Annotated in this window: 44 protein-coding genes (1 of these 44 running past the window's edge); 19 read left to right on the forward strand and 25 right to left on the reverse strand. The window is 43.3% G+C overall.

Features of this window, described 5'->3' with window-relative positions; translation table 11 throughout:
• The first annotated feature begins 942 nt into the window (after positions 1–942).
• Positions 943–1092: a hypothetical protein gene (locus tag HRU23_10020; GenBank protein ID NRA54469.1), complete on the forward strand. Its 150-nt coding sequence runs from the start codon at positions 943–945 to the stop codon at positions 1090–1092.
• A gap of 1283 nt (positions 1093–2375) precedes the next feature.
• Here the strand turns inward: HRU23_10020 and HRU23_10025 are convergent.
• A complete protein-coding gene (locus HRU23_10025; GenBank protein NRA54470.1) occupies positions 2376–3218 on the reverse strand; it encodes a PEP-CTERM sorting domain-containing protein in 843 nt (280 codons plus the stop codon).
• 1104 nt (positions 3219–4322) lie between these two features.
• Here HRU23_10025 and HRU23_10030 point away from each other — a divergent pair.
• Positions 4323–4940 carry a hypothetical protein gene (locus tag HRU23_10030; GenBank protein NRA54471.1) on the forward strand — a complete coding sequence of 206 codons (618 nt, stop codon included), beginning with the start codon at positions 4323–4325 and terminating at the stop codon, positions 4938–4940.
• A gap of 14 nt (positions 4941–4954) precedes the next feature.
• Positions 4955–5983, forward strand: coding sequence for a hypothetical protein (locus HRU23_10035; GenBank protein NRA54472.1), 1029 nt, complete (start codon positions 4955–4957; stop codon positions 5981–5983).
• A gap of 969 nt (positions 5984–6952) precedes the next feature.
• Here HRU23_10035 and HRU23_10040 read toward each other — a convergent pair.
• Together HRU23_10040 and HRU23_10045 are read right to left on the reverse strand one after the other, a co-directional pair.
• The gene (locus HRU23_10040; GenBank protein NRA54473.1) at positions 6953–7837 is read right to left on the reverse strand and encodes a TIGR01777 family protein; all 885 of its coding nucleotides are present in this window, start codon (positions 7835–7837) and stop codon (positions 6953–6955) included.
• 393 nt (positions 7838–8230) lie between these two features.
• The gene (locus HRU23_10045; protein NRA54474.1) at positions 8231–9721 is read right to left on the reverse strand and encodes a sensor domain-containing diguanylate cyclase; all 1491 of its coding nucleotides are present in this window, start codon (positions 9719–9721) and stop codon (positions 8231–8233) included.
• A 292-nt stretch (positions 9722–10013) separates the two neighbouring features.
• Here HRU23_10045 and HRU23_10050 point away from each other — a divergent pair, with 292 nt between their 5' ends.
• The 4 genes from HRU23_10050 to merA all read left to right on the forward strand — a co-directional run bounded on the left by HRU23_10050 (position 10014) and on the right by merA (position 12711).
• The gene (locus HRU23_10050) at positions 10014–10415 is read left to right on the forward strand and encodes a MerR family transcriptional regulator (protein NRA54475.1); all 402 of its coding nucleotides are present in this window, start codon (positions 10014–10016) and stop codon (positions 10413–10415) included.
• Between the two features lie 95 nt (positions 10416–10510).
• A complete protein-coding gene (locus HRU23_10055) occupies positions 10511–10855 on the forward strand; it encodes a mercury transporter MerT (protein ID NRA54476.1) in 345 nt (114 codons plus the stop codon).
• Between the two features lie 34 nt (positions 10856–10889).
• Positions 10890–11216 (forward strand): heavy-metal-associated domain-containing protein, encoded by a 327-nt coding sequence (locus HRU23_10060; GenBank protein NRA54477.1) that lies wholly within the window; start codon positions 10890–10892, stop codon positions 11214–11216.
• 28 nt (positions 11217–11244) lie between these two features.
• Entirely contained in the window at positions 11245–12711 is a 1467-nt protein-coding gene (gene merA / locus HRU23_10065) for a mercury(II) reductase (protein NRA54478.1), read from the forward strand.
• A 4-nt stretch (positions 12712–12715) separates the two neighbouring features.
• On the opposite strand, the gene HRU23_10070 is transcribed toward merA, so the two are convergent.
• Positions 12716–13147: a hypothetical protein gene (locus tag HRU23_10070; GenBank protein NRA54479.1), complete on the reverse strand. Its 432-nt coding sequence runs from the start codon at positions 13145–13147 to the stop codon at positions 12716–12718.
• A gap of 481 nt (positions 13148–13628) precedes the next feature.
• On the opposite strand from HRU23_10070, the gene HRU23_10075 reads away from it, so the two are divergent.
• Together HRU23_10075 and HRU23_10080 are read left to right on the forward strand one after the other, a co-directional pair.
• A complete protein-coding gene (locus HRU23_10075) occupies positions 13629–13910 on the forward strand; it encodes a helix-turn-helix domain-containing protein (protein ID NRA54480.1) in 282 nt (93 codons plus the stop codon).
• Complete coding sequence (locus HRU23_10080) at positions 13904–15214, forward strand: type II toxin-antitoxin system HipA family toxin (GenBank protein ID NRA54481.1); 1311 nt, start codon at positions 13904–13906, stop codon at positions 15212–15214. Before HRU23_10075 ends, HRU23_10080 begins: the two co-directional genes overlap by 7 nt.
• Positions 15215–15329: 115 nt before the next feature.
• Here HRU23_10080 and HRU23_10085 read toward each other — a convergent pair whose 3' ends face one another.
• Genes HRU23_10085 through HRU23_10110 form a run of 6 tightly spaced genes read right to left on the reverse strand, consistent with a single transcriptional unit; the run spans position 15330 to position 18415 of the window.
• On the reverse strand, positions 15330–15824 hold the full coding sequence (locus tag HRU23_10085; GenBank protein ID NRA54482.1) for a hypothetical protein: 495 nt from the start codon (positions 15822–15824) through the stop codon (positions 15330–15332).
• 56 nt (positions 15825–15880) lie between these two features.
• Positions 15881–16078, reverse strand: a complete 198-nt coding sequence (locus HRU23_10090) for a hypothetical protein (GenBank protein ID NRA54483.1) — start codon at positions 16076–16078, stop codon at positions 15881–15883.
• Between the two features lie 40 nt (positions 16079–16118).
• Entirely contained in the window at positions 16119–16388 is a 270-nt protein-coding gene (locus HRU23_10095; GenBank protein ID NRA54484.1) for a hypothetical protein, read from the reverse strand.
• A gap of 59 nt (positions 16389–16447) precedes the next feature.
• Complete coding sequence (locus tag HRU23_10100; protein NRA54485.1) at positions 16448–17203, reverse strand: hypothetical protein; 756 nt, start codon at positions 17201–17203, stop codon at positions 16448–16450.
• Positions 17196–17684 (reverse strand): hypothetical protein, encoded by a 489-nt coding sequence (locus HRU23_10105; GenBank protein NRA54486.1) that lies wholly within the window; start codon positions 17682–17684, stop codon positions 17196–17198. Before HRU23_10105 ends, HRU23_10100 begins: the two co-directional genes overlap by 8 nt.
• The gene (locus tag HRU23_10110; GenBank protein ID NRA54487.1) at positions 17675–18415 is read right to left on the reverse strand and encodes a hypothetical protein; all 741 of its coding nucleotides are present in this window, start codon (positions 18413–18415) and stop codon (positions 17675–17677) included. Before HRU23_10110 ends, HRU23_10105 begins: the two co-directional genes overlap by 10 nt.
• Before the next feature lie 304 nt (positions 18416–18719).
• On the opposite strand from HRU23_10110, the gene HRU23_10115 reads away from it, so the two are divergent.
• Complete coding sequence (locus HRU23_10115) at positions 18720–19697, forward strand: NERD domain-containing protein (GenBank protein NRA54488.1); 978 nt, start codon at positions 18720–18722, stop codon at positions 19695–19697.
• Between the two features lie 147 nt (positions 19698–19844).
• On the forward strand, positions 19845–23030 hold the full coding sequence (locus tag HRU23_10120; GenBank protein NRA54489.1) for a DUF3427 domain-containing protein: 3186 nt from the start codon (positions 19845–19847) through the stop codon (positions 23028–23030).
• Between the two features lie 336 nt (positions 23031–23366).
• Here the strand turns inward: HRU23_10120 and HRU23_10125 are convergent, their stop codons facing one another.
• Complete coding sequence (locus tag HRU23_10125) at positions 23367–25103, reverse strand: methyltransferase domain-containing protein (protein NRA54490.1); 1737 nt, start codon at positions 25101–25103, stop codon at positions 23367–23369.
• 245 nt (positions 25104–25348) lie between these two features.
• Between HRU23_10125 and HRU23_10130 the strand changes: the two genes are divergently transcribed.
• From HRU23_10130 to ycjG, 3 genes are all read left to right on the forward strand, one after another.
• Positions 25349–26254 (forward strand): LysR family transcriptional regulator, encoded by a 906-nt coding sequence (locus HRU23_10130; GenBank protein ID NRA54491.1) that lies wholly within the window; start codon positions 25349–25351, stop codon positions 26252–26254.
• A gap of 172 nt (positions 26255–26426) precedes the next feature.
• Entirely contained in the window at positions 26427–27434 is a 1008-nt protein-coding gene (locus tag HRU23_10135; protein NRA54492.1) for a DUF1611 domain-containing protein, read from the forward strand.
• Position 27435: 1 nt separating this feature from the next.
• Complete coding sequence (gene ycjG, locus HRU23_10140; protein ID NRA54493.1) at positions 27436–28476, forward strand: L-Ala-D/L-Glu epimerase; 1041 nt, start codon at positions 27436–27438, stop codon at positions 28474–28476.
• Between the two features lie 449 nt (positions 28477–28925).
• Here the strand turns inward: ycjG and HRU23_10145 are convergent, their stop codons facing one another.
• Entirely contained in the window at positions 28926–33833 is a 4908-nt protein-coding gene (locus HRU23_10145) for a transporter substrate-binding domain-containing protein (protein NRA54494.1), read from the reverse strand.
• Between the two features lie 426 nt (positions 33834–34259).
• On the opposite strand from HRU23_10145, the gene HRU23_10150 reads away from it, so the two are divergent.
• On the forward strand, positions 34260–35372 hold the full coding sequence (locus HRU23_10150) for a 1-acyl-sn-glycerol-3-phosphate acyltransferase (GenBank protein NRA54495.1): 1113 nt from the start codon (positions 34260–34262) through the stop codon (positions 35370–35372).
• Positions 35373–35431: 59 nt separating this feature from the next.
• On the opposite strand, the gene HRU23_10155 is transcribed toward HRU23_10150, so the two are convergent.
• The 6 genes from HRU23_10155 to HRU23_10180 all read right to left on the reverse strand — a co-directional run bounded on the left by HRU23_10155 (position 35432) and on the right by HRU23_10180 (position 44214).
• Positions 35432–37534 (reverse strand): MFS transporter, encoded by a 2103-nt coding sequence (locus tag HRU23_10155; protein ID NRA54496.1) that lies wholly within the window; start codon positions 37532–37534, stop codon positions 35432–35434.
• Positions 37535–37694: 160 nt separating this feature from the next.
• Positions 37695–38912, reverse strand: coding sequence for a BCCT family transporter (locus HRU23_10160; protein NRA54497.1), 1218 nt, complete (start codon positions 38910–38912; stop codon positions 37695–37697).
• 96 nt (positions 38913–39008) lie between these two features.
• Positions 39009–40694: a choline dehydrogenase gene (betA, locus tag HRU23_10165; protein ID NRA54498.1), complete on the reverse strand. Its 1686-nt coding sequence runs from the start codon at positions 40692–40694 to the stop codon at positions 39009–39011.
• 78 nt (positions 40695–40772) lie between these two features.
• A complete protein-coding gene (gene betB, locus HRU23_10170) occupies positions 40773–42236 on the reverse strand; it encodes a betaine-aldehyde dehydrogenase (protein ID NRA54499.1) in 1464 nt (487 codons plus the stop codon).
• Complete coding sequence (gene betI, locus HRU23_10175; GenBank protein ID NRA54500.1) at positions 42217–42831, reverse strand: transcriptional regulator BetI; 615 nt, start codon at positions 42829–42831, stop codon at positions 42217–42219. The genes betB and betI overlap by 20 nt, the downstream gene beginning before the upstream one ends.
• Positions 42832–43317: 486 nt before the next feature.
• A complete protein-coding gene (locus HRU23_10180; GenBank protein NRA54501.1) occupies positions 43318–44214 on the reverse strand; it encodes a LysR family transcriptional regulator in 897 nt (298 codons plus the stop codon).
• Between the two features lie 128 nt (positions 44215–44342).
• On the opposite strand from HRU23_10180, the gene HRU23_10185 reads away from it, so the two are divergent.
• Positions 44343–45656 carry a D-serine ammonia-lyase gene (locus HRU23_10185; protein ID NRA54502.1) on the forward strand — a complete coding sequence of 438 codons (1314 nt, stop codon included), beginning with the start codon at positions 44343–44345 and terminating at the stop codon, positions 45654–45656.
• A 165-nt stretch (positions 45657–45821) separates the two neighbouring features.
• Positions 45822–47378 (forward strand): methyl-accepting chemotaxis protein, encoded by a 1557-nt coding sequence (locus tag HRU23_10190; protein NRA54503.1) that lies wholly within the window; start codon positions 45822–45824, stop codon positions 47376–47378.
• Between the two features lie 70 nt (positions 47379–47448).
• On the opposite strand, the gene cobN is transcribed toward HRU23_10190, so the two are convergent.
• Both cobN and cobW read right to left on the reverse strand, forming a co-directional pair.
• Positions 47449–51432: a cobaltochelatase subunit CobN gene (cobN, locus tag HRU23_10195; GenBank protein NRA54504.1), complete on the reverse strand. Its 3984-nt coding sequence runs from the start codon at positions 51430–51432 to the stop codon at positions 47449–47451.
• On the reverse strand, positions 51432–52517 hold the full coding sequence (gene cobW, locus HRU23_10200; GenBank protein ID NRA54505.1) for a cobalamin biosynthesis protein CobW: 1086 nt from the start codon (positions 52515–52517) through the stop codon (positions 51432–51434). The genes cobN and cobW overlap by 1 nt, the downstream gene beginning before the upstream one ends.
• Before the next feature lie 174 nt (positions 52518–52691).
• Here cobW and HRU23_10205 point away from each other — a divergent pair, with 174 nt between their 5' ends.
• Together HRU23_10205 and HRU23_10210 are read left to right on the forward strand one after the other, a co-directional pair.
• Positions 52692–53846, forward strand: a complete 1155-nt coding sequence (locus HRU23_10205) for a sirohydrochlorin chelatase (GenBank protein NRA54506.1) — start codon at positions 52692–52694, stop codon at positions 53844–53846.
• A gap of 273 nt (positions 53847–54119) precedes the next feature.
• On the forward strand, positions 54120–54401 hold the full coding sequence (locus HRU23_10210; GenBank protein ID NRA54507.1) for a hypothetical protein: 282 nt from the start codon (positions 54120–54122) through the stop codon (positions 54399–54401).
• Here the strand turns inward: HRU23_10210 and cobM are convergent.
• The 5 genes from cobM to cbiE all read right to left on the reverse strand — a co-directional run.
• Complete coding sequence (gene cobM, locus HRU23_10215) at positions 54317–55078, reverse strand: precorrin-4 C(11)-methyltransferase (protein NRA54508.1); 762 nt, start codon at positions 55076–55078, stop codon at positions 54317–54319. The genes HRU23_10210 and cobM overlap by 85 nt on opposite strands.
• Positions 55075–55851, reverse strand: coding sequence for a precorrin-3B C(17)-methyltransferase (cobJ, locus tag HRU23_10220; protein ID NRA54509.1), 777 nt, complete (start codon positions 55849–55851; stop codon positions 55075–55077). Before cobJ ends, cobM begins: the two co-directional genes overlap by 4 nt.
• Positions 55844–56683, reverse strand: a complete 840-nt coding sequence (locus HRU23_10225; protein NRA54510.1) for a cobalamin biosynthesis protein — start codon at positions 56681–56683, stop codon at positions 55844–55846. The genes cobJ and HRU23_10225 overlap by 8 nt, the downstream gene beginning before the upstream one ends.
• A complete protein-coding gene (locus HRU23_10230; protein ID NRA54511.1) occupies positions 56680–57345 on the reverse strand; it encodes a precorrin-2 C(20)-methyltransferase in 666 nt (221 codons plus the stop codon). The genes HRU23_10225 and HRU23_10230 overlap by 4 nt, the downstream gene beginning before the upstream one ends.
• Before the next feature lie 252 nt (positions 57346–57597).
• A protein-coding gene (gene cbiE / locus HRU23_10235; GenBank protein ID NRA54512.1) for a precorrin-6y C5,15-methyltransferase (decarboxylating) subunit CbiE crosses the window boundary here: on the reverse strand, positions 57598–57671 show its 3' end. 1192 nt of this gene lie beyond the right edge of the window; only the last 74 of its 1266 coding nucleotides appear in the window; the start codon falls outside the window, past its right edge; its stop codon occupies positions 57598–57600.

Raw genomic sequence — 57671 nt, forward strand, 5'->3', positions numbered from 1 at the left:
ATTAGCTGATCTTGATGGATGTTATTGAATGATCTCCATCGATGTTATTAGGTGATCTCCATGGATGTTAATATGCATTCAGGGTTTTTCGGTAAAGACCATAGAGGCGTTAGCTTTTAATAACGTAGACAATAAAGGCTATTGGTAAAAGCATGAATGCCATTATTGCTAGGTTGATAGTTGGTGCGTAAGCCAGTGCGACGATTTGAGTGAGTAAGTCTGTTATTTGTTTCAAAATATTCTCCTTTAATTGTTAATACAGTTGCATTAACGGGAGATAGGTTTGCTCAGTACCAATTATTAGTATTTATTCCAATCCCCGTTATCTATAGGGTTGGTTAATTATGTTTCTCGCGGGAAACTACGGTTTTCGGGCTTTCCGTGGAAGTCATATAACATAAGGGTTACAGCCTAGAATTGGACTCTTTAATGTTTCTTATGTCGGTATGCTGCCAGTTAGAGGCAAAGAATCTTGTCAGCTCTATGTGGCTTTGTAAGCGGCTTACCTGTGGGCCCATTTTCATCACAAGTACATGTCGAGTGCTGGCAGCGCCTACTGCTATCCTCGGTTCCCATGTTAATCCGTACCGCTGTTCCGCCACGCTCATCACAAAAAATATTGATAAATCCATCTTGCTTATCCATTACTTTCCCTGTTCGCCATTAAATGAAATATCACTATGTCGTAAGCTAATTGCGCAAAAAAGTGCGCAATACAAACTGCGCAGTGCGCAAATACAAAATGTAATGGTTCGCAGCTATGAAACTAGCCTATAGCTTGATTTTATCCTTTTGGTTAGCTTCTTATTTGGGGCTTATTATTGATTTAATTAGCTGCGCAACAGTCATTCTGCGCAATTTAAAACTGCGCAATGAGTAATTAGTAACAATGCTGAATTGGCAGCTGATTGTGATTTATTCAAAGGGTGATACAACAAACTAATGCGGTATACAGACGCTATTTATCTGCTGGGGTTTGTACTTGGTTTTATACTTGCTTTAGTACTTGCTCACCACCACTCAAGCCCTCTTATTCTGCGGGTCTTTGTACTTGATTCTGTACTTGGCTTTGTACTTGATGTTGGTAATTAAAGCCTCTATCTTTGAGTTATCAAACATAGGTCTAACCCTTGGCTTTATTGACCTATAGGTATCTCATTTTGTGTCGCAATGTAGAATAATAAAAAACAGCCTTTAAAGTAAAATAGTTACTGGTTTCGGTAACTGTTGTTCCTCTATTAAGTAACTTCTGTTTGATCATTACGAATGGTAGGACACATTTAGCCATGCCAGCAAAGGCGCATAGCAATATGGCAGGACACTATGCTAAACACGTAGTAATCATCTTAGATTGGCTCATGCGTTCCGTAGCTTAGGATTTTTTATGCGGAGCAAATTAGCGGAGCTTTTTTATGATTAATACCCTATGACTTTTCGCTTTAGTAACACCACTAGTAACACCACAACAAAACACTAAACATAAAGATATTAAAATACAATAAGTTACGATACCAATTCGAGTCAGGGAGGGCACCACTTATACTTCGTAGTACAAAGCTTTATAAACACCACCTATCAAATACTATTCCAACTTTTAGAAAACGCTGGTCCATAGCTGGTTTGTCACTACGTTAAAATTTTTGACGATCCTGTCGCCGCGGCCACGAGTTTTTTGAAATCTAATTTTTTCGTTCAGCTTGAATTTTACCCACTGGTATTTTCCAATACCGCTCAATATAGTTACTTTTACATTCACAATTCTGAACTGTTTTATCATCGTGCTAATGGATTTTAGAGAGTGATTTACTGAATCTTCCTGCTTCTACTACTAAACATACACTGGCCTAGAATATTCCCTAATTTAGTTTGCTGCTAGTCAAAGCCGTTCACTCAAGCTGGAACATATTAGTTTTCAAATTCAACTAGAACCTTAGCCGCTAGGAAGACAAGAAAGTCACCTTTACAATTACTGATTTCTCGCACCGTATCGCTGGCTAAACCTTTTCTAATAGTCAAATCAAAGAAATCAATTGTGGCTTCTTCTTTTTCTATCCTAGTAGGTCGATGAGGCGGATTCATCCGCCTGACTTAATCAGTTAACTGCCGCACAAGCTACGCATCCAGCTGGACGCACTATTTTTCAGTACCTGCATAGTGACGCAAAAGATGTCAGTTTGCGATATTTTGAGCCCCTCTGGCGCCTAAGTGCATTCCGAGCCTTCAGTATCATCTCACGGCTTCCGGGGTCTAACGCCTTGGCTTTCAGCCATCCGTGGCGGTCAGCGAACAACTCAAAATCAGGCTAGATGCCGAGGGTACCGTTAATCGATAACTCCGGATTCATTGCAGACAAGCGTTAATTCTTCCTATACTCATCAAAACCCTCTTGCTGAGCATTCCGCGAGTATCGCGACTTTACACGCATCCCATTGTTCTACTGTGATGGGGTTGACGATAAAATCCTGAGTCCCCGCTACGTGCAAGGCACAGGATGGTGTAAACGCGGGACGGGGTATGTACGCCTGCTCATAATCCTCTACGAAAACAAAAGGCGGTGTGGCAGCTATATCCCAGCCGCTAATTCCAAAGCCTAAGGAATCACCTATCGCAGTGGCGGCACCACAACTTAACGTTTGCTCGGCCAACGTCTCTAGCTGGGCCGCTGTCCAACATGGGCACGTCTGAGGTGGAGGCGCGAACCCAGGGATCACTCCCCCGCCCAGCAAAGCGTACTGCGCTATGGAGGCATCTAGGGCGGCATGCGCCTTCAGGACCGCATTTGCAGACGCATTCTTGCTCTGCAAATGCTCGATGCGGTTTTTGGCGCTATGAGCTTGTATACAAGTTGAGAATAGTCCGCTCGAAGGGTCGAGATTATCGCACAAGCCACCTGAGGGGTCATTTGGAGCCCCCAGTGCGCTCCCCGCTGCGAGCAATAGACTGAAGATTAATAAAGCACTATCGCGTAGTATGTTTTTCGTTTTCATTTTCCCTCTCCCATGGTTAAGCCGTTGATTATAGTGAAAATACTGTCTCTTGTTGTTTATCCATATTGAAACAGCGCCAACACCCAGAAGCATCCATGTACTGGGCTCTGGAACTGCGGCGGGTGCCGGAGACTCCAAAGTAATGACACTACAATGCTTGAAACCGCCACTTCTAAGCCCGGCTTTTACTTTTTTATTGGGTTTAATGAATTGGTAATTTCGCAAAATCAACTAACATTCACTACACATGCTATTTTTGTTCCTAATGTTAAAAGATGATAAATATCAACCAGGCATTAAGCTACCAATATCCTGCTATAGTGGAGATGTAAAAAAACCTGACATTTTTGTACGTTATACTCAAGGAGCACGTTATAACTACCCCCGCATGCTTTGGAGAGGTAATCCCCTTGTGATATAACCTAATTGACAATTCATTCCGAGATTCCATCACGAATATAGTGAGGTGGTCCCAGTCAGGGAATTAGCTTAAATGAATCAATCAGAGTTAGCGGTAGTGACAATTGGATAAAATATCAGGCTATGCTCTTTGATTGAATTAAGCATGGTTATTATACGCTCGTAACTGGATTACCATGAGAGAGCCTGCTGCAAATTTTAATGTATGTACTCTAGTTAAATATATCGGTTCAGTGGTGATAGCTGAGATTCGATGGTTCGTTGATGCTAGAGGCACGGCTCAGGGAATATATGATAGGTTAATCTTTAGCAAAATTTCGGCCTTAGTTCGGTCTTTTACAGGTATATTTCAGTGGTATTAGCAGGGGGCTACGGTTCGTTGACGCTTGGGCTGTTCCCCTCTGTGTTGTATTAGGTCATGGTGACTAAGGTGAGCGATTAATATTAGGTTACTGTGGTAATGTTGATGCTTTAAGTCCCTCGCCCTCATAATCGTCAGATCACCTGTTCGAGTCAGGGAGGTGCCACCACTTATTTCTATATACTCCATCAAATTAAATTTTTTTCCTAAAACTAAACTGATTTCCCAATCTTTGATCATTTATTTTTGCCTTTATTGTTAACCAAATTTATCACTCAGGTGTGGTCTAATCTTCTAGCCAAGCAATACATAATGCTGTTATTTTTATCGATAAAAACAATGTAACTTACTAAAATTACAGCGTTCATCAATTTTTAAAGGTGTTTAATTCGCCAGTAACAAAATGACCAAATTTCATTTTAAGTTCAGCGATCATCGCGCAAAAGCAGTAGTGGCGGGGTTTTAAAAGATAACCAAGACCTTAGAGCATACTAAGTTAACGCTATTTATGGCATAATTCCCGCCCATTTTTAGCACTGTTACATCCGGAAAATATGAACCACTCTATTAAGCTCCTTGCGTTATCTTACCTCTCACTTTCAGCACAAAATCTTTATGCTGATGAACAAATAAATGATGATCTAATTGTTTCGGAATCTGCATGTATTGGCAGCGCCTGCGAAGTTGATCACGAATTTGATTTCGATACCTTACTCCTAAAAGGAACCAGTCCACGAATTGACTTCGTCGACACCAGCAGCTCAAGCTCTTTTCCTAGTAACGATTGGCAAATTGGAATTGACACGAGCTTTGATACTTATCAAACCTTTGTAATCAAAGATATAAATACAGATAAAAATATGCTGGTCCTGCAATCACAAGAAAGTGGCGGTATTGCCATAGGAGCCGACAGCACGCTAGAAGAAGGAGCCGTTTCTGTGGGCAGCCCTGGCGCTGAGCGTGTTATTACTTATGTTGCCGCAGGTGTCGATGATAATGACGCTGTTAATGTCAGCCAGTTTAATCAATTTTCAGATCAAGTCAGTACGACAGTAGCGGCACAAACTCAGAGTTTCAACGTTGAGTTACAATCTTTATCTGGAGAAATAAATGCACTGAGCGATCGTATCGACTCTTTAGTTACTCGAATTGAACTGCTATCTGAATTGTAATAGGAGAATTCAACGTGATTAAAATAAAGAATGCGCTTAGTGCACTGGTATTTTTAGCCTCTTTTGCCACTGCCGCGTTTGCTGATGTCGTCAAAAGTGACAATATTATCGTTAAAGGCTATGACGCTGGTGTTTTTTATCCAGATCCTAATACAAGGCCAGATTATAAACTCGAATCTTGGGGAAATTTCTGTATTGGCATGGATTGCATTAATGGTGAAGATTTCGGTTTAGTTGCCCAAATCCCTACCACAGGTTGGTTACGGCTAAAAGAGAACAACCTACGTATAAGATTACATGATGTAACAGGGACATTGAGTGCAGATAAAACCTGGTATGTTGGAGCAAATGATAGTGCTAACGGTGGCGATAGTTACCTGTCATTAGCAACTAAATCATTATCTAAATCATTAACTGTATTAGGTGATGGGGTAACCTCATACCCTTGGGTATCAGAAAGCGATCCAAATTGTCCAAATTGCTCAAATCCGCCGAGTCATGTCACTTGTGTTGCATCATATTGTACTTATATCCCCGCTCAGGGAGCGACTATTTTAGCGGTTTCAGTGACTGATTTAGGCGTAACAGAATATTCGAATCTAAAGGATTACGAAAAGCATCAGTTCGCTTATTTCTCAAGTAACGCTGTAAATGCTGTTGCAATCGGCTACGACTCGGAAGTGGTAACCGATAAAATATCTTTAGGTCGCGCAGATATGCTGCGCCGATTAGCCCATGTAGCTAATGGCCTTAAAGAAACTGATTTGATAGTAAAATCTCAACTTGATAACTTTCAAACATACCCAGCGCAGCAAGATCTGTTATCTGGCTTGCAACAGCAGATTGCTACACTCAACACGACCCTTTTATCATTAGAACAACAATTAGATGCCGCAGAGACAAAAGCTTCTAATCCGGGCTCTGATAATAAAAACATTATTGAGCGCCTTGCAGGAACCACTGGGCTAAGTTTGTTATTCTCGCTGTTATTATTGTTATTAGTTAGGCAAGTTTATCGGCCGGTATTTTTTAAGATAAAATAATGTAAGTTATTAGTATCAGTCAAATTCAGTAAGCGTTCAGCGATCTTGTTTGTAAGAGATATCTCACAATGACGTGAGAAAAATAGTAGAAAAAAAGTAACAAGCAAAATTAAATTCCAGTAATGGTATGTATTTTAACGATATATTGTTAATTTTTGAATGGGAAAACTTTACAGCACCAGCTCTATACAAACAATCAAATGACATTAGTTATCATTCTCTTTTATAATATCCCTGCTTGGAAGCAAAAGAGTTACAGGAAGTGGCTCGGTACGTCAGGGAAAGGATTTAAGACAGACACTAGGATAGTGTCAAAGGAAACAGGGCCAAGGATTGGGTTAGCTAGGATGGCTAAAGTATTAAATGACTTAATACTCAGCAAAATGGATTAACAGCTCTCAGGGAACGAAAGCAAAGGTGCAACTTGTGTTGCACCTTTGCTATTTCTACAGCTAAATAAACTTCTCAACACGACCTTTCACCAGAGAGACCGTTCTCTAACCAAATCTTTGTACAAGGCACTAGCTAAATAAAAATCTACACTCTCCTTGAGCGCAGCGACAGGATTTTTGCCACAAAGTTTAAGCTCAACTCTCGGTCACTGCAGTCGCCAACACGAGAAAAACCAATACAAATAGACCAGCATAGAACTAGTAACTTAAGTATGGTTAGATTAACTTAAAATAGACTATTTGTATCGCTCGGTAGTGGCCTGACTTTGAGCCAAGCTTATTGCTAAATCAATGGCAATAGGTTTACCAATAATAATTAACCATGTTCCTAGAGCTACAGGATTTCAGCTGGAATTTTTCAGATAAGTGATCACTGCGTTGCTTCAGTTTGAAAGGCAGTGAGCATTCCTAAAATGCTGCGCCTTGTACTAACTCACCTGAGAAGTTCTGCTTCCTGCATTATCAAGTGGTTTGGGTATAATAGTTACTAGCTCTGTCCTTAAAGGGTCATCTGGGGCTAGACAATATCCAATAGTGCTTGTTTTATTTGGCTATATTTAAACTGATATCCAGCATCAATTATTTTTTTCGGCAATATTTTTTTCCCCGCCAATAATAACTCTTCGCCCATCTGCCCCATTAATAATTTAATCACCATAGCGGGGATCCTGACAACGCAAGGCCGGTGTAACACCGCTGCTAATGTTCGTGAAAAATCCTGATTTGTTACTGGTGCTGGCGCGGTGCCATTGATCGCCCCTTCGACCTTATTATCGGTGATGCAATATAAAACAATACCGATTAAGTCATCAAGATGAACCCAGGACATCCATTGCTTGCCCTGCCCGATCTGACCACCCAAACCAAGTTTAAATAGTGGCAGCATTTTAGCCAATGCACCGCCATGCCCCAAAACAATGCCGGTACGTAACAAACAAGTGCGAATGCCAAGCTGTTGTGCCAGACGCGCCTCGGCTTCCCACTGTTGGCACAATTGGCTGGAAAAACTATTATCTGGTGCCGAATTTTCATCAATCTGCTCATCGGTTTGCCCAATCCCGTAATAACCAATCGCCGAACCGCTAATAAATAATTCTGGCTTAGTACTTAAGCCTTTAAAATAGCTGATCAGTTGTTTAGTTATTGCGACCCTACTATTTATTATCTGTTGTTGCTGGCTCTGGCTCCAGCGTTTTTCGGCGATAGGCTCACCGGCAAGATTAATTACAACATCAAATGCCTGGCTATTATTTAATTGGCTTAAATCACTGACCCCTTGCATCGGCGCTTTAACCAGCTGCGGCGATCTACTCAGTATTACAACTTCATGATTATCAGCTAAGAGCCTAGAACATAACGCAGAGCCAATAAATCCGGTACCACCAGTAACTAATAGTTTCATTTTATACTCCTTATCCCCAAGTACCTAACTGGCAATCTGATGCTCAAGGCGAGAGACTAATTTGACAATGTCTAACTGATACTGCTTCTGATATTTTATCTTTAGCTTGCTTTATATGGCTGACCTGAAATAGATATTATAGCCAATTGCATTAAAGATGTGATCTTGTTGTGCAGGGGAAATAAGCGAGAGCAACGCTGTTGCTTACAGGACGTAGGTAAGGGGTACAAGCAAGACGCGGTAGCCTTATTGTTGATTTTAACTAGTACAAGAAAATTACTAACCTATGCGGATTACAATTACACATTATTCTTTTATTTGAATTCATTGTTATTAGAACCTAGAATGTGGCGGTTCTAGTATTACATCGAACAAACTACCGCTGAACCCAACTTATCTAAAGCAATTTTTACCACTACTTTTCGCGTTATACATCGCGATATCGGCTTTAACCACCAATTTCTCCATGGTGATGCCGTGCTCTGGGTAAATTGCAATACCAATGCTGGCACTCACCTGCACCTGCTCATTCTCGGCTTCAAATGGGGCTGACATAGCAGCATTAATTTTAGCAGCAACCTTTTCTGCGCCTGCCAAATGACAATCGTCAGTTAACAAAACAACAAATTCATCGCCACCAAATCGTGCCACAATATCCTGATCTCTAACCTGTTGCCGTAATCGTAGCGCTATCATTTTTAACAGCAGATCGCCAAAAGCATGCCCTAAAGAATCATTAACTGCTTTAAAGCCATCAATATCAACAAACAAAACAGCCAAGGTGACATTCTTACGCTTAGCCTGGGTCAGCGCTTGAAAACCAAGTTCATCAAATAGGCGGCGGTTTGGTAACTCAGTTAATACATCGTGCAGTGCCATATGGCGAATTTTTTTCTCAGCCTGCATCCGTTGAGTTATTTCAAGTTGCAGCTTCAGCGTTGCTTGCGAAATTTTATGTTTCAGTTGGCGAGGTCGATCGATTATTGAATAAACCATCGCGGCGCCGACGATAGCAATCGACGCAGCAACCAACCAATACCACACAGAATAAATAAGCCCTTGCGGTTGCTGATTCAGCTTTGCTGCCACTGCCAGTTGCCAGCTTGCATTAGGTAAATAGATCGTGGCCGCCGCCAAAGGCGAATTAAAAACCGCGCCATTACCGAAAAACACATCCCCTTGTGCTCCAAGGCCATCTTTGCCACGAATCGAGACATCGTAATCTTGACGCAACTTGTCTACCACAACCTCGTCTAACAGCACATTAATATCAATAAGCACAGTAGCAAAGCCCCAAAACTTATCGACTTTAGACGATTGGTCAAAAATATAAATAGGTCGCCGAGCAATAATAGCCTGCCCACCTTGCAGTAAGTCTACTGGTCCTGAAATAATATAATTACGCTCCATAATCGAGCGCTGCGCCAGCGAACGACGATTTGGATCGGCAAGCAGATCATGACCAAGTGCCTGATGGTTATTTTCTAAGTCGGTTAAATAAGTAACAATGCCGTTGGGCGCTAACTGCAAGCTTGAAACACCGTCTAAATCGTTTTTAATTAATGACGCAAAGCGATCAAACTGTTGCGGGGTAAACTCGTCGCGGGTGATCACAAACGCTCGCAAGCTACTGGTGAGATTTAACCTGACGTTCATTTCAGAAGAAAGCAGCCCAGCAACATCATTGACCCGATTCTGAGCAATGGTACGCTGTACCAGCTGATCAGCAGCCGACTCTTTTTGCTCAATCAAATACGTCGCGAATAAGGTAAATAAGAAAAAGAAAATAGCACTCAAGCCTGGAGGCGCAGCAAGCAATAAGGACGACAAAGTGTTGACGTGCTTTTCAAAATAAAATTTTGTCCGACGGACGATGCCTCGCATTACACTCACCTAATTTATCGCAACCACGAGCATGTGGTTACTACCGTGTAATTAACGGCATCTATGACCTTTATTTTACTAAAAATTACGACTAAAGATCAATAGTACAAAAAAAGTGCACCAATAATATATTGATTATATTCCAATTAAGTTTCCGTTAACTGTTTAAACCTAACTTTGGCGATTAGCATTAACGCTTATAATAGTGCAGCGATTAATAAGCTAAAATCACCAATACGGCGCCGTATCATGTTATTTTGAACAGAGCTGTCGATTAAACAACGGGCTGAGCATGGAAAAAACACTAACAATTGGTAAACTGGCCACCGCAGCGGGGGTTCATATTGAAACGATCCGTTATTATCAGAAAATCCAATTAATCATCGAACCGGCTAAGCCAAGCAGCGGCTATCGCCAATATTCTGCGCAAACCATCGAGCGTATTCGTTTTATTAAATCCGCGCAGCAGCTCGGTTTTTCCTTAAAAGAAATTCAACAACTACTGGCGCTGGGCAGCAGCCATTGTGACGACATTCAAGCATTAGCCACTGAGAAACGCCAACGGATCCAACACCAGATCGAAGGTTTGCAAACAATCCAAGGTGTTTTAGATCACATGATAAACGATTGCCAACGTCAGCAATCAAACCAGCACTGTGCCTTTGTTGAGGCGCTGACGCACAAAAAATGCTAAAGCAATCAGTACAAACAACACCAGCCAAGTCTTGACTCCGTACCATAGCCCAGAGTGTAAGCTAACAAACTCCGCTATCGACAGTGAGTATCATTATGGTAAGTCCAAATCATTCATTAATCGCAGCAGCCCTAACAGCCATTGGTGCCTCGGTTTGCTGCGTGGTTCCATTGCTGTTGTTATCACTTGGTATTGGTGGTGCATGGATCGGCAGCCTAACCGCGATGGAGCCCTACAGCGGTTATTTCGCGATAGCGGCGTTATTGAGCTTAACAATGGCCTTTCGTCAATTATATTTAATACCGCCACGCTGTGAGCCAGGCGCGGTTTGCCAACAAACCCAGATATTAAAAAATCAAAAGATCATTTTTATCATCGTAAGCATGATCATCATCGCGATGTTGAGTTTTCCGTATTACGCTGGCTATTTCATTGGTTAATTTTCAGTTATTCACCAAAGGCATGAGGCCCAGCATGAAAAAAACCATAACTTTCGCACTGCTACTTATCATCGGTTTACTAAATTCACCGCTGTGGTCAGGCACGCTATCGACAACGCCTTTGGCCAGCCAACCGCCAACAACTAACGAGCAAAATGTCGTCTTAGTAATCAAAAAAATGACCTGCCAGCTATGCTCTATCACTATTCGCATAGCGCTTGAACGCGTCAATGGCGTTAATTCAGCCTGGGTCGATTACGCGACAAAAACAGCAATGGTGAGCTTTGACCCCACCATTACCACTATCGACAAAATCGCTGCCGCTGTCACTAACTCAGGCTACCCAGCGCACCAGCAATAATGCGATTAACCCCCCATTGGAGTGACCAATGACCGATAACATTTCAGATCAAATCGAGGCAACGAAAATAAATGCTAGCTCGCCGCCAAACCATCAAAAAAAGCCACTGCATGTCGCGATAATCGGCAGCGGCTCGGCTGCTTTTGCCTGCGCGATAAAAGCCGCAGCGCAAGGTGCCACAGTCACTATCATTGAAGCGGGCACCTTAGGCGGCTGCTGTGTTAATGTCGGCTGCATACCGTCTAAAATCATGATCCGCAGTGCCCAGTTTGCCCAACAACAGCGCAATAATCCGTTTTGTGGCCTTACAAATCAGCCACCAATAATTGACCGAGAATTACTGGTACAGCAGCAACAATCACAAGTAGAACAACTGCGAACGGCTAAATATCAACAAATTTTAGCCCGCAACCCGGCCCTAACATTAATTAATGGCCGCGCTAAATTTAAAAATAGCACCACCTTAACGATCACTCACGCCGATGATAACCGCAGCGAATTAACCGCCGATCGGATCTTAATTGCCACTGGCGCACAGCCTTACATCCCAAACATTGAAGGCATAAATTCAGTCCCTTATTGGACATCGACCCAAGCAATATTCGCGGCATCTTTACCAAAACACTTAGTGGTTATCGGTTCGTCGGTGGTCGCAGTTGAATTAGCGCAGGCTTATCAACAATTAGGTACTCAAGTTACGCTATTAGCTCGTCATTCTTTGTTATCGAAGCAAGATCCAGCACTAGGCGCAGGACTGCAACAAGCGCTTGAAGCACAAGGCATGGTGGTAAAAACCCAAACCCAAGCGCAAGCCGTGACCTTTAGCGATGGCACTTTTGAGTTGCTGTTAAATAATGGCCGATTAACTTGTGACAAACTGCTGATTGCCGCGGGGCGCCAGCCTAATACGGCACCACTGGCTTTAGAAAAAGCAGGCGTAACGACCAATCAGCAACAGGCCATTATTGCCGACGCCCAATTAAAAACCAATGTTGAACACATCTACGCCGCAGGCGATTGCAGCACCCTGCCGCAGTATGTTTATGTGGCTGCCGCCGCAGGCACCCGCGCGGCCATTAACATGACTGGTGGCCAAGCCAGCCTTGAACTGTCGACCATGCCAGCGGTTATTTTTACTGAGCCACAAGTGGCCACAGTAGGCCTAACCGAAACTCAAGCCGCCCACATGGGCATTGCGACCACCAGTCGACAATTAAATTTAAACCAAGTGCCACGCGCCATCGTAAATTTCGACACTCAAGGCTTTATCAAGCTAGTGATCAATAGTGACAATCAACAATTAATTGGGGCCCAAATATTAGCGCATAACGGTGGTGAAATAATTCAAACCGCCGCGCTAGCCATTGTTAATAACATGACCATAAGCGCATTGGCCCAGCAATTGTTTCCGTATTTAACCATGGCCGAAGGCCTAAAGCTGTGCGCACAAACCTTTAATCAAGACGTATCGCAACTGTCTTGCTGCGCGGGGTGAATAATTAATCCAGCGCTAAATGGTGCGACTCACACCAACGTTTTAGCGCTAATTTAATATGTTGCTGCTCAAAATCATACCAGTCATCCATCAGTTCATGCTGGTTTAACAAACGCTTAAACTGACCATAAGCTCCCTTGCGACGAAAGAACCCATAAGCGCGATCTAATTGCTGCGGCAAACTCTGCTCAATAAAACTCAACGCTAAATCACGGCCAAGATCCAGCTCGCTTTTATCAGGTGCCATAACATATTGCTCGTTATCCGATAAATCACTAGGTAAGTCTTCATCTTCACACAAGTCATCATCAGCCCCCGTCACCCAAACCTTGCCAGTTTTCAAGCAAACATAAGCTAATGTTTCAATGCCACAGCTCTCACCCGACGCCACCATTTCTAACGCTTCGGTTAAATCGTCTAAACTAACTTGTGCCATAAAATATTCCTACTGTTAATAGATCTTGCGACAATTATGCGCTAAAAACAGAGCATAGCTGAGCCGTTAAATTTAATCGCTATTATAAAATACTATCGTAAAACGGTGCTGTAAAACTTGTGCTTCCGGCCCGATGTAAGCGGTTTAAACTAAGTGGCTTCAGTTGAACAAAAACACACCACTCACCGCTTAAGCGCAATAAAGTGTAGTTTTATCACACTTTTATGCGCATTAAAGTGTGAGCCATGCTGGTCGATGGCAATACCCTATAGAATACTTGAGAAAGTAAAACCGATAATAACAGCTCGTTACGCACACTCTACCCAACAAAAACTGGCTAACCGTTTACCAATATTGAATAACTCCCAGTTTTACCCCCTAGAGCGGGTAATTTGACTTTTACCCGCTTCAGGGGGTAAAGTTGCATTTACCCCCTATAGCGGGTAAATAAATTCCATCGCTTAGTGTAATTGGTGCCATCATGAAAATAACGACAGCTAAACAATTAAGTAGTTTTTTGAAAGATACCCGCAAAAGTCAGGGAATTTCACAAAATAAAACAGCCAGTACAGTCGGCATAAAACAAGATACTATTTCAAAATTCGAAATGTCCTCTGCTAATGCCCAAATAGATACAATGTTTAAATTATTGTCAGCACTCAATCTAGAACTCAACATAACCCCAAGAAGCCAGCACCATAATTCGTTACCAAATAACTCAACACAAGATCAAACGCCGACTGAGTGGAATGAAGAATGGTAGATTTAAACGTGCTAATGAATGGTTATCATGTCGGTATTTTTAGCAAAAACCCGCAAGGAACACATTCTTTTACCTACAGCAAAAAATGGCTAACAAACCAAAATTCACGGCCAATTTCGTTATCAATGCCCTTGCGTCAGTCTCCTTACATTGGCGATGAGGTCTACAATTATTTCGATAATTTATTACCTGACAATAGTCAAGTTAGAGACCGAATTGTAACGAGACACCATGCAAACTCAACCCAGCCTTTTGATTTATTATCAGCGATAGGACAAGACAGTATAGGAGCACTACAGCTCATTCCTGCAAATTATCAAGCACCTGATATTAAAAAAATAACAAAAAAATCACTTACCGACAGCGCGTTAGTGAAAATAATAAAAGGTTACCAGTCCAATATTCCGTTAGGCATGCTCAAAGAGAACGATGATTTTCGTATTTCTATCGCAGGAGCGCAGGAAAAAACAGCCTTATTAAATTTGAATGACCAATGGTATTTACCCACTGGATCGACACCTACAACCCATATTCTAAAATTACCAATCGGCACTATTGTGAGCCATTCTCATACATTAGATATGACCGACAGTGTCGAAAACGAGCTCGTGTGCATGCAGTTATCTCACGCTTTTGGATTACCTACAGCACATTGCAACATATTAAACGTTGGTGATGTAAAAGTATTATCTGTTCAACGCTTCGATCGAAAAAAATCTAGTGATAATCAATGGATAATGCGCCTTCCGCAAGAAGACTTTTGCCAAATACTCAATAAGCCAAGTGGTTTAAAGTATCAATCTGATGGCGGCCCTGACATTAAAGATATTATGAACGTACTCCTTGGATCAGACCAACCACAGCGAGACAGAGCAACCTTTATGATGTCTCAAGTTTTATTCTGGCTATTGGCAGCATCTGATGGTCATGCTAAAAATTTCTCTATTTTTATCAACCCAAAAGGCGGATATCAGTTAACGCCGCTGTACGACATTATGTCCGTCTATCCTGTGATGGGCAGTAAGGGGCTAAACAAGCGGGAAATAAAAATGGCTATGAAATTAAACTCTCCAACCACTGCCAAAGGCACTTATTTGTGGGAGCGAATTTTTCCTAGGCATTTTATTGCCACAGCCAAAGCTTGCGGCTTTAGCCAAGAAGCCATGCAAGACATCTTGCAAAATTTCAAACAACAAGCCCCTTTAGCAATCGCAACCGTACGTGCCAATCTTCCTAAGAATTTCCCCACGAAAATAAGTGAAACCATCTTCGATGGTGTATTAGAAAGAGCTAAGCGACTTTAAGTACTTAACTTTATTTTTCGTCGAGATGTTTGTAATGGTTGTTAATTATTTCCGACTTTTTAAATTACTCTGCTTAGTAAAAAAGCGCCATTTCTGGCGCTTACATTCACTATATTTACTTACACGCACCCGGAGAGCGACACGCACAAGTGCTTGGTGCATGGCATGCATGCCCCTCGCAGCGTGATGCCTCTAACGATTGGCCTCCAAACAACTCATTGGTAGGAAAAGCCCCAAAATGCTTTTCATATAACAGCACAGTTTCGTCAAACGCAGCTTGCAAGCTCTTTTGATCATCATCACCATAAATTCCAAAGTATGGATAATGATGAACAAAATAACCAAACACTGCATTACAGTCGTCAGCATAACTTTGGGTATCTAAAATATGCTCGTGCCAAAACTTATCCACCAACTTGCTCGGTACAAATGACAACTTCGGATACCATTTCTTAAGCGACAACAACTTGCGATATTCACACTCAGCAAAGTCACATAAACTATCGCTCCAGCTACTTTCTGATGACTTGGTTAACTTCCATTTCAACTTATCAAAATTAAGCAAGGCGACTTCTGGCTCAAAAGCTATGAAACGCTCAGTGCAGGGGATTAATGGTGCTGTTTTAGCATGATGAATCTCTGTATTTAACTGCATATTCCTATTCCTTATTTACGTTCCAACACTTTGATATGTCCAAATTCATTATGGGAAGACATTTTAATAACCTTATCGTGATAAACGGGGATCAAAACTAGACCTTGAGTGTAAAACGGCATTCCAACTACCTCACAAGCGACTTCCTCAAGAGACTCATACACACCATCAATTGTTGATACACGCGCAACTATTTTCCATCCAATCATTTTTAACTTCCTTCTAAAAAAATTAATTAAGTGCAACCAATTAGCTACACCTTCGCTTGATATAGCTTTCTAAATTTTTACGGTGAAGAAATACTTGCGGCTTAATCACACCGCTGTCATTTTTGATAATCAGACGGTAATGACCTAGTTTGAAACGAATAAATCTTCTATTTTGCTGCAAGTAACGCCCGCCTAAAATTTTCAAATTAGTACCTGCATTAAGCTGATCTAATAAATAAAAGGCACGCGACAAATAGCGAACTGAAACTTGAGGGGGAAAACTTGAGAATAATTTTTCTAGGGTGTGCATAAGATGCTCCAATTAATTAACTGGAGCCATCATGAGATTGTGCCGGGCACAACCAAGGATTAGTTTAAAATTTGTTGTAAATAATCGAACGCTTCTTGGGATTCATCTTCAATATTTTTTATTTTACGTCGCAACGAGTCAACCACAGGCAGTATTACCACCGCTTGCTGCTCAAGCTGAGTTAACAACAGCTTCGCGCGACTAAAGTCCTTTTTCTCAAAACAGTCTTCGGCTTGCTGATACAACTGCTGATAACTCGCCCAATCGATCCCTTCACCCACCATCACTAACAACGGTGACAAATCATCTAGATTCTCGCTATAAAAAGGCGAGGGTAATTTTTGGGTAAACAAATCAAACTTAGGATCAAGCAAGTGTTGTTCAATTACCTCAATTCGCTCCATATCAATACCAAAACAAAAATAGGCCAAATATTGCGACTGTTGCTGCTGATAAAGCATCGAAAAATCACGTGTTCCAACTCCATTCCTCGTTTCATAATAATGTTGAAACAACTGCTTAATATTTTTTGTCTCCATAAAAGCGTACAAACATAAAATATTAAATATGGCATGGCTACGGTTGCGGATCACCAAATGACGATCAGTATCTTTGCTGGTGGGATTCTTAACCACCGTTTTAAGCACGATAACCTCACGATAACGAAGTGCGTCACCGCTGCGCTTTGTCAGCACATTTTGTAACATATCATGAATTTTTTTTGGTAATTTCAACCTACTATCTTGAGCCAAGAATCTCAGGGCAAACTGCCCAATAGTGAGCTCTTCAGTATCGATAATTTTATGATTAACCATTGTAGCGATCACATAACAAATCACGTACATCGTTTCGACTATATCTTCGCTGCGATTTCTCTGATAACAAATTCACCGCTTCATAACCTTTGATACAAGAATAGACATAACCGCGACGGCTATACGATGAATACCCCACACGCTCGTCATGATAGCGACCATAAATATAGTTAATCACCCCTGCACATTGTCCCACTTTAATCGCCTCTACCTTAGTCAAGGTAGCAATACCTAAGGCGCTGTTCGCTTCTAGCGCTTCTTTACAAGAATCACCCAGCGTAGATAGTCGATGATCTTTTAATAGCGCGACACCAGTACAAGCCCCTAACTCGATAAGCTCTGTTTTACTAAACAATACAAATGATGATGACACCATCTCTTCGTATTCCTTGCAATCGCTATGTAATGACACCTTAGCCTGTGCATTATTGGCATTGACCACAACGAAACACAGCAGCACACTCAATATAATTAATCGCATAATGACAACTCCTCATGACAAGAAGAAAATGCCCGATAAAAAATTATAATATTCAGCAATGAACTAACAACACTCAAAACATCTGCTGTTACACCATTCATTAAACGCCCCAATACAAAAGGAGCATCTTTTTCATTTATCAAAATGGCAACCATTACCAAAGCACCGAAATAAATCGCTAATTTACAATAACTAAATAACACCCGGTTAAAAGCATTCGCTAACATCGCCAAGCCATAGCGTTTCACCGAATAATGTCGAGTTTTACCCTTTAAACTATAAAGTGCAGTCACAATAATCAAACCAACAAAAAATAACTCAAGAGCATCAATAACAGTAACATTAGTTACCGAACCAACCCCAACAACTGCGACTTGGGCTGTTGCCGCATAGCTGGCAACCAGTAAAGAAGAGAGTAAAACAACTGAGATTAGCAGCGTGAAAAGATGTAAGAAACTAGCAAACCAGCCACATGGGATATGCCGATAAAAATAAACGCCTCGCGGATCGCACAAGCGTATTTTTCGACGCACCTTTTCCATAAGCTGCAATTCACGGCCAGTCACACTGGGATCGAATATAGCACGGTGTGAAAGAGTGTTATTAATTTTTGAAGGGATTACACTCGAAGCGTCTACCGCTGTGCTGTTGCCCCGGGATTCATCATCTAAAGTGGAGTTAATTGGTAACGTTAGTGGCTCAGATTGGTTGGCCGAAATTTCTGGTGACAAACTCATTGGCATCCCTTGCAGAAAAAAGATGCATTATATATACAAAACAATTAGATAAAACATTTATTTCTCAACTAACTAACCAACATACACATCGATATTTATATTACTCTTCGGAACTCTTGCTAATCAAAAATGGCTAGAAGCACCGCATCATTAAGCAAAAAACTCTTAATAGTTGAATGATTAGGTTGGCAAGATCACGGTGTGGTTTTATCGTAATTGTTTTTAAAATCAACTAAAGCAATCCCAGTTATGGTACTCTCACATCCATCAATCGGTATCGAATACAAGGGATTACATTTTGATCTTAAAGGATAAGTCTTCTATTAACGCCACTTCGGCAACCGCTAAAGCAGGTCTAAAACAAGAACAAGATGTGGCATTTTATCTGCGAAGAAGTTTCAAAGATCACGAGCAAGTATTAGTTTTTAATGATCTCAAATTTTGCTACAACGACGAAACCGCTCAAATCGATCATCTCATTCTTTACCCGTATGGTTTCATCCTGATTGAGTCAAAAAGTATTACTGGTGAAGTTGCGGTCAATAAACAACAAGAATGGTCCCGTAGTTACCAAGGGAAATGGCAAGGCATGCCGTCGCCAATCAAACAAGTTGAATTACAGCAAGCACTCTTAAGAGATCTCATGTTTCAACACCGAGATAAAATCTTAGGTAAATCATTATTCCAACAACAAAGTTTTGGTGGTCGTTGCTGGCACAATGTTTGTGCTATTTCCAGCAACGCAATTATCGATCGTTCTGAAATGCCTGCCGACATTTCAGAACAACTGGTAAAATCGGAGTTTTTAGTCGACAAACTTAAAAAGATAATGAAACTAAGACATAAGATTATTAACAAGCTTAATTTTATAGATACTCGCCCAAATTTTTCAGCTGATGAAATGGCGTCAATTAGTGATTTTTTGCTAAGCCAAGACATTTCTAATGGCAAACAACCAACAGCATTGATCAATGAGAACCCCACAGAACCAAACGTGGTATCGGAAATAAAAGATACGCCTAAAATTGAGCTGCCCGCCACTAAATCAAACGCCATTAATCTATGTTGCTCAAAGTGCCAAGCAACTACACAGCTAGTACCCAGCCACGGCAAGTATGGATATTACCTAAAATGCCAGCAGTGCAGCGGTAATACCGCGATGAAACTGCCCTGCCCGCATTGCAACAGCAAGCAAGCGAAAGTCAGCAAAAGAAAGAATAATTACAGCTTAAATTGCACCGATTGTGACCAACAAACTAAATACGAAATTAGTTAAGAAATACTTGCCGCAGTTCAAAATATCATTAATACAACAAGTAACACGGCCCCGCTCGGCTTTCTTAAACATAAGAAAGCCGCTGAGGGGTTTTTTATTGCCTATTGTTTGATATATTTAGTAAAACCAATAAATTAATAACACTAAATGAATCAAACAGGCATCTACGAACAGCTTATTACCCAACTTATTGAAAAAAATCTCAATCGAGATAAGTTTTATGTCGGTGAGCGTCAACTTGAAGCAGCAGAGGCATCAACGTGGTTATCGCGCTTTCTTAATCGGGTAATGGCTTTTGCCATTGATGCAGTGCCTGCGAGTGACGAGCGTTTACTCGCTCAAATCAAACTAGCCAACGATTTAGTGATGTGGCTTAAAACGCATATTAACGATGATGCTTTTATCAGTGAAAATCTCATCGATAGCCAAGGTAAAATTCTCACCGCACTGTTTGATAAATCAAACCCCATTGCTGCTGATTTACCGAAATATACCGACTCTATATTTCCCTTAACTGGGCTTACTCAAAGCGAGTTGTTTTGTGGTAGCAATGCCGGAATATCGCTTGAGGCAGAACTAAAACGCGAGATTAAATCATCAGACAAAATCTATTGGCTCGTCTCATTTATCAAATGGACGGGTATTCGAATTTTCAAAAAAGAACTTGAAGACTTTACTCACAGCGGTAAACAATTAAGAATAATTACCACCTCATACATGGGCGCTACAGATGCCAAAGCGGTTGAGTTTTTAGCCGCGTTGCCAAATACCGAAGTTAAGCTCAGTTACAATACCCAACGTGAACGCTTACACGCCAAATCATACTTATTCATTCGCGATAGTAAATTTCACACTGGTTACATCGGATCGTCCAACTTATCGCATTCGGCGCTAACCAGTGGCTTAGAGTGGAACTTAAAAATTACTTCTCAAGAAATACCACACATTATCGAGAAGTCCTTAAGTACCTTCGAAACCTATTGGCAATCAAGTGATTTTGAACTATTTGACGGTAAAGCCACCAGCAAAGAAAAACTTCATAACGCCTTAAAAGAAGCCAAAGGCAGTTACAGCAATCACCACAGCTATCACTTTGAAATAAAGCCTTTTCCGCACCAGCAAGAAATTTTAGAGCAACTACAAACAGAACGTCAGCTGCACAATCGCTATCGTAACTTGGTTGTTGCAGCAACGGGCACGGGTAAAACTATTATCTCGGCTTTTGACTTTGCGCGCTTTTATAATAAAAACCCACAGGCTAAGTTTTTATTTATTGCCCATCGCCAAGAGATTTTACAACAAGCCCAAAGTGCTTTTCGCGGCGTATTAAAAGACAGTAATTTTGGTGAGCTATGGGTTGGTAATCACAAGCCTAACCATTACAACCAACTATTTGCGTCAATTCAAAGCATTAATAACGCGGTAGATAGTCTCAATTTATCGAGCGACTTTTTTGATTACATCATCATCGACGAAGTACACCACATTGCCGCAAACAGCTACCGCGGTATATTAAATAAATTCAACCCTCAGATATTACTGGGTTTAACCGCCACCCCAGAGCGCCACGATGGCACCGATATTCTTGGCGACTTTTGTGGCGTAATTGCCGCCGAAATCAGGCTGCCAGAAGCTATCAACAAAAGACATTTATCGCCATTTCAATATTTTGGGATCGACGACGAAACCGATTTAAGTCAGGTGACTTGGAATAAAGGCCGTTATGATGTCAGTGAGTTAAGCAATGTCTATACGCACAACGAGCAGCGGGTTAAACGGATTTTATTGAGCTTAAACGAGATAATCACCGACATTTCAGCCATGCGAGCACTGGCTTTTTGTGTTAGTAAAGATCATGCAAACTACATGATGAAAAAACTCACACTCCACGGCATAGCTTGCGATGTATTAACCAGTGACAACAGTAAAGATCGTGAAATAAAACAGCAACTACTACGCCAACGGAAAATCAATATCTTGTTTGTAGTCGACATATTTAACGAAGGAGTCGATATACCCGAAGTCGATACTTTATTATTTTTACGTCCAACTGAAAGCCTAACCATATTTTTGCAACAACTAGGTCGTGGCTTACGCCTAAACGATGGCAAGGAATGCTGCACCGTATTAGATTTTGTTGGCAATGCCCGCAGTGAGTATGATTTTTCACAAAAGTTTCGCGCATTAGTCGGTAAAACCAATCTATCAATATCAAAAGAAATCAACGACGGCTTTCCGAATTTACCATTAAGCTGCCGCATTGAACTGCAAGAAAAAACTCAGGAAATGATCTTGAGAAATATTAGGCAAGCGACGCTCAACAAAAATCGCCTGCTGGGCCTAATCAATAGCTACCCACAACATAGCGACTTGCCATTAACCTTAGCCAACTTCTTGCATATTCATCCCAATATCACATTAGAAGACATCTATCGTTTAAAAATAGATAAGCAAGGTGGCTGGACAACATTAGTCTCCAGTAATCATACCCAAGTGGACGAAGCTAGTGGCACTAATAAGAAGAGTGACGACCTGACAAAAGCTTACTACCGCGCCATCAACAACCACCTGCTGGCGTGCAGTTCAATTTATTATTTAACCTTTATCAAAGATCTGTGCCGCGACAACTTCTGTTTTGATTCATCCTTACCCAACGCCAACCAGTTTGCACTAATGTGCCACTATAATTTCTGGGAAAAAACTGGGCCTAAACTAGGATTTAGCTCGTTACAACAGAGCTTAAAGGCATTAATTCACCCGCAATTACAGCAAGAATTAATCGATGTAATAACATTGCTAATTAACCGTATTCATCATGCAGAGATCCCTATGCTAAGCAATGACAATATCCAATTAAGCGCGTTGAAAATTCATGCTCGTTATACCCGTGAACAGATATTGTCTGGCTTTGGCGCAAGCACATTCGATAAAAAATCACCCTCGCGTGAAGGTGTTTTAAACTTGCCCAATCAAAACACCGAATTGCTGTTTGTCACGCTTAAAAAATGTGAAAAACAGTTCTCACCAACCACCATGTATCACGACTACGCAATAAGCGAAAAACTGTTCCACTGGCAGTCACAAAATAGCGCTCGCCCCGAACGCGGCAAAGGCTTGAGTTATATCGAACACCTAAAGACCAACAAACAAATTATCTTATTTGTACGCGAACAAGCCAAAGACGAAAATAAAAGAACCATGGGATTTGTTAATTTTGGACCGATTAACTACGCAAAACACGATGGCAGCCAACCAATGAATATCACTTGGCAGCTACAACACCCAATGCCAGCCAGCATGTGGCATGACACGGCAAAATTGGCGGTTGGGTGATGGGTGCTCGTTGGGGGGCTATCGTTCAAAATCGAAATATAGTCGCCCGAATCGTTCGATGTCATCGATCAATTTTGACAGTTTTTGCCTCAGGTAATACAGATCAACCTTATTTATTGATTTTATAACTAAAATCAAATTACTGCGCATTTATTGCGCAAATGATTTTTTGATCATAAATTACGCGCTCAGCACGTTAGAACTTATTGAAATAGCTTTTGTCACTATACTCATTTGAGCAAGTAAACAGGAAAAGCCAACGGCAATCGTCGCATAGAGGACAGCTTGAAGCAGTTTGTTAATGTTGTTTTTATTCATTATCTCTAGCATCTATTTTTACCACTCCCGCAACTGCTGCATATCCTTAAGCCGACCACGCTGTAACGTCAGGGCTTCGAATAAATCATCAATTGAAGTGTTATCGCTTTTCAGTCCCGGCAAGGCAATATTTGCTTGGGCGAAAAATTGCTTACTGAGAGCTTGGTTATTATTGTCGAGCCATGCTGTTTGCCACCAGTGACTGATGTGATCTTTGGCTTTAGCCATTCGCTGCTTAGTCGGCAGGCGATCACTTTTTTCTAGGTTTGTTTTGGCGTCTGTGGGTAGCAAGTTCCATAAATCATTATTGGGCCATCGCGCAAAAGGGAAACAATGATCAATTTGGACGTTACTTTGCATATTACCACGCAGAGTTAAGCGCTTTTGGCTCCAGACACAACGCTGGGGATTGTCGTCAGTATTTATTTGATCGAAGCGTGCACGGACATCAACTGTTGTCCGTTTAGCTTCCAGCCATTGTAGCGATTTTAGAATGTTAGCTTGCTGCTCTACTGAAGCATTACCCTTGTATTTTTCCATGGTGTTTGCCCACTCGCTGACCAACACTGGCTCCACCCAGCAGGCAAAGCGGCTAAAGCTAAGCCAAATGTGTTCCGGTAATGAAAACTCGCCCCACTGGCTTAGCGATACCATATCTAAAAACAGCGAGTCTTTCGCTTTTACCGTATTGTTATCCACCTCGAAAACAGATTGCTTGCTATTAGGTAGGGTAATGTATTTGCAGGGCATGTTTTTGATATTGAGCACCGCCGCGCTGATCATGCGATGAACAGCCTTAGCGTCATTCCCTTCAAATAAATGGCCAACACAATAATCCGACGCGTTTCTATCGCTGAGCTGGTGCCAACCGTTTTCTTTCATAAATCCCATGTTGATACTGTCATTGGGTGTTTGGAATAGGTTGTAATCGTCTATTAATATTTTGTATTGATGGCACCAATAAAGAGCCACCAGTCCAGCAGGTAAAATAACGCGATTGTCTTCACGACGAATAACCGCGCCGGGGTGACCGTCAGCAATCCGTAGTAATACTCGCATTAGCGCTAGTTTGTGAGTTCCTGATTTTCCGTCATTTAACGCGACGTGACGGATAAATGGAAAGGCTCCGCTGCCATCATCTGGCAACGCCAGTACCACAGTCTGCCAAGTCACTTCGCTGCGACCTAACTTATCACTGTCATTTCCGGTAATTAGTATCGGAAACAAACCAACGGTTTTAGCGAGTGTAGTTAACTCGTCGACGCTAACTTGGTGCATAACCCGTTCGTCACCGCTGGGGCCGTGGCGTAGTGAGATAACGAGTTTGCCACCGGGTTTTAACAGGTTGGCAAGTTTGCGAATGGAGCGAGCGCGATCGGATTGTGGAATATGCATCCACACCGCACTTAATAAAATAAGATCAAAACTAATTTCTTGCTTGGTGACAATGCTCAGCGCTGGTAATGAATCAGATAACCATTGAACATTTAACCCTTGGGTTTGCTGCATGCCTATATCGGCCAACGTTTGTGCGGGTTCAATTGCGGTGACCTGAAGGTTGTTCCCTTGCCCTTGCTGGGCGAAATATTTACTGTCGCGCCCTGCGCCTGCGCCAAGATCGAGAATTCGAACATCGCTTCGCTGCAATAACGGATTAAGGTGCGCCAGCCAACCCGCGTGAACCTCTTCAAAAGTTTTTGAAAGGTACTGCTGAGCCAGTTTTTCGGCATGCTGATTATAAAAGTTAGCTGACATTCATTCCCTTCATTGTCATTTCCCGATCTTAAATGCCGATACAAACCCAAATTAATCAGCACCTTAACATAATACGTTTGTTAACTACATCTCATTCAGAACCTATCGTTATTAAGATATTTTGGATCAACAATCTAGCAACGCTATTCCACCAGCGCGCAAAAGTGCTAGGCTACTGAGCAATGATGCTGAGCGCTGAGTCAGCACAAATTTATAACCGCCAAAACAATCACACGGAACACACCATGCGTTTACGCCATATTGAAGTTTTTCATGCCATTTATGTTACTGGCTCGGTCACTAATGCCGCGGAGTTTTTGCATGTGTCACAGCCGTCGGTTAGCAAGGTGCTGGCCCATGCTGAGCAACAACTAGGTTTTGCGTTGTTTGATCGGGTTAAGGGGCGCTTAATTGCGACCGAAGAAGCGGTTTTACTCTTTGGTGAGGTCGATAAGGTTTATCACCAGATTAGATCTGTTGATAACTGCGCCCAAAATATTAAAAACAAAACCAGTGGCAGCATTACTATTGGCTTGCCGCCCGCCTTGGGTTTTGATCTTATACCACAGGCGGTCGCCAGTTATAAAAAGCGCCATCCCAACGTTCGCATTAATTTAAAAACCATGCATTACGACGAAGTGTTACAGGCGCTAATTGAGCACAAGATTGATTTTGCGCTCATGTTCTCGCCACCACCTTTGCCTGGCATTAAGCAGCATTTGGTTTGCCAGTCGCAAATGGTTTTAATCTACCCGCGTGACTGGCTGCCCGATAGTCCAACCCAGGTTAACTTGCAATTGCTTGAGCAACACGAGGTGATTGGCATTGGCGACAGTGGCCCGCTGGGCGATTCTATTTGGAACCGCCTGACCCAAGAAAATATTAACGTTAACCCGACCATTGAGGTGCAAACCTATTTTATTGCGGCGCAGTTAGTGGCGCAACAAGCGGGTATTTGTGTGGTTGATGAATTTACCGCGCGGGGCAACCTCAGCGAAAAGGTCGCTATTGCCGCGATTGAGCCAGCACTTAATTTTAAGGTGAAAGCTTTGCAGCTTGGTGATAAACCGCTGTCGCAGGTTGCCAATAATTTTCTTGAGTTAGTGACCCAATTGTCCAATTCCCACCATCACGGCTTACACCAAAATTAAACGCTAAGTAACAGCCCATAACCTAACGTTATGGGCTGGGTCATTCTTGCTATTTCCTCTGAGCTGGTTGCTCGCTTAAAGTAATGCCAAGCCACTTTAGGCACTCTTAATAAATTTTAGTTAATTTTAGTCGGTTTTAATCGACCTTAGCCAATCAGCAGGAAACAGACCAATGAAAATCAAAACGCCATACTTACTCTTTTTAGGTGATGCTACCGACGATTTTTCAATAAAAATGGCGCGCGGTGTCGCCGATTGGCGCCCCGAGCTGTGTACTGGTCAGTTTCGTTTAGCAGGCTGCGGCGTTACCACGGGCCAACCTGACATGAGCATGGAACAGGCTAAACAGGCTGGGGCAAAAACATTAGTGCTCGGTTTGGCCAACAACGGCGGTGTTATTACCCCAGAGTGGATCCCTTATTTAATCGAAGCGCTAAACCATGGTTTTGATATTGTTAGTGGCCTACACGACAAATTAAACGATATTGCGCAACTTAAAGCGCTGGCCGATGAACTTAATTTACAGCTAATCGATATTCGCCATCCGCAACAAAAATTTAAAACAGGCACCGGCGAACCGCGCAGTGGTAAACGCCTAATTACTGTTGGTACCGATTGCTCGGCCGGTAAAATGTATACCGCGCTTAGTCTTGAACGCGCGATGAAAAAGCGTGGTATGAATGTTGATTTTCGTGCCACGGGTCAATCCGGCATTTTAATTGCTGGCAGCGGCGTGGCAATAGATTGTGTGGTGGCAGATTTTATTGCTGGTGCTTGTGAAGGTTTATCACCCGCAAATAGCGCTGATCATTGGGACGTTATTGAAGGTCAAGGTTCGTTGTACCACCCAGCTTTTGCTGGCGTTAGCCTAGGTTTACTCCATGGCGCTCAAGCCGATGCCTTAGTGGTTTGTCATGTGCTTAATCGCGATTCAATGCGTGGCCTTAAGCAGCAAGCTTTGCCATCATTAGCCGACACTATTGCGCTAAACGTAGCGGCGGCACGGGTAACTAATCCACAAGCCAAGGTGATTGGCATTAGCATTAATACGTCTAGCGTTAGTAGTAGTGAGGCGCTAGATATTTGCCGTACCATTGAGCAGGAACTGGGCTTGCCTTGTGTTGATCCAATACGCCACGGGGTTAATGCGATTATTGATCAAATAAGTGTGGAGCAGTAAAATGAGCCAATTAAGCGGCACCATTAATCGCCAGCAATGGCCATTGGCCAAAGAGTTTAGAATTTCACGCGGCGCGAGAACTAAAACCGAGGTTGTGGTGGTTAGCCTAAGCGACGGTCAGTTTACTGGCTGGGCCGAAGCTGTGCCTTATGAACGTTATGGTGAAACAGTTGAGTCGGTGATGGCGCAAATATCACAGGTACTACCTCAGCTCACTAATAACACGACCTGTCACGACTTATTGGCATTGTTACCTGCTGGCGCCGCCCGTAACGCGCTCGATTGTGCCTTATGGGATTTAACCGCCAAACAGCAACAGCAATCAGTTTGCCAGCTATTAACATTGCCCACGGTTAAACCGTTAGTGACCGCGCAAACCTTAGGTATTAACACAGTAGAGAAAATGGCGGAAGAAGCCGCTAGCTTGCATCAGTTCCCACTGATAAAAATAAAGCTGGACCGTGAATTAGTATTAGAGCGAATGCGTGCTATTGCAGCTGCCGCGCCAAATTCTCGGTTTATTATCGACGCCAACGAAGCGTGGGACATCGACTTATTAAAGCAGCTGCTGCCTGAGCTAAAGCAACTTAATGTCGCGCTAATTGAACAACCGCTGCCAAGCTGCGACGACCAGCAATTAGCCGGGCTCAATTCGGTAATACCCATCTGCGCCGACGAGTCTTGCCATACCAGTGACGACTTGCCTAAGTTAGCGGGGCTTTATCAGGCAATCAATATTAAGCTTGATAAAACTGGCGGCCTCACTGAAGCCTTGCAGTTACTCACTGCGGCTCAGCAACAAGGTTTTATTATTATGACTGGTTGCATGGTTGGCACGTCACTAGCCATGGCGCCGGCTTATTACATCGCGCAACAGGCCGCATTCGTCGATTTAGATGGTCCCTTATTATTAGCCAAAGATCGCCAGCAGCCATTCGCTTTTGACCAAGGCATCATGCAATTACCACCAGCGCACCTCTGGGGTGGCGCTAGCAACAGCAACAATCAAGAGCTACGCCAGCTGGTTAATTCTACTGAGTAATCACTGCTTGAGAGTATCGCGGCGTAAATAGTCCGGCGTGCTGTGCGAGATATCTCACAAGTACGTGAGTTTATACAAGGCTGATTAATACATCAGCAAGCAACAAAAATATAACAACCTGTTTTTGTTACTTATATAACAAACATTAGCCAATAGAATAACTGCCCGTTTTAATTTTTTATTAAAGACCATGGCAAGCAATGCCGATCCTCTATAATATTTATTGTGCAAGGAGCAACAAGGCCAAAGGATTTGACCTTGAATGTCAGGGAAAGGATTTAGACCGACGTCAGGATGATGTCACCGCAAAATGGACCAAGGATCGGAATGTCAGGATGACAAAAGATGTAATTTTATTTTATATCTGGTTTATGGATGAACCGTGTCAGGGATGATAATGTAGGGCGTAGCTTAGGCTACGCCCTTGTTATTTATATAATCCTGCGTTCCTAGCCTTTAATAATCTTAAAGCGAATAATAAACTCAACGCCCTGCCCCTCCTCGCTATTACAAGTAATAGTGCCCAGCAGTCGATTAGTAATAATATTATAAATAATATTTAGCCCTAGCCCACTGCCACCATTTTCACGGTTAGTCGTGAAAAATGGATGAAATATTTTCGATAAATTTTCATGCGAAATCCCCTTGCCATCATCTTGATAAACCAGAATAAGGTTGTCATCTTGCTCTCTTATTTTTATCGATATATGCCCGGCTTCGTTATTGGGGTAACCATGAATAGTTGAGTTAATAATTAAATTCGACAAAATTTGAGAAAAAGCGCCTGGGTAAGAGTTAATAACCAACTGTTCTTCACATTGCAGCGATATTTTGACCTGAGATTTTTTGGTGATGTAGTGAATGCTTAATAATATTTCATCGGTATAGTTTTTGACGTTAAACGTGCGGCGCTCGTCAGAGCTTTGATCAACCGATATCTGTTTAAAGCTTTTAACCAAATCAGCGGTACGTTCTAAATTACGATTTATAATTTTGGCCGATTCGTCGGTCGCCACCAAAAACTCATCAAAATCACGTTTACTCATGGCATTACGATGATATTTTTCAGTCAACTTACGGCTTATTTCACTAAAGTGACTAATCGCGGTGAGACCAATACCAACCGGGGTATTTATTTCATGGGCAACACCTGCGACTAATCCACCCAAACTGGCCATTTTTTCAGTTTCTACTAACTGTTGTTGCGCTTGCTGTAACTCTCTTAACGATTGTTCTAATTTGATGTGACTATGTTCAATTAAATTTTTGGCTTTAGAGAGTTTTTTAAAAACCAGCAGCATCAACGAGATGATGACACAAAAGACAAAGACCAACTGGTAAATTAGGCGGTAATCAACCACGGTCGAGCTGCTGGTCTTAAGCCAGCGATTACGAATAGCTCGGTGTTGGTTGGGGGTAATCGACGCGATGGTTTTATTTAAAATAGATAATAACAAGGGCCGCCCTTTTTTGAGTAAGATACTATGTGATATCTCAAAATCGAGCTGACCGACAATACTTAATCCGTTAAAATTATTTTCTATTTGAAAAGCAGCAATGGCTAAATGCCCAACAAAAGCATCGGCAGTACCCTCACGCACTAGTTGCAATGCCGCGCTGACATCTGCAGTAATTGTTATCTCCAGATCGGGGTAATTAGTTTTAATATATTTGTAAGAAACATGACCTTTGGGCAAGGCAATGTTTTTACCTGTTAAGTCTTTAAGATCGTCAACATAAGCATCGTTTTTGTTCATGACAATAGCCAATCTATATTTGGCGTAACTGTCTGTTGATGCGCTGGATTGATCAACATAAAAATTACCATCAACACCAGGCAGCAAATCAATATCTCCTTGCCTAAATGATTTTACAGCATCAAGCCAAACAGTTTCAGGCACATACTTAAATTCGATCCCGGTTTTTTGAGTTATCAGTGCCAAATAATCAGCCATAATGCCACTGAAGTGCTCATTGGTCACAATAGAAAGTGGCTGCCAGTTGGTTTCTGAAAAAGTCAGGATCGGCGGTGCTAATAAATAGTTTTTTTCGCGGGCACTAAATTCAATTTGTTTATCTAAAAAGTTAAATCGCCGATAAACCTCCCACACCGACTGATATTGCGGTAGTTTTTTGTAAAATGCGATCTCAGGAATTAATTTAGATTGCGCCAACTGCAATTTCACTTGTTGCTCATCAAAATAAACTCTGATGTATCCGACCTTGGTTCCGACCCCGGAATACAAATTAAAACTGTCTCGTTGCTGATAGAATTTAGAGACGTGCTTTGATGAGCTATATAACAAGCGGTCATTGGTATTAAAAGCTTCAATTTTATTGATATAGGGTAAAGAGGTTAACAAGTCTAAAATTGCTTGCAGCTGAGATTTATCTTCTAACAACATAAATTCAGAGGCCAGCGCCGCCACTATCGAACTAAATTCTACCTTTTTGACTATTTGTCCTGAGGTGTAGCCATCAATAATATGCTGATAATGACCACTACGCTTTAATTCGGCTAAGTTTTTCCTAAAGATATCTCGGGTTGTTTTATCTCTAAAATTAACCCCTAAATCGATTGTCTCAGGAAATACTTGATGAAAAGAGAACAGATCTAACTCACCATAGCCAGCTTTGGCTGCAAACCATTGAAATATCGTCTTATCAATTACTACCGCATCGACCGCGCCAGATAATAAATCATTAAACTGGCGCCCTAAATACACTGATTCTTGATATGAGTCTGGACGCTGCTGGGGATTAAACAACGCGAAATATTCATCGCCCAAATATTTATAGGCATTATCAAACGCCAAAATCGACTTGCCTTTCAAGTCGGCCAGCGAATTTATCGCTAACCTGCTGGCTTTACTGGTAATCACAACATTATTAAAGTGAATAAAGCCACCAGCATAAAAATGGTTGTCGGATATTTCACTGACATTTGCTACCGCATCAACCGAGGGGAAATCATCAAGCGCACTATTTAGTTGCGGTATCGACAATGCATTCGTGGCGACGATATCAATATTACTGATCGAAAATATTTGTTTTAACAAATCATACTCAATACCTTTAACTTGTCTTTTTTCAATAACATAAGGCTCACGCCCTAGACCAAAGGCAATGTTTAATAATTTTTTTGATTGGCTACGGCCAATCCAACGCTCAAATATTTCAAAACGTTGCGATTTATCGATGCTCGCTAATGACTTGTTTAATACCGACTGCAACAAAGGCTGGCCTAGCCGAGAAAGAAAATGCAACTTGCCAGCTGCAATATCTGTTTGTCTAATCAGTTTAACCCCGGTGGTTAAACTGTTTTTTAGCTGTGAAACCACTACCGCTTCGAGCCCGAAAATAGCATTAACCTCGCCGCTCAATAACCGACTAATTGAGTTAGCCGTATTTGGGGTCAATACAATGTTAATCTCAGGAAACAAACGCTGTACCGGGTCAATTAAGGCGTCGCCTTTAACAATCGCCAGTGTTAGCTCAGACAAATCACTAAGGGACTCAATTCTATTTAAGGTTTCAAGCACAAAAATTGATGCCGCCAACTCAAGGTAACCATCACCATACAGGCCAAATTTAGCCCGTTTTTCTGAAAAGGATGCCGAAGGTAACAAGTCGATTTTACCCAGCTTAAAGTCAGCTAATAAATCGGCCCACTCTCCGGTTACCAGCTTAAATGACAGACCAGAGCTCTTGGTCACATGTTGTAATAACTCTCCAACAATACCATTAACTTTTTTACCGTCATCACTAAAAATTATCGGTGGCCACGGCTCAATACCAACTGTTATCGTTGTGTTATTGGCAATAAACCGGTGCTCTGCCACGCTAAATTTAGATTGTTTGTTAAATGAAGTAACCCACTTGTCAAACAACCAACTGCGCTGCTGACTGGTGATCGAGTTAATGCCCTTGGTAATAATTTTCCCCAGCATCGGCTGTGATTTAGCAATGCCGATATGCAAGTTACCGATATCGCTTTCAATGGACGTGGCAACCTTTAATCCAAGTTTACGCAGTTGTTCTAGATCGAAAAGGGTGCCGACAGCGGCATCGACTTGGTTATCCTTTAGCATTTGGTACGCTTGGCTAATACTAGTGACGTAAACGATTTCTGCAGTCGCTATATCTTGCTCTATTTGTTCGGTCAGTACATGACCTTTAAATGCAGCTACCCGCTTTGTGGCTAAATCAGCAAGGCTAGTAATGCTATTATTATCCTGTTGCACCACCAACTCATGAGCCGTGTAATAATAACTCGGTGAATATATAATTTTTTGTTCGCGCTCAGCTGTTTTCGACAAGCTTAAAACACCATCAAGCCGGTCATTAATGACATCGGTTAATGCATCAGCCCAAATTACATAATACTTAAGCTCGATATTAGTTCCTAAATTACTGTTTATTAGGTTAATTAAATCAACATTCAAGCCAACTCTCTGGTTGGAATTATCACGCAACATCCACGGTGCCCATTGATCGATACTACCAATCTGAATAGCCGTTGGCTGGCGCTCCAGCCATTGTCTCTCTTGTTTGCTTAACAAGCTTTGTTTGTTGGTATTGGCTAATAACTGTAATTGTTGATTAAAGATCCAACGTTGCTCGATTTTAATCATTTCTTGCTCTGATATTTTATTCATGCCCTGCTGGATTAAATATTTCATATCACGATTATTAGACTGAGTAAGAGCGTAAAAAAAGTTAATTGCTTCAAAATCATCTAGCGCCTTAAAATCTTGATATTGATAACGGCTGACCAATTGGTGCCAAGTTGTCACCGTTTCATTCAAAAAAGCATCAATTTCATTGTTTTGTGCCGCCAAAAACAGCTCGTCAAACGAGTTAAACTTGAGCACAGTGGCGAAGGGTAATTTTTGTTCTAAATGTTTTTTATAGACCGGAATGTTTATGATGCCAATACGTTTACCTTTAAGATCAATCAAGCTATTAATATTGCTGTCTTTTTTAAAATAATAACGGGTCAAAGCTTTGTAGAATGGAAAAACCTTGGCACCAGAGGGGTAAAAATCTTGAGCGTCAAGCAAGCCAAAATGAATATCAATACGGTCTGTTTTTAAGGCAGGGATCGAGTCTTGCCAATTAACTGAAACAAATTCAATGTCTTTATTTAATTTTCGCGCCCACAGTCGCCAGTAATCAATCAGCAGTCCTTTAACCTCTCCTTGATTGTCAACAAAGCTGTAAGGCGGAATATTTTTCGCAATCGCAATATGGATAACATCAGGTGTCGACGCGTGCACTCTAATTGTCACGGTGTGCGTTAACAACGTTACCCACAACAGTAACATCAACAAAATTTGCTGCCGTTGTTTTACCATTATCAAACGTCCCCGCTAATGTTTAACAGCGCTAGGCAACGCTATGCCTAATCCAAGGTTGAGGTTTTTATTGAAATAATTGTTAATTATAGAACTGATAAAAAATATTGACCTATTTACGGTCAATTTTATAATCACGCTAACTGGTCACCTGCCAAGCTGGCAAGATCCATTTAGACCAAGGCCATACACGAACTTAGAATTTAAATACTCACCCGATAGCTTCAGCTGGGGCAAGGATTAAGCTTGCGATTTATGCTCGGTATTAGTTACCGCTGGCTGTTGTGACAATAACATTCCTATTTAAAACCATGGTGCAGCGGTGTTAAGGGCAAAAAAACAGCACTATCATTAGCAAAAATAAATCCGCATAATAGTCACTCTTACTTAAAAATTCTGCCACAGCTGCACATTCGAGAGAGATAAATGTTTGATGATATTCGCCCTTATCGCGACGATGAGGTTGTTCCGGTTATTCAACGACTAATTAATGAACCGGCACTGCAAGCTTCAATTGCCAGTTACGCCACTCCTAAGCTTTACCGTGTTTTTCCCCAAATTTGCCGCCTTCTCGTTAAGCTATCACTGCAATGGAAACTTAAACGTTTTACCACCGTCGACTCGATTCAAAGCGAAGTTGCTAAATATCTTCGTCAACTAATCAAAAAGAGCACCGACGGTTTTTCATTTAACGGCCTTAGACAGCTCGACATGAGCAAACCAACCCTATTTATTAGCAACCACCGTGACATTGCATTAGATCCTGCTTTGATTAATCTGGCGTTATTTAAATGCGAACAAACGACGGTTGAAATTGCGATTGGTGATAATTTACTGAGCAAGCCGTGGATAGCTGACTTAATGCGTTTGAATAAAAGTTTTATTGTTCGGCGCAATCTTGATACCAAACGCGCCATGCTTAACGCGTCAAAAAACCTTTCCGCTTATATTCATCACACCCTGACTGAAAATGATCACAACGTTTGGATCGCCCAGCGCGAAGGCCGAGCCAAAGATGGCATCGACAAAACCAATGCTGCACTTATTTCAATGCTATTACTTAACAAAGACAAAAAGCAGCCGATTTCCGAATATCTTGAACAGCTTAATATTGTCCCGGTATCAATATCTTATCAGTTCGATCCTTGCGATAGCGACAAAGCCAAAGAGCTAGCAACGATAGAAGCGACTGGCAGTTACCAAAAAGCTGAAGGGGAAGATCTTAAAAGTATTACGCAGGGTCTGCTTGGCCATAAAGGCCTAATCCATATCGAATTTGGTACGCCAATCCTCGGTGATTACGAGAATAGCAAAGCCATTGCGGCAGAAATAGATCGCCAAATCATTAAAAATTATAAATTGTATGACAGTAATATTGCCGCTGAAGCGCGCCTTAACGATCAAGATACTAGCAAGTCATTGCCTAGTTACTTAACCGAGCGACTACAACCGCTCGATCAAGATCAGCAACGCTGGTTACTCGCAATGTATGCTAATCCGGTAGTGGCAAAAACAAACCAAACCAAGCTTGCCGATTAAGCCCAATAGGCAGCACTAATCAGCGCTAGTGGCTTGTGACAACAATGCCACTGGTCTGTTTAAGTTTCTTCAGGCTTGTCTGATATTGCATTAACCCATTCACCGTCAATCGACTCATTACCGGCACTTATTGCATCAACCACTTCAGAAGCCGAACTTGGGTTTATTTCTAATACCGCTACCGCAATATCCATCGCTTGTTCAGGCGCCACTTCAGCCAAACGTGATACTAGCTCAACCGTCTCTTGATACTCTTCTTGTGCCTGCTCTACTGGCTCGTCGTCGGTGCTTGCATCGTACTCTTCGTCATATTCATCGTTACATTGGCTTGCCATGTATTCTTCGGCAACTAACACCGCAGATTCTGGCATTGCGTCGACCATTGCCACGGCCACATCAAGTGCTTCTTCTTCAGGGGCTGATTCCCAAATTTGCGAGACAATGTTAACCGCCTCTTCTTCACTGTTGTCATAATCGCGATCGGCAGGTCGCAGTGCTTCACGCTCTTCGGCCAGCACTTCAGCATAATATTCGGCAACCTGAGTCGCTGTCTCTGGCGCCGACTCAACCGCTATTCGTGCCATTTCAACCCGTAGTTCAGGTAATGTCCGGCCAATTTCTGCAGCAATTTCCACCACTTGTTCTGGGTGCCATTCTGCCAATTTTTTCACTAACTTATAGCCAAAATCTGGCTGTGCCATGACCAGAACCCGAGTTATCTCAGGGATCTGTTCTGGAATAGTTTGTTTCATCACTTCGTACAAACGCAGCACGTCAATGTCATCAGACGCCGCAATTGCCCCTGCCACATCAACCCCCAGCTCGGGATCGCTTTTAGCCAACGCTAGCGCCATGTTTACCGCCGCAGCAGGATCTGTTTCGGCCACCAGCATGGTCGCTTCAACTTCAACGCCAAACTCAGGTTCTGGTTCGATATATTCGGTTCGAGGATCGAAATCAATCGCCGAAGACATTGCACCGCTGTGCATAACAAAGTTTTCTTGATCTTCAACCGGCAAGGCTTGGCGTGCATTCATTCGGTACAATACAAAGGTCGCCAAAAATAACTGAAAAGCGGCGGTAAAATAAAACATGGAGACACTGCCAAAGGTTGCCATAACTTTCGACGCGACGTAGGGACCAATAATGCCACCCAATGCAAAGGTAAAGATTAAACAGCCCATAGCTGCAACCATCTCACCTTGGCGCAGCTTATCAAAGGTCTCAGATATACTGAGCGGATAAGTACAAGCAATAATGCCACTGGTGACCATGGTGCCAATGAAAATACCGACAATAAAGTTTGATGCCGCAAAGAATATAATCATCAAGTCGACCACCGCTGATATCACCAACAAGCACAATAAAACGCTACGGCGATCATAACGATCAGACAGATAACCGACCGGGAATTGTAAAACAAAAGCCCCGAAAATTGCCACGCCCATATAAAGCGTTAAATTAAAATCTACAATGGCGTAATCACCAGCAAAAATCGGTAATAAGTTAAAGGTAGTGGAATACAAAATACCTGAAATAAGGCACGACACCACGCCCAGCGGCGACGCTTTATACAAGTTCAACAGTGACATTGCATCGATTGATTCAAGCTCTGGGCCGCGCTGCTTACTCAGTACTAGTGGGATCATCGCCCCACATAAAATAATGCCAGCCACCACAAACAACGTTGTCTCTTGCACAGGTGCAAAATTCATAAAAAATTGACCAAAAAACAAACCACTCAACGCGACACAGTTATACAAAGCCAAGACCTTGCCGCGGGTTTCTTTGTTAGCACTTGAACTAAGCCAGCTTTCCATTGCAGTAAAAGCACAGGCATTGCAAAAACCTAATACCACCCGCATGCCACCCCACAGCAATGGGTCCGCATAAAGACTGCAAATTAGAATGCTTACGGCGCCTAACGCCAGACAACCCGCAAACATTCGGACATGCCCAGCCTGCCTAATTAAATTAATACTAAAATAAGCCCCCAGCAATAAGCCAACAAAATACAGCGAAACAATCATACCGATAGTATCGGTATGGATCCCGTCTAAGCCCATTCGAACCGGCAATAAGATGTTAATTAAACCATTACCAAGTAATAGTAAAAAGCAGCTAATAAACAATGAAATTAGCGGCATAAAAGCTGAGTACATAGAGGGATCCTTGCTAAATAACTAATGCACAATGCCAAGGTGTTTGGCTAAACAGAAACTTAACTAATATTTGCTGCCGATACAATACTGAAATGGATAAAAAAACGGCCCCTTTCAATAAAAGGGGCCGTTATAAGTACTACAAGAATTAAAGTAAGGATTAATTCAGTAGATCAATTTTCTTAAAGTCCATTTCGTTTTCTTCAGGAGAAGACTCAATGGCACTAACGCTCTGGTACTTCTTAACTAAGATGTACCCTAAACAAGCAAAGAATAAACCGATAACGACTGCGCCAACCCATTGGATTTGCAAGAAGTCTAGCTTAAACAGTAAAGTCAGCAGGCTTAACGCAACAACGTTACCGACCATATACTTAACTTTACCCAGTTTAGCGACACTTAAGCCAAGGTTGTCGGTGTACAAGCGGATCAATGAATCAAGCGAGTTAACCACAAAGGTAATGCCAACAATCACCATGGCTAGGTTGTAAAAACCAGTCATATCAAGGCTGTTGCTGCTGTAGTAATACAACACGGTAAACCAAGCGGCAATAGGAATTGACGGAATAATCATCATTGCAGCTAGCACCTGATAAGTACGTAAACCACCCACAAAACGTGAGGTAAACTGACCAATCATAATGCTCCACGCAAACCACCAGAACAAATAAAACTCATGGTAATCATTAAGTGGCAATACGAATTGATGAATGTTACCGAAGTAACCACCAAGCATGGCGAAGGTTGTTACAAACTCACTAACACCTGAAACATCGGTCAGGAACGCGCCGGCCCACATCACAACAATCAGGCCAAGGAAAGCCCATGTAGTCGCCAAGCTTAAAATTCGAACGTAACGAATGCTGGTGCTTGAATAAACCGCTGCGGCAATAACCACGAACACGATCAGGTAAAAGGTCGAGACAATGGTTTCACCATCGCCGACTTGTGGCATGTACCAAGGCAAATTGGTTAACAACAGGTAAGCGGTGAATGCACAGGTGCCGATTATCACGACATTGTTAATTAATTTAATTAACGGCAATTCAAAAAACTTAACCCGCGGTTCAATGATGCAAAAGTAAAAACAAGTCAGGAAGTAGAAGCCCCAGATTAAAAATGCCCAAAAACCAAACTCAATCGCTAACGGATTAGTAAAGCTATATTCAGGGCTTGCCGCTAAATCGGCATAACCGGCAAACTCTGTTAATGGGAACATGATTAAACCAACATCAAGTCCTGACGTAAATAGTATTGCAATAAACGTAAATGTTTTAACCGGCGTCACGCCGATGCAGCGGACATTACCCCAACGATATAGCACAAATGCGATAGCTACGAAGGTAAATATAATTCCTGCTGATAACCAAGCTGTCATAATACTGACCCCCTACTAATTGCGTGACTTACGATAATCATATAACTTTCCCCTCTTCTTATTAATATTTTTGGTAGTTTTTCTATTATTTGGCCGTTATTGTTCTGACCGTTTTGGTGCTGCTGGTCGCTGTTGCTCTTGCCAATCTGGCACAATATCAACGGCGGCATTTACTGGTGATAACGCTGTTTTCCCGCGGATCAAATCTGCTGCCCGCTCTGCCACCATAATTGTTGGTGCGTTGAGATTACCATTAGGAATGGTTGGGAAAATAGACGAGTCAACCACCCGTAAATTTTCTATGCCACGAACTCGTGTTTGCGAGTCGACTACGGCAAGTTCGTCTTCGCCCATTTTGCACGAACAAGATGGGTGATAAGCGCTTTCAACCGACTGGCGAACAAAAGCATCTATTTGTTCATCAGTTTGAATAGCCGTACCCGGCTGAATTTCATCGCCACGGTACTTATCCAGTGCTGGCTGGTTAATAATTTCACGCGTCAGGCGAACACAGGCTCTAAAACCTTCGCGATCGTCTTCGTGTTCTAGGTAATTAAATTTAATCTGTGGGTGCGCTTTAGGATCGCTCGATATCGCATTAACACTGCCGCGACTTTTCGGCTTGTTATGGCCAATATGTACTTGAAAACCATGCCCTGCGAAAGCTTCTTTACCGTCATAACGCATTGCTGCAGGTAAGAAATGATATTGCAGATCTGGCCATTCAACATTGGCTTTTGAACGAATAAAACCACAAGATTCAAAATGGTTAGTCGCACCCAAACCGTCTTTGGTTAAGATCCAACGCGCGCCAATTAAGAACTTATCCCACAAACCTAATTTGCCGTTAAGCGAGATTGGCTCTTTACACTTAAATTGGAAATAGAACTCAAGATGATCTTGCAAGTTTTGACCAACACCTGGCAGGTCGAGCTTTACCTCAATGCCAGCGTCTTTTAATACTTGCGCCGGGCCAACCCCAGACAACTGTAAAATATGCGGTGAACCAATTGAACCAGCCGATAAAATCACTTCTTTGTTGACGCGTAAGTCAATTGTTTTACCTTTACGTTCATAACGCACGCCAACGGCTTTTTTGTCTTCGATCAGTACCTGATGAACCAAAGCATGAGTAATAACCGTTAAGTTGCTACGTGACATCGCAGGACGTAAATAAGCATTAGAGCTAGAACAACGCACACCGTCTTTAACGGTCATGTGCATTGGGCCAAAACCTTCTTGCTGACGTCCGTTATAATCTGCGGTTGGGAAATAACCGGCTTCAACACCCGCATCAACAAAAGCTTTATAAAGTGGGTTGGCCATTTTGTTGCCGTTGTTAACCCCTAATGGTCCGGTATCGCCACGGTATTCATCAGCGCCAAAGGCCCAAGTTTCGGCCTTTTTAAAATAAGGTAAGCAATGAGAATAATCCCACTCTTGCGCGCCTGAGCTCTGCCATTCGTCAAAGTCTCTGGCGTGACCACGTACATAAACCATGCCATTAATTGACGAAGAACCACCTAATACCTTGCCGCGCGGACAATGCATCCGGCGATTATCTAAAAATGGCTCAGGTTGGCTTTCAAACTGCCATGCGTACTTTTTGGTGTTCATCGGAATAGATAAGGCGGTTGGCATTTGGATAAAGATACTGCGGTCGCTGCCACCAGTTTCTAACAACAATACATTGTTGTTACTATCTTCGCTTAGGCGATTGGCCAAGACACAACCGGCAGAACCAGCGCCGACAATGATATAATCGTAATTTTCTGTATTCATAGTATTCTCTTCAAAAATCAATTTACTGATGACCGCCGCTAACAACGCAGCAGCCAAATAACTTTCACTGCGCCTTAATTAAAACGGGCTTTCTAGCGGTGTAAGTCCAACGTAAACTGACTTTATTTGGGTGTAATGGTTAAGCGTAGCTAAGCCATTTTCACGACCAATGCCCGACTGTTTGTAACCGCCAACTGGCATTTCAGCAGGTGATGCGCCGTAGTTGTTGATCCAACAAATACCGGCCTGCATTTGGTGAATAACCCGATGCGCTCTGGTAATGTCTTGGGTAAATACCCCAGCCGCTAAGCCAAATTCCGTGTCATTAGCACGTTTAATGACTTCTTCTTCGGTATCAAACGTTAATACCGACATTACTGGGCCAAAGATTTCTTCGCGCACGATAGTCATATCGTCTTGGCAATCGGTAAAGATTGTTGGCGCGACAAAATAACCTTGTGGTGCATTGTCAGGAGAAAGTGCTGTGCCGCCCGTTAACAAGGTCGCGCCACCGTCAATACCCTGCTTGATATAGCCTAAAACCAACTGCTGATGCTTAGCTGAAATTAGCGCGCCAAAGTTAGTGTCAGGGTTCATCGGGTCACCAACAATAATGTTGTTATTGGTACGCTGTAGTAGCTTCTCGATAAACTGAGGGTAAATACCTTTTTGCACGAAAACTCGGGTACCATTGGTACAGATTTCGCCCTGCGTATAAAAATTACCTAACATCGCTGCAGATACGGCATTGTCGACATCTGCGTCGTCAAAAATTATTAATGGTGATTTTCCACCCAGTTCCATCGTGACATCTTTTAAGGTGGTCGCTGCGCCGGCCATTACTTTTTTACCAGTACCAACTTCACCAGTGAAAGACACTTTCGCAATTTCAGGGTGATGACTTAACCAAGCACCCACTTCGCCAGCACCTTGCACCACGTTAAATACGCCAGGCGGCATGCCTGCTTCAATAAATATTTCAGCTAGTTTTAACGCGCCCAGTGGGGTTTCTTCTGACGGTTTGAAGATCATAACGTTACCGCACGCTAGTGCCGGAGCCGCCTTCCAACATGCAATTTGCAATGGGTAGTTCCACGCGCCAATACCAGCACAAATACCTAATGCTTCGCGGCGGGTGTAATAGAAATCGTCACCGACTTGCTGCTGGTTGCCTTCAATGCTTGGGGCTAAACCCGCAAAGAATTCAATTGCGTCTGCGCCAGACGCGACATCAACTACGCTGGCTTCTTGCCAAGGCTTACCGGTGTCTAATACTTCAATCGCCGCAAGTTCGTCGTTGCGTTGACGCAAAATTTCAACGGCCTTAAGTAAAATACGGCTGCGCTCTGGCGCGGTCATCGCCGACCAAGCAGCAAAACCTACTTTGGCACTAGCGATTGCCTGTTGTTTAATTTTTTCATCCGCTACTTCAACTTGATATATAACTTGGGCGGTCGCGGGGTTAATAACATCGAAAGTTTCGCCGCTATCATTCGCTACATAAGCTCCGGCAATAAAGTTATTATATTTTGTTAGGGACATGTGTTTCTCCAGGCTGTTTTAGCAGATCGTGTATAAATTTTTTACACAGTGTTTCTGCTAATATAAATTCTTGTTTTGGGTCGGGGCTTAACGCACTGCGCAGCCAGAACCCATCAATCATCGCCGCGGTTTGTTTTGCGGCATGTATTGCTTGTTGGTCATCAAATATTTGTTTGAACGAGAAGCATAAGTTGCTATAAAGGCGGCGACTGTTAATCGATTGCAGTCTGGCGAGTCGTGAGTTGTGCATCGACTGCGCCCAAAAACTAAGCCAAGTCTTGGTCGCCACTGGTGTGCGCTGAAATGGAGTAAAATTTGCTTCTATAATTAAAATTAAACGCTGGTGTGGGCTGAGGTTGTCGACCCGAATACGCTCAAGCAAGGCTTGTTGCAACTGATCCAGCATGTGTTTAATGCTCGCCTCAATTAATTCCTGCTTACCACCAAAATAATGACTGATAATGCCTGACGACATGCCAGCAATTCGACTAATGGTGATAATGGTGGTGTTTTGCAACCCGTGCAATGCCACCGACTCTAATGTTGCTTCAATTAATTGCTGTCTACGTAAAGGTTTTACTCCAACTTTTGGCACTTGCTGGCCCCTTATCGTTTTTAATTGAACGTTCAATTAACTATAACTTAATAGTTCGTGATGAAATTGTCAAGTTAGCTCAAGGTAATTGAACTTGCCAAAAACAGCCCCAAAAATTGATTTAATTCAATTTTTTCATTAAAAATGACTCAAATATATAAATAAACGATAAAAATAATAGTTTCAACTCTAACTAAAATAGGGATAATTTTAGTTATTTGGGATCGCTAATCAATGATAAAAACAACAAACAAGCTTAAATACGCCGTTATTGGTTAAAAAAGCGTCGGCTTGAGTTAATTATGTTTATCAATTGTAAATTGTCAGTTTTAGTCACTTAAAGTAATTTAGCTTGGAGCAAAGCTCCATCGATGGTGCTCCATAAGAGCACTAGTTCTGCTAAATTTATTGCAAATATATAAATAATTTGCGACCCGGATCAGTCAACAGAACCAATAACACGCTGCTAGCGGCTAGCAATTTTTCTTAAACCTGAGTGAGCAACCAAGCTTGCGCAGTCTTAGCTTGCTGATTAGAAACCTGACGTTTTGGCAACAATAAATAGTAATCGCAGCATGAATCCACCATCGGCCACGGCGAAATCAAGCGACCACTGGTCAATTCAGTGGTGACCAAAGAACGCCGCGCCAGTGCCACGCCTAATCCGGCCTCTGCCGCCGCTATCGCCATATCAGAACGGTTAAAATAATGCCCTTGCTCGCTGGCCACCGAGTTTAATCCCGACCGATCCAGCCAATAACGCCATTCCGCATCACGGGCCGCACCGGCCCACGGCATTGAATCATGTAATAAAGAGATTTGATCCCACACTTGCTGATTGGCCAGATCTAATCCCGCGACATATTCAGGGCTCGCTACAGGCAGCAGTTGCTCACTCATCAGCAAGGTCGCCGTTACGTGCTGATAATCACCTGTGGAATAGTCGATTGCTAAGTCAAAATCGTCGCGTGTTAAGTCAAGTAAAGCAGCGTCGGCGTAAGTTTCGATCTTTAATTGTGGGAATTCATTTTTAAACTGCTGCAATTTAGGAATAAGCCACTTAAATACTAATGAAGGTGTAGATTTTAATCGGATAACGTCACTGGCGGGCGATACCTGCAGCCGCGCCAACACTGCGCTAATTGATCCAACGGATTGTTGCATTACCGCTAACAGCTCATTACCTGCTGGTGTTAGCTCTACGCCCTGTCCGTGGCGAATAAAGAGTTGTAACGCTAGCTGTTGTTCCAATTTCCTGATCTGCTGGCTGACTGCACCTGTGGTTAAGTGCAGCTCGCGCGCCGCTGCCGAAAAACTCAATAAACGGCCACAGGCCTCGAAATAGATTAATGCAGAAAAAATCCGTGGACTGGGTTTAGGCATGATTGGCTCAGTAACTGACTAGAGGACAACTGTTTAGTTTTTCTAAACAGTGGTTAAGAAACTATCGTTTGTTTTTATCGCTAAACTACCACAAAATCAGCCTCACACCAATTTCATCAGGCGCTATTATGACCTCGCTTAACATCACGGCTATACAGCAACAACAGATCCGCAGCGGCCAGCCCTTGTTCTGGCTAAACAACAGTTATCAACACAGTGCGACAGCGCCTGCCAAGCCAGACCGCGCTCAACTAGATGACGCAGCGGCACGCCTCGCGCGCTTTGCGCCGCTGCTTGAACAATTATTTAGCGAGCTTGAACCAACTAACGGCCTCATCGAGTCATCAATTTTAGTCGCTGATAAACTTAATCAAAAAATAAATCCATTGGGCGGAAAATTACTGTTAAAGGCTGACCATCAATTACCCATTGCTGGTTCAATTAAAGCCCGTGGTGGCATTCACGAGGTGTTATGTTTTGCCGAACAGCTCGCGCTTGAGCAGGGTTTACTTAAAAATACTGATGATGATTACTGTAATCTGCTTAGTGGTAACGCTCGTCAGTTGTTTGCCCAATATACCTTAGCCGTTGGCAGCACCGGCAACTTAGGCTTAAGCATTGGTATTATGGCCGAAAGCTTGGGTTTTAAAGCCGTGGTTCATATGTCGACGGATGCCAAACAATGGAAAAAAGATCGTTTACGCAAACGTGGCGTGGTGGTCGTTGAACACGATGCCGATTATGGCGCAGCCGTCGCGGCAGGTCGCGCTCAAGCCGAGGCTGATCCTTACAGTTATTTCGTTGACGACGAAACCTCAACCAAGTTATTTATGGGTTATGCGGTGGCAGCCTTACGCTTAAAAGAGCAACTTAAGGCAGCCAACATTCGCGTTGATGCTCAGCACCCATTATTTGTTTATTTACCCGCAGGAGTTGGCGGTGCGCCCGGCGGCATTACCTTTGGGCTTAAAGCGATATTCGGCGCTAATGTTCATTGTTTTTTTGCCGAACCAGTACAAGCACCTTGCATGTTATTAGGCATGGCTGGCGCGCCAAATTCAAGCCCGGCCACCGTTTACGATTTCGGTTTAACCATAGACACCGACGCCGATGGCCTAGCGGTGGGTACGGCATCACAATGGGTATGCGATGCAATTAGGGATCAACTCTCTGGCGTATATACCGCAACCGACAACCAACTTTATCAACAGTTGTTACAGCTTAAGACCCTTGAGAATGTTGAAGTTGAACCTTCAGCCGCCATTGGGTGCCTTGGCCCAGTGATGCTTAATACCGCTGCTGGAAAACACTATTTGACCAGCCATCAGCTAACAGCCCATATGCACAACAGCTGCCACATCGCCTGGCTCACTGGCGGCTCTTTGGTGCCCCAACAAGAGTATCAACGCTACCTCGACAAGGCGGCATTACTTAATCGTTAGTGACCAGTACGCACTCAAGGCTAAGCATAAGTTTGCCTTGAGTTATGCTAAAAATTAACCACTGTTAGTAACTAAAATGATAAGGATCAATAAGTAGCAGCAACAAGTGTTGTATTTTCAAGCGACTACATTTTATTTTGTTTAATTAACCCGCTCGGAATGACAATGAGAAATAACCAACCTATCACTGAAAGCGAAGTCGTATTAAGTGAACATGCTTTACTAATTTCTACCACGGATCTGCAAGGTAACATCACTTTATGTAACGATGAGTTTATTAATTACGCTGGTTTTTCCCAGCACGAATTGATCGGTAAACCACATAATATGGTGCGCCACCCAGACGTACCAGCGGCAATTTTTGCTGAAATGTGGCAACACCTGCAAGCCGACAAGCCTTATATGGCCGTGATAAAAAATCGCTGTAGCAATGGTGATTACTATTGGGTAAACGCCTATGTGACAACCCTGAAAGAAAATGGCGAGGTCGTGGGTTATCAGTCAGTTCGTACTAAGCCCTTAGCAGAAGACATTATTAGCGCAGCCCGGTTATATCAGCGTTTAAACAACAATAAATCACGGATAAAACTAAAAGATTTACGCTTAAGCACCACGGTGCCTGCCACTGTCATTGCTGGTTGCCTGATCCCGGCTATAACTAATTATGCGTTTGATTTGTCGGGAGTTACCGCCGCTACCGTTACTGCAACCTCGGGTTTAGTTGTCGCAACAATCGGCTGGATGTTAATCGCGCCATTTCGCCAATTAATCGCGCAATCAAAGCAACACATCAACTCGCCAATCCTTAACGAACTGTACGGAGATTCAACCAGTGGTGCTGGCCAATTAATGACCCATTTAAAAATGAACCAAGCCCAGCGCCGCACTATGATCGGCCGGGTTGATCATTCATCACGCGATTTGTCGGCGTTAAGCTTAAGTACCTCTGTCGTTGCCGAGCAAAATAATCAATCGTTAGCTTGTCAGAGCCGTGAAATTGTCCAGATGCAATATGCGTTCAGCCAGCTGGTTTCAAATGTTGAAGAAGTGGCCCATAACATTTTATTAACCACCGATGAAACCCAGGTCATGACCCAAGAAACCGAGCGTTCGACAGTATTGGTCAACAACACAATAACCGATATCAACAGCTTAGCTCAGGGACTAGACAGCGTATTAAACCGACTATCGAGCTTAAGGGTGGCATCGAATGAAATTGGTAAAATTCTTGAAATCATTACCGGCATTGCTGAGCAAACTAATTTATTAGCGCTCAATGCCGCAATAGAAGCGGCCCGCGCAGGAGAACAAGGACGAGGTTTTGCCGTGGTGGCCGATGAAGTACGGGCGTTAGCCAATAAAACCCAAGAATCGACCAAGCAGATTAAAGCAACCATCAATACCTTGCAGCAAGAGTCGCTCGACGCTGAAACTGTCACCAAACAGGCTAAGAGTCAGGCTAATATCTGCGTTGCCAATATTAACAAATCAGGAAAAAGCATGGCGACTATTAGCGGCTCCATTGATTCGATCAATCAAATGAACCGTCAAAACACTGATACCGCACAGCAGCAACGAGCCGTTAGCGATAATGTTCATCAGATGTTGACCGCGATTAGTGGTGAAATTAAGGCGACTGAAATATTGTCGCAGCAAACCGCTAATTCATCGATCGAGTTGTCTAAAGCGGTCAAACAAATTATGCAGTCTTTGGCGTCGTAATGATTAGGTTTTAAGGGTAGCGGCTCGCTCCGAGCTAAGCTTGATGCGAGCCGCTACTATTAATCGTTGATCAACTGCCCTCTTGCTGTTCGTTTAACTCAATTAACAGCTGTTGCAGCTTGTCGCTATATTGACCCGGTTCTTGCCACATTCCGCGTTGGGTTGCTTCGAGCAAGCGCTCGGCCATTTCGCTCAGCGCATCGGGGTTATTGTCTTTGATAAACTGCTGGTTTTTCGGCTCAAAAATTAAGGCCTCGGCAACCGCTTCGTATTGATAATCATCAATTAAATTGGTAGTTGCATCGTAAGCAAACAGGTAATCGACGCTGGCGGCAAATTCAAACGCACCTTTATAACCGTGTTCTTGCATCGCAGTTATCCATTTAGGATTAAGCACCCGCGAGCGAATAACCCGATTAAGCTCTTCTTTTAGCGTCCGAATTTTCGGTAAGCTAGGATTAGAATGGTCGCCATGATAAATCTGTGGTTGCTGGCCAGACAGTACCTCAACCGCGTTGGTCATACCGCCTTGAAACTGATAATAATCGTCAGAGTCGAGCAAGTCATGCTCACGGTTATCTTGGTTTTGCACCACCACTTCTAGGGTTGAAAGCTGATGGCTAAAGGCCGATTGCGCCGCAACACCATCGCTACCGTCTTTGGTGTAAGCATAACCGCCCCAGTTAATATAGGCTTGGGCTAAGTCCCCTTGCTCTTGCCAGCAACGCTCATCAATCAGCCCTTGTAAACCAGCACCATAAGCGCCTGGTTTGCTGCCGAACACCCGATAACTAGCCTGACGCTCGGCCTCGCTCGCTGACAAACCTTGGTCGATTAACTGCTGACGACGCTGCTTAACATTATGCAAGATGGTGTTGTCAGTGCCCGGATCCGGATAATGAGCCAAGGCGACTACCGCGGCATCAAATAACTTCATGACATTAGGAAAGGCATCACGGAAAAAACCAGAAACTCGTAATGTGACATCAACTCGCGGTCGATTAAGCAGCATGCAGGGCACAATTTCAAAATCGATCACCCTTTGTGAGCCTGCTGCCCACACCGGTTTAATACCCATTAAGGCAAAAGCTTGAGCGATATCATCGCCGCCTGTTCGCATAGTGGCGGTGCCCCAAACCGATAACCCAAGCTGCTTGGGATAATCGCCATGTTCTTGCAAATGGCGCTCAATTAACGCCTGCGCCGATTTTTGCCCGAGCGCCCATGCCGCATGCGACGGAATGGAGCGATTGTCGACCGAATAGAAATTACGCCCAGTCGGCAAGGTATCTAAGCGGCCGCGGGTTGGCGCGCCACTGGGCCCCGGCTCAATAAACTTACCGGCCAGTCCTTTAAGCAAAGACGACAATTCTTGCTCGGCGCTGAGATCTAATACCGTTAAAATTGTTTGCTTAATATAGTTAAGTTGCACCGCGGTTCGTGGATATTGATTTGTGATCTTATCAAGATCACATTTTTGATCGCCGGATCCACTTTGATCGCCTAACTCATTTTGATCTAAGTCGGTATGATCTAAGCCAGTTTCTCCTAGCACATAAGTGTGAATTAATTGCAGTGCCAATAGTTCAAGTCGCTCGCGACTGTCATTGTCGGTACGCCATAAACTCGTGCTGATCCTCGATAGGATCTCCGGCCGATTGCCCTGCCACTCAACACCCGTTGCGGCCAAAGGATCGAAGATCTGACCTGCGATCATTAAGTTAAGATCTTCAGCCAAGTTATGTAAAATACCTTGGCTAATATGATCCTTGCCACGCGGCAAGCGCATTAATGCGACTAGGGTTTCAGCGATTTTGTCAGCTGGCGGTAACTGACCCAGCCGATGCAGGCCATGGCGAATTTGCGCTTCTTTAATGTCACACAAGTAAGCGTCGAGCTGATCGAGCATTTGATCATTTGATTGATCTTCGGTTTTTTGATCACTTGCTTGATCTTTTAGATCATTACTAGCGCCTAATTCCTGGGCCAAATTACTGCTTTTTACCGCGTCAATGATCTGCTGACGCAACCACTGACTGCGCGCTTGATCCATGCCCATTGCCTGATAGTATTCATCAACCAAATGTTCGAGATCGGCGAGATCACCATAGAGTTCAGCACGGGCCATTGGCGGCATTAAGTGATCAATGATCACCGCTTGGATCCGCCGCTTGGCCTGCGCGCCCTCACCAGGATCATTAACAATAAACGGATAAAAATTTGGCATTGGCCCCAGCACTAAATCTGGCCAACATTCTTGCGATAACGCAATGCCATTGCCCGGCAACCATTCTAAGTTGCCGTGCTTGCCAACATGCACGATCGCATCGACCTGATAAATATGGCGTAGCCAAAAATAAAAGGCTAAATAGCTGTGCGGTGGCACTAAGTCGGGATCATGATAATTGGCTGCGAGATCAAGGTTAAAGCCGCGCGCTGGCTGAATGCCAACAAAGGTTTGACCCAAGCGTATACCCGAGATCATCAGACGCTGATCGCGACATTTTGGATCTTGCTGCGGTGGCCCCCAACGGCTCAAAATAGCCTGCTGGTTCGCTGGCGGCAATTGCTCAAAATAATGTTGGTAATCACTTAACGCCAGACTTTGCCAACAAGGTAAATGATGCAGCGTGTCAGGGTTGTTGGTGACAGCGCCAAGCAACTCTTTGATTAATCCGGTGCCGTCACTTGGAATATCCGCCACCGGATAACCCGCTTGCGCCAAACTATTGAGAATATTGACCGTTGATTGCGGCGTATCTAAACCTACGCCATTACCAATTCGGCCATCTTTGGTTGGGTAATTAGCAACGATTAATGCCAAGCGTTTGTCTTTGTTAGCTTTAGTCGTTAGCTTGCAATAATTAGCCGCCAATTTTGCGACAAATTCGGCACGCTCAGTGTGCAATTGATATTTAACCACCGACGACTGACAACGTTGATCATAATGAGCGGCGGCTTTAAAACTGACCGCGCGGGTAATAATTCGGCCATCCATTTCAGGTAACACCACCTGCATCGCCATGTCGCGACTATGTAAGCCACGAGTACTGCCGAGCCAGTCTTGCTCGGTGCTACTGGCGAGTAGCAATTGTAAAATCGGAATGTCGAGCGCAAAAGGCGATTCAAATTGACTCGGCTGCGAGCTTAAATCTGGGCTTGGCGCGCGATGACAAGAAAAGCCAGTTGTATTAACGATAATGCTGGCCTGTGTTTCAACCAATAACTGGTTAATCAGGCTTATTGACTCAGGATCACGTAACGATGAAATAGCGATTGGCAGCGGGTTTAAGCCCTGCTGTTCAATGACCTCAATTAAGCCATCAAACATTTCGGTATTGGCGCTTTGCAAATGGCTACGATAAAACAAAATAACCGCAACGGGTGAGACGTCATCCGCGCGAGTATTATTGCTGGCATTATCGCAGGCATTTACGCAGGTATTAGCTTGCCAACGCTGTTGCCAATCTTTAAGACTGACCACCGGATGCGGGCGCTGGTTCGCCGCCATATATAACAAACAATTGGGTAATACTTGGGGTGGCTGCCACTGGGCGGGAAATTGCAAACATTGGTCACCAATAAAGTGATAAAGCTGCTCAATATTAGCAGCGCCACCTTGACGTAAATAGCGCCATACCTGCTGCACTATTTCTGGCGATGCAGTAGACGCGGCGCTAAGTTCAGGATCGGCAACATCGTCGCCCGGCACTAAAATTAGCTGCCGCTTACTGTCTTGCTGCGCCCATTCTAATAAGCGCTCAAAGCCATATTGCCAGTAGCTTTTACCACCGAGCAATGACACCACCACCACCTGAGCATGATCTAACACCTTATGTTGGTAAAGATCAAAAGCCGCAGGTTTTAATAACTGCATCCAGTTGGCAATTCGCACCTCAGGATATTGCGGCGGCAATGCCGCTACGCCGTTAGCAAGCGCGGCGAGTGAACTGTCGGCGGCACACATAATAACTAATGGCGCCGGAGTCTGGGCCAGATCAATAATGCCCTCGTCATCGGTGAAACCACCGGGTTGTGCCGCCAATAAATGCATTAGCCAGTCACTTTTATCACAGCAGGTGCTAACGCGGCTTCAATATCAGCTTTAACCAAATCTTTACCGATAAACACTAATTGGGTTAGACGCGCTTCGTCGTTGTTCCACATCCGATCAAAATGAACATCAAGTCGCTTACCAACCGCTTGTACTACTTGGCGCATTGGCTTGTTTGGCAAGGCTGCGAAACCCTTAGCGCGATAAATGTTGTGTGAATTTAATAACTCGCCTAACAGCTGCTGCAACTTCTCGCCATCGACCTCACCTAATGTGATCACAAACGAATCAAAATGATCATGGGCATGAGAATGCTCGCCGCCGTGATCATGGTGATGATCGTGGTGGTTATGAACGTGATTAATGTGGTCTTCTGCCGCAGCTTCTAGGCCAATAATTGCGTCTAACTGAATGTTGCCATTCTCAATATAAATCGTTTTTACCGCCGCTGGTACACGCGCGCTAATGACTGCTTCAATTTTTTTCTGCTGCTCGGGATCTAACAGATCATTTTTACTGACAATGACTAAGTCGGCGGCGCTAAGTTGATCTTCTAATAATTCTTGTAAACTAGGATCATGATCTAAGCTGTCATCAGCTAAACGCTGTGCTTGCACTTTATCAGCGTCGTCAGCAAAACGTCCTGCGGCAACCGCTGGACCATCGATTAACGTGATCACAGAATCAACGGTGCAGTATTGCTTAATTTGCGGCCAGTTAAATGCTTGCACTAAAGGTTTTGGTAAGGCCAAACCGCTGGTCTCAATTAAAATATGGTCGATGTCGTCACGACGCGCAACCAACTGCTCCATTACCGGTAAAAACTCTTCTTCAACCGTGCAACAAATACAGCCGTTAGCCAGCTCATAAATACCGTTTTCACCCGTTGCAGGAGCCGCTTCATCGTCACAATCTAATGGACAGCTGCGCAGTAGATCGGCGTCGATATCTAGCTCACCAAACTCATTAACAATTACGGCAATGCGTTTGCCAGTAGCTTGCTTAAGTACGTTTGATAATAGGGTGGTTTTACCACTGCCCAAAAAGCCAGTGATGATAGTGACCGGAATTTTTTTCAACTGCATGGTGTGACTCCAAAAAAACAGAATATTTAAGATTTATGGCGGCAATTATAAGTTGAATGAGCAGCCATGTACAAAGGATTAACAATTTTATTAAGACCCTTATAGGTCAACACTTAAGAAGAAGTAGGACAACGCTTGAGAAGAAGTTATAATGCGCCAAAGAGGAGTTTTTTTATGATAGATATCGCATCGCTTGGTGATGATTCAGGCGTACTAATTTGTGGTCACGGCAGCCGCGCAAAAATAGCTGAACAAGAGTTTTCATTATTGGCCAAAGGCCTTAAAGAACGCCACCCAAGTCTTAAGATCGATTATGGTTTTTTAGAGTATTCAGCACCGAATATTCATACCGCACTCGACCGTTTATTAGCGCAGGGTGTTAAAAAAATTCATGCGGTTCCAGGCATGTTATTTGCGGCGACTCATGCCAAAAATGATATTCCATCGGTATTAACCACCTATCAGCAAAAACATCCTCAACTAGAGATTAGTTATGGCCGCGAATTGGGCCTAGAGAATGAAATGATCCGCGCATTTGAGCAGCGTATTCTTGAAGCGTTGGGCTTAAGCGAAACACCAGCCGCTGGTGAGTTATATGACACGATGTTAGTGGTCGTTGGTCGTGGTACCTCAGTCGTTGAAGCGAATGCAGAAGCCGCTAAATTAACCCGCACCGTGTGTGAAAATATTGGCTTTGGCTGGTCTGAAACTGTTTATTCTGGCGTAACCTTTCCGTCGGTTGGCCGTGGTTTAGAAATGGCATTAAAGCTAGGGTTTAAGAAAATAGTGGTCGCGCCCTATTTCTTGTTTGGCGGTCGTTTAATTGACCGTATTTATGCCTATGTTGATAAAGTGGCACAAGAAAATCCACAGGTAGAATTTCTTAAAGCCGACTACCTACGCGCCCAAGATCATGTGATCAATACCTTTGAGCTGCGTATTAATGAAACCATTGATAGCGAGTCGAGCCAACTAAATCTAATGGCAGACTTTAAAGATCGCTTAGCGCGTGGCGAGATTGATGTCCATCATCACCATGCCGAATATCAGCCAGAAGCTAGTGACAGCCATGATCATAGTCACGCACATGATCACGCGCACGACCATGATCATAGCCACACACATGATCACGCGCACTCGCATGATCATGGCCACAGTCATGGTCACAGCCATGCACCGTATAAACACATAGCTCACCCACATGGTCCACGCACCATGATTAATGACAATGTTTGCTGTTGTTTTATGGCGCAATTCCCAAGCGAGATCATCGAGCAAGAACAACAAGATCTTAATTCAGATCGGGTGCCTACTTGTAAAAAGTCTTAATACAGCACCCTAAATAGCTCAGCTTCGGCTGGGCTAGTTAATCAACCTTGCCACAGTTTTATCACGCCTATATTGTCACAGTTTGAGCTATCTATTCTCAAAAGTTCACGTTTGCTTAGCACCTTGTTTTTATCACAACAGCAGCTAGATTTATTAGTCTATTTATAAAAAACAAGCTATCGCTTAGCCAGCTGTTATTAGTCATAACAACACTCTTTTTTAGCTATAACAAAGTCTGAGTTAGATGCCGCATTGAAGGCTATTACTGAGGTATTGAGAAAAAGTAAAAGCCTCAATATTTTTGTAGTTGGTCATACCGATGATAAAGGCAACTCTACGTATAATGTAAAACCGTCAAAACGTCGTGCAACTGCGGATAAGCGAATTCAACCAAGCATCGATCAAAAAAGCATGATGACTCATTCGCTGCTGGCGAAAATTAATGAGTCATCATTGCCATATCTGAAATATTACTTCTCTGGCGGCCGAAAGATATTCGGCTGCGCTGCATCGTACAAGTACGAATCATCAAATTCTTGCGTCGCTAAGACATGACCAACCAAGATTAATGAAGTAAGAGTAAACTTCTTGGCTCTAACCTTCTCAACGATATCACCCAGCGTGCCAGTAACCTGATCTTGATCTGGCCACGAGGTGCGATAACACACAGCAACCGGACAGTCTGCACCATAAAATGGTAATAACTCATCAACGATTTTAGCAATTTTGGTTACGCCCAAATGGATTGCCAAGGTCGCGCCACTCGCCGCTAATGCCGGTAAACGTTCACGCTCAGGGAAGGGTGTTTTACCTTCATAACGGGTCATGATAATGGTTTGCGATACGCCAGAAAGAGTTAATTCTTTCTTAAGCCACGCTGCTGAAGCGGCCATTGCTGTGACACCCGGGATCACTTGATAATCGATACCAAGCTGGTCGAGTCGACGCATTTGCTCACCAATGGCGCCATATAACGCCGGATCGCCACAATGCACTCGCGCGACATCTTGACCACGATCGTTGGCTTGCTTGATATGATCAATAATTTGATCCAAATGCAGCTTGGCACTATCAATAATAAATTCTGGGCTGGCAATAGTGTCGGCCATCACTGCCCGTGGCACTAATGAACCCGCATAAATGACCACGGGACTCGCATTAATGAGTCGCTGGCCTTTAACTGTAATGAGCTCGGGATCACCCGGCCCCGCACCGATAAAATAAACTGTCATAATTTTTTGTCATATCCTCGCGGCGTATACAGCCACTCTTTATCACCATTTACGATGTGCTTCGACTGACTGTTGCCCACGGTAACCATGGTAAACATATCAACATCATCAACATTGAGCTGACCAAGCGTCGTTAAGGTAATTGACTCATCGTCACGAGTCAGCTGACGCCCTAATAATACTGGGGTATCTGCTGGACGGTGCTCAAGTAAAATATCGCGTGCAACGCCAAGCTGCCAATCACGTTTAATTGATTTAGGGTTGTAAAAAGACACCACAAAATCACCAAGCGCACAGCATTCAATGCGTTTTTTAATTGTTTGCCACGGCGTTAACAAGTCAGATAACGAGATGGTGCAAAAGTCATGGCCCAGTAACGCGCCAACCTTGCTTGAACCAGCCTGCATTGCCGAAATACCAGGAATGGTTTCAATATCGACATCTAGCCATTGCGGGCTATTCTCTAAACCTTGTAACTGGCGGTCAATTAACTCAAACACCAAGGTCGCCATGGCATAAATGCCGATATCACCACTAGATACTAACGCCGTTGCTTTGCCGCTGGCCGCTAGGTCTAATGCTAAGCGAGCACGGTTAATTTCTTGCCCAAGCGGTAAGTCATGATGGGTTTTACCATCACAAAGCTGACCTAAAAGATCTAAATAAAGACCATAGGCGACTAAATCAGTACTTGCCTTGATTGCCGCTAGTGCTTTTGGTGCTACTAAATCGAGATCACCGGGACCGGTGCCAATTAAAAATAATTTACTCATAACTTCTCTTAACTATTGGATAAGATCGGGCAATGGCACAAGTGGCCGTTGCCGATTTTTGTTTGTTAAGGACTAGCTCCCCTGCCTGTCCCGTTTGTTTGATCACGTCAACTAACGCAGCCGATTCGGCCACGCCATACACGCCAACGACACTAAAAATATAATCTGACTTGGTACTTAATAAATGTTCAACGCTGCTGAGCTGCTCTATATCCCAGGTTAAAAAAGGCTTGTCGATACGTTTAGCCAGTTCGATTAAACCCACTTCATCGCGCTTAATATCAATGCTATTAATATGCGTGATTTGCGACAGGTTTAAATTCGCCTGTTCAAGACATTGCGCTAATAGCGTTTGTAAATCATCAATACTGCAGCCGCGCTCACAACCCATGCCGACGCTATAAACTGGCGCTAGGTATGGATTTGCGGTGGTAATGACCAACTGTGATTTCAGCTGCTTGGCCACTTGGGCTGCCCACTCATTAGCGCCGCCTTGATGACCACTAAGCAGCGGAATAACAAATTCACCGGCTTCATCAAGCACCAATACTGGCGGATCGCTGAGCTTACTTTCAAGCACTGGCGCTAACGTGCGCATCACAATGCCAGTGGCACAGATAAAAATCAGCGCATCACCCGCCTTAAAGGCCTGTTGTACAGTGTCAGCAAAAGGTGTGGGTTTATATAACACCTCACTCTTTTCAGCACTCTTTTCAGCATTATTTTCAGCACTATGCTCATCTCTGTTCTTATCGCTGGGCTGCTTAAAAGTCTGATCCAGCTTATTAGCTAAGACTAAACCAGCCTCTGTCAGCGCAATAATCTTAATCATCGAGTGGTTTTGTCCCGACGGGTTATCACAAACAGCGAAAAATAAGGCCCGGCTTGATTAGCCAACTGAGTAACGTCCTGCTCAATATATTGCTGATCACGACCAATGTATTCAAGATATTTGGCGTCATTACTGCGGTTGGTCTGCTTAAGTGCGGCTAAAATACGTGGCCGCGATTGCCCCGCTTTCATGATCACCACACTGTCGTAAGTGCTTAACGTTTGGCGTAAAAACTCGTCACTGTGACGGCCACTCACCACCGCAAACGAGTCGGTTAACGTGGTCAGCGGCGCAACAAGCGCTGAAGCTGCCGCATTAACCGACGAAATACCAGGCACGACTTCACAAGTGAATTCGCCCTGTAAGCGTTCAAGTAAATAACTGTACGAGCCAAAAAACAGAGGATCGCCTTCGCATAAAAATAACACGTCGTTACCAGCGGCTAATTGCGCTGAAATTTCAATGCTGGCCTGATCATAAGCGGCATTGGCTAAGGTTCGATCTTTAGCCATTGGCATTATAACTGGCAACTCAAGCGTGTTTGGGTTTAATTGCCCCACGGCGCCAAGCGCAATTGTTTTAGCCTGTGAATCACCGTTGCTGTCAGTGAGATAACACAGCACAGCGGCGTCTTTCACTAACTCATAGGCTTTTAAGGTCATTAGTTTAGGATCGCCGGGGCCAACCCCAACCCCGATAAATTTACCGCTCACGCGTTACTCCTAATTTGATCATGTTAATTGTTCATGCTTATTGGGTGCTTCAGGTCAACAGGATAAAGACGCTCAACTCGCCGTAAATCCATCCATGGAGGCTTGAACTGGTATCCATTCCAGTAACTGTTTGCTTACTTTAACCTGCTAACCTATTTATTTAATCGCTGCCTGAATTAAGTGCACAGGCATGTGATCTTTTTATTTTAACTTCATTATTTTGAACAAGGTTACCGGGAAATTCGGTTTATACATTAACTGTCCCGCCAACTGCT

This window comes from Gammaproteobacteria bacterium (assembly GCA_013214945.1).
Taxonomy (GTDB): Bacteria; Pseudomonadota; Gammaproteobacteria; order Enterobacterales; family Psychrobiaceae; genus Psychrobium.

Bases quoted from the DNA above. Each gene is read 5' to 3' on its own strand.
- HRU23_10020 (NRA54469.1), top strand. From the start codon at position 943: ATGCGGTATACAGACGCTATTTATCTGCTGGGGTTTGTACTTGGTTTT.
- HRU23_10030 (NRA54471.1), top strand. From the start codon at position 4,323: ATGAACCACTCTATTAAGCTCCTTGCGTTATCTTACCTCTCACTTTCA.
- HRU23_10040 (NRA54473.1), bottom strand. From the start codon at position 7,837: ATGAAACTATTAGTTACTGGTGGTACCGGATTTATTGGCTCTGCGTTA.
- HRU23_10045 (NRA54474.1), bottom strand. From the start codon at position 9,721: ATGCGAGGCATCGTCCGTCGGACAAAATTTTATTTTGAAAAGCACGTC.
- HRU23_10050 (NRA54475.1), top strand. From the start codon at position 10,014: ATGGAAAAAACACTAACAATTGGTAAACTGGCCACCGCAGCGGGGGTT.
- HRU23_10055 (NRA54476.1), top strand. From the start codon at position 10,511: ATGGTAAGTCCAAATCATTCATTAATCGCAGCAGCCCTAACAGCCATT.
- HRU23_10060 (NRA54477.1), top strand. From the start codon at position 10,890: ATGAAAAAAACCATAACTTTCGCACTGCTACTTATCATCGGTTTACTA.
- merA (NRA54478.1), top strand. From the start codon at position 11,245: ATGACCGATAACATTTCAGATCAAATCGAGGCAACGAAAATAAATGCT.
- HRU23_10070 (NRA54479.1), bottom strand. From the start codon at position 13,147: ATGGCACAAGTTAGTTTAGACGATTTAACCGAAGCGTTAGAAATGGTG.
- HRU23_10075 (NRA54480.1), top strand. From the start codon at position 13,629: ATGAAAATAACGACAGCTAAACAATTAAGTAGTTTTTTGAAAGATACC.
- HRU23_10080 (NRA54481.1), top strand. From the start codon at position 13,904: ATGGTAGATTTAAACGTGCTAATGAATGGTTATCATGTCGGTATTTTT.
- HRU23_10090 (NRA54483.1), bottom strand. From the start codon at position 16,078: ATGATTGGATGGAAAATAGTTGCGCGTGTATCAACAATTGATGGTGTG.
- HRU23_10095 (NRA54484.1), bottom strand. From the start codon at position 16,388: ATGCACACCCTAGAAAAATTATTCTCAAGTTTTCCCCCTCAAGTTTCA.
- HRU23_10100 (NRA54485.1), bottom strand. From the start codon at position 17,203: ATGGTTAATCATAAAATTATCGATACTGAAGAGCTCACTATTGGGCAG.
- HRU23_10105 (NRA54486.1), bottom strand. From the start codon at position 17,684: ATGCGATTAATTATATTGAGTGTGCTGCTGTGTTTCGTTGTGGTCAAT.
- HRU23_10120 (NRA54489.1), top strand. From the start codon at position 19,845: ATGAATCAAACAGGCATCTACGAACAGCTTATTACCCAACTTATTGAA.
- HRU23_10125 (NRA54490.1), bottom strand. From the start codon at position 25,103: ATGTCAGCTAACTTTTATAATCAGCATGCCGAAAAACTGGCTCAGCAG.
- HRU23_10130 (NRA54491.1), top strand. From the start codon at position 25,349: ATGCGTTTACGCCATATTGAAGTTTTTCATGCCATTTATGTTACTGGC.
- HRU23_10135 (NRA54492.1), top strand. From the start codon at position 26,427: ATGAAAATCAAAACGCCATACTTACTCTTTTTAGGTGATGCTACCGAC.
- ycjG (NRA54493.1), top strand. From the start codon at position 27,436: ATGAGCCAATTAAGCGGCACCATTAATCGCCAGCAATGGCCATTGGCC.
- HRU23_10145 (NRA54494.1), bottom strand. From the start codon at position 33,833: ATGGTAAAACAACGGCAGCAAATTTTGTTGATGTTACTGTTGTGGGTA.
- HRU23_10150 (NRA54495.1), top strand. From the start codon at position 34,260: ATGTTTGATGATATTCGCCCTTATCGCGACGATGAGGTTGTTCCGGTT.
- HRU23_10155 (NRA54496.1), bottom strand. From the start codon at position 37,534: ATGTACTCAGCTTTTATGCCGCTAATTTCATTGTTTATTAGCTGCTTT.
- HRU23_10160 (NRA54497.1), bottom strand. From the start codon at position 38,912: ATGACAGCTTGGTTATCAGCAGGAATTATATTTACCTTCGTAGCTATC.
- betA (NRA54498.1), bottom strand. From the start codon at position 40,694: ATGAATACAGAAAATTACGATTATATCATTGTCGGCGCTGGTTCTGCC.
- betB (NRA54499.1), bottom strand. From the start codon at position 42,236: ATGTCCCTAACAAAATATAATAACTTTATTGCCGGAGCTTATGTAGCG.
- HRU23_10180 (NRA54501.1), bottom strand. From the start codon at position 44,214: ATGCCTAAACCCAGTCCACGGATTTTTTCTGCATTAATCTATTTCGAG.
- HRU23_10185 (NRA54502.1), top strand. From the start codon at position 44,343: ATGACCTCGCTTAACATCACGGCTATACAGCAACAACAGATCCGCAGC.
- HRU23_10190 (NRA54503.1), top strand. From the start codon at position 45,822: ATGAGAAATAACCAACCTATCACTGAAAGCGAAGTCGTATTAAGTGAA.
- cobN (NRA54504.1), bottom strand. From the start codon at position 51,432: ATGCATTTATTGGCGGCACAACCCGGTGGTTTCACCGATGACGAGGGC.
- cobW (NRA54505.1), bottom strand. From the start codon at position 52,517: ATGCAGTTGAAAAAAATTCCGGTCACTATCATCACTGGCTTTTTGGGC.
- HRU23_10205 (NRA54506.1), top strand. From the start codon at position 52,692: ATGATAGATATCGCATCGCTTGGTGATGATTCAGGCGTACTAATTTGT.
- cobM (NRA54508.1), bottom strand. From the start codon at position 55,078: ATGACAGTTTATTTTATCGGTGCGGGGCCGGGTGATCCCGAGCTCATT.
- cobJ (NRA54509.1), bottom strand. From the start codon at position 55,851: ATGAGTAAATTATTTTTAATTGGCACCGGTCCCGGTGATCTCGATTTA.
- HRU23_10225 (NRA54510.1), bottom strand. From the start codon at position 56,683: ATGATTAAGATTATTGCGCTGACAGAGGCTGGTTTAGTCTTAGCTAAT.
- HRU23_10230 (NRA54511.1), bottom strand. From the start codon at position 57,345: ATGACCTTAAAAGCCTATGAGTTAGTGAAAGACGCCGCTGTGCTGTGT.